Source organism: Corynebacterium sp. HMSC074C05 (assembly GCF_001838325.1).
Classification (GTDB): Bacteria; Actinomycetota; Actinomycetes; order Mycobacteriales; family Mycobacteriaceae; genus Corynebacterium; species Corynebacterium amycolatum.
The window spans coordinates 1-56,102 of record NZ_KV836297.1 but is presented as its reverse complement, the minus strand read 5'-3'; the positions used below and the strand labels follow the sequence as shown (position 1 = coordinate 56,102).

The window sequence follows — 56,102 nt, the reverse complement described above, 5'->3', positions numbered from 1 at the left end:
GCGGCCTGGTTGACGTGGTGATTCCGCGCGGTGGCGCCGGTTTGATTGAGGCCGTTGTGACGAAGGCAACGGTGCCGACCATTGAGACCGGTACCGGTAACTGCCACATCTACATCGATGCCTCCGCCGACATTGACGAGGCGATTGCGCTGATGATTAACGGCAAGACCCGCCGTCCGAGCGTCTGTAACGCCACCGAAACGGTGCTCATTGACTCGGCGCTGTCCGCGCAGGATCAGGTCCGCATTTTGGACGCGCTTGCCGACGCGGGCGTTGCGGTCCACGGCGATGTCGATAATCTGGCGGCCTCTGGGTGGACCGGTGAGGTTATTCCTGCGACAGCGGAAGACTGGTCGGATGAGTACCTCTCGCTAGACATTGCCGCGCGCATTGTCGACGGTGTGGTGGCCGCAACTGATCACATCACTGAGTACTCCTCGGGGCACACGGAAGCTATCTCTGCACGTGACTGGGGAGTGTGCCAGGAGTTCGTCGACCGTGTTGATGCTGCCGCCGTCAGCGTCAATGCCTCCACTGCATTCACCGATGGTGAGCAGTATGGTTTCGGCGCAGAGATTGGTATTTCCACTCAGAAGCTGCACGCCCGTGGCCCGATGGGGCTGCCGGAGTTGACCAGCAGCAAGTGGGTTCTGGCTGGTCGTGGACAGACTCGTCCGTAGTGCCCAGGTAAAGTGCCAGTCATGATTAAGCGCAAGAAAAGTGTGCGGTCGCGAGTACATGCCGCGTTGACAGCAAAGTCGGCGGAAGCGCCCCGGCAGCGCATTGGCGTAATGGGTGGCACATTTGACCCCATCCACAATGGTCACCTGGTTGCCGCCAGCGAGGTGGCAGACCGTTTTGACCTCGACTTTGTGCTTTTCGTGCCCACGGGTGAACCGTGGCAAAAGCGCGGCCGAAAGGTCTCTCACAGCGAAGATCGCTACCTGATGACGGTCATTGCCACCGCGTCAAACCCGCAGTTTTCGGTCTCGCGGGTTGATATTGACCGGCCGGGTGCGACCTATACCGTCGATACGCTGCGGGATTTGAAAGTCATCTATCCCGACGCGGATCTGTTCTTCATTACCGGTGCCGATGCGCTGCAGAAGATTATGACGTGGCGGGACTGGGAGGAGATGTTCGACGCAGCAACGTTCGTCGGCGTCACTCGCCCAGGAGTTCACCTGCGTGCAGAGGACCTGGAGGGGATTGACGCCTCGCGGTTACACCTCATCGAGATTCCCGCGATGGCTATTTCTTCCACCGACTGTCGAAAGCGGGCGGAGGCAGGACGCCCTGTGTGGTACTTGGTGCCGGATGGCGTGGTCCAGTACATCGCTAAGCGTGGTCTGTACCAGTCTGCTGAGGGCACAGTTGGTTCTGTGGGCCCTGCATCGGTGAACTCGACCTCCGAGGACACGGCGCCGGTGGATGCGGCATCGGTGGATGCGAAGTCCGATACCGACGACTGAAAGTTAGCAAAATCCCGCTGAGACGGTAAGTTACAAGTACAAACGCTGTTTTTCACGACTTTTTTAATCACAAGGAGCTGAAGTCTTTCGTGACTGCACAACCACGCGCCATTGAGCTGGCGACTGCCGCGGCTAAGGCCGCCGATAGCAAAAAGGGTGAGGACGTCGTTGTTCTCGATGTCTCTGGCCCAGTGGTGATTACGGACGCATTCGTCCTGGTCAGTGCTGACAATGAGCGTCTGGTTGCCGCAATCGTCGACGAAATTGAGGACGATCTGCGTGACCTCGGCGCAAAGCCGGTTCGCCGCGAAGGTGTCCGTGAGGGACGTTGGGCGCTGCTGGATTACGGCGACATTGTCGTGCATGTCTTCCGCAGTGAAGAACGCGACTTCTACGGCCTGGATCGACTGTGGCGCGATTGCCCGCGCATCGAGGTCGAAGGCGTCGAGCAGCCGAGCAACGAGGACGGCGAAGATTCCGCCCGCAATGCTCGTTCCATCGACGAGATTCCGCTGGCTGCCGAAAACCCGGACACGGACGAGTTTTAACTGTGGCGGGCTCACGCGAGGCACATGTTGCCGCTCGACGTCGCCTGATTATGCTGCGGCACGGGCAGACGTCGTATAACGCTACCGGCCGCATTCAGGGACAGCTGGACACGCAGCTTTCCGACGTTGGCCGCGAGCAAGCCCGTACTGCGGCGCAGTACCTGGCGGAGGCTGAACCGCGAATCACAAAAATCGTGTCCTCCGACCTGACCCGGGCAGCTGACACCGCCCGCGCGCTAGCTGAGGCCACCGGCGCAGAGTTGAGTTTTGATAAGCGCCTGCGTGAGACCAACCTCGGTGAATGGCAAGAGCGCACCTACGACGAGATTGACTCCTCGTTTCCCGGTATGCGTGACCACTGGCGTCATAACCTCAACTGGGTACCCAAGGGCGGCGAGACCCGCTTTGAGGTCTCCAACCGAATGCTGGCAGTCATTGCTGAGCTAGCAGCTAACCCCGATTGGGAGTCGGACACCTTTGTGCTCGTGTCCCACGGTGGTGCCATTGCTGCCGCTACCGCAGCCCTGCTGCAGCTGCCGCGCGACTATTTCAGCACGTTTAACGGCCTGGGCAACACTGCGTGGGTTGACATGGAGCAACGCACGCGCGTCAATGGTGAGACCTCTTGGTACCTGAATGCTTTTAATGCGAAGGTTCGCGCGCGGGAATCGCAGGTTTCTGATTCTTCAGGAGGCCGCCATGCCCGGTGACGGTCGCGTTCGCATTGTTGTCGATGACACTGCGTGCCTGATGCCCGAGGTTGCCCGCAAGCTCGATATCACCGTGGTTCCCATCGGCCATGACATCAATGAAGACGCCGTCACCACGTCGGCAGTCAGTCCGCTGAAGCTGTGCGCCGCATATGCGCGTGCGCTGGAACGCTCCAACCAGGACGGCTCTGACGCTGGCGTTGTTGCCCTGCATCTTGGTAAGGGAATGTCCGCGACCTGGTCTAACGCCGTCACGGCTGCCGGTGCGCTCGACCGCGTGACCGTTATCGACACCGACACCGTAGGGGCTGGAGTCGGTGCCGCTGCCATCGCTGCAGCCAAGGCCGCAAGAGCCGGGGCTAGTCGTGATGAGGTTGCTGATGTAGCCCGTGATGTGCTGCAGCGCTATCGACTCTGGTTGTTTGTACCAAAGCTTGATTCGCTGCGCCGTGGTGGTCGCATCTCCGCGGGCCAAGCGATGCTCTCTACGGCTCTCGCTATCAAGCCCATCGTCGGCATTAAAGATGGCTCACTGGCACTCGTCGCCAAGTGCCGCACAGAAGCGAAGGTCAAGCAGCGGATGGTGGATTTTGCCACGAAGATGGTGCGGTCTGCGTCATCGGCGAACCGTCCGCCTGCAGTATTGCTGCATCATTCCGACGCGCTTGACGACGTCCACGAGCTCCAGGCCATGCTTGCCGAAGAGCTACCCGACGATACCCGGTTTAGAATCCTGGATTTGCCGGAGTCGCTTGCTGCTCATGTCGGGCAGGGAGCCTATGCAGTTGGCATGGTTTCCGGTGGCTCGATTGATTCGGATGCCATGGATTTTGAAGCAGAGATGGGAGTAACTGCGCTGCTCCACAGGGTGGAGGAGAGTGACGCGGCTACTGTTGAAGCTGAGGTTACCGACGCAGTGGAAGATGATTCCGGGAACATAGGCAATTCCGGTGACTGTGCTGACATGGAAAGGGCGGATGGCTCCGTTGGTTCAGCTGAAACCGCTGACGCCACTGACTCGGATGAACCAATCACCGATCAGGCCGCGGTGAAGGTAGTTGAGAATCCGGCTGCTAGTCGCAACCGCAATAAGCGTATCCATCGCACAGTCGTGACTAATGAACAGGGAATTCCGCTTTTCACCACGGCTGTTTCTAAATTGCCAACGTGGAGTGAGAACCGCCAAGCAGCCCTGGATAAAGCTGAGCGCCTGGCGAAGGCTATCTCTGATTTGGCGCTGCGCGATAAGTCCGATCCCGAGGGAGCTGTATTTGGCAACGAAGGGGAGAAATCGCAGGAGTCGTCGTCAAGCGACAAGCGTGATGATGACGGCGATGAGACGAAGATATAGCGGCTGAACTGAGCAGATGATGTGGCCTGTGGATAACCTCCACAGGTCATTTTTTATCCACAGATGACGCTTCGACAGGTGCTTTCGCGGGAGTGCGGTGTGGGGCGGGGCGCTAGTGTGCGCATCGTGACGAATTTGCGGAATCGGCTGGCGGACTACTTGGAACCGATTGATCAAGACAAGCGCATGGCGGTGGACTTTTCCGTGCGCCGGGCGGTGGTGACGCCGCGGGTGGCAATGGCTGCGTGCATTGTGATTGCGGTGTTGGCCCTGGGAGCAATTGCGGCGGTGGTATGGCCGTCGTCACCGCAGGTAGAGATGCCTGCGGTGCGGGACGCGGCTGTCGCGGGGACGACACCGGAGACGACCGAAACCTCAGCGGAGACGCCGGGCGGTGCGGGGAAGGAGACTAACGCTCAGGCACAGGCGGGGCCGTTGATTGTGTCGGTAGTGGGGTTGGTCGTGAATCCAGGCGTGGTGGAGGTGCCAGCGGGCGCGCGGGTGGTGGAGGCAATTGAGCGTGCGGGTGGGCTTTTGCCGGAGGCTAATCCTGCCAGTGTGAACCTGGCGGCGCCGTTGGTTGATGGTCAACAGATTGTGGTCGGGGCAGAGGCGCTGCCAGCAGGGACGGCGGAGGGCGGGGCCGATGTTTCTGGCGGTTCTGGCACCGATGTTTCTGGTGGTTCTGGCGCCGGTGCTGCAGGCGGGGCTGGCCCGGGCGGCTCGGACGGACAGATCAACATCAACACCGCTACTGCTACTCAGTTGGAGGAATTGCCCGGAATCGGACCCGCAACGGCGACCAAAATCATCGACTTTCGAGAAAAGAACGGGCCTTTTGCGAGTATCGACGCACTTGAGGAGGTTCCGGGAATCGGCCCGGCGAAGGTAGAGGCTCTGCGCGATGTCGCCACCGTCTGACCTGCGCGCTCGTGCTGGGCTCGATGTGCGGCTAGTGCCAGCAGCGGTGTTGGCGTGGGCGACTGCGGTGGCAGTGATCATGCGCCCAGAATGGGCGATAGTTGTGGCACCGTGCGCAATCGTGACTGCGGTGGTGTTGCCGTGGGCGTGGCAGCGTTGGTCGTGGCGATGGGGAAGAGGCGCGGTGACATCCGGCTGGCGAGCGATCGCCACTATCCTGGTGCCAGCTGTGTCGGTGGCCAGCGTTGCGGTAGCCATGCGAATCCGCATAGCGCGAGCCCGAGCCCACGAGCTCCATCACGACATTGGCAGGATGGCGAAAGTGCAGTTGCGCCTGGTCACGGAGCCGAAAGCAACCGAGTTCGGGGCCAGTGCGAAGGCACGCATCGAGGGCCTTCCTGGGCAGGTGACGGTTTTTGGCGACGAGTCACTGTTGTCGGTCACGAGAGACACCGTAGTTGAATCCACAGCCGGTATACGTGCGGCCAACAAACCCTGCATCAGCGGAATCCAGCTGAACCTACGCGGAGATGTTGAGGTCATTGCGCCACCACAGGGGCTTGCCGCTGACGTGAGGCAGCAGCTCTTTGACTCGGCGCAGAATCTCCCCTTTGGCCCCGACCGCCTCATTCCCGCCATGGCCATCGGCGATGAGCGTGGCTTTAGCCTCACCGACGGCGACATGATGACCGCCTCCGGACTTTCGCATCTGTCGGCCGTCTCTGGAGCCAACGTTGCACTTGTTGTCGGGGCTGTCGTGGCGGTCTTCTCCTGGGCTGGGCCGCGAGTGCGAGTCGCAGTCGCCGCGGTTGCCCTGTATGGGTTTGTAGCAATCGTGGGCACAGAACCCTCAGTGCTACGCGCAGTGGTCACCGGCTGCATTGGGCTGTTGGCTATTCTCGTAGGACGAGCTGGCCAAGCGATCGCGGCGCTATCGGCTGGCATTATTGGGTTGATTCTCCTGGCACCAGACCTATCGGTATCAGTGGGTTTCGCCCTCTCGGTCGCGGCCACCGCCGGGCTAGTCCTTCTTGCCGAGCCCCTTGCCAGACGTCTGTCCGCCACCACCGTTATGGGGACTTGGCCTGCCCCAGTAGTCCGCGCCATCGCCGTATCGATTGCCGCACACGTGGTCACCATGCCCGTATTGGCGCTTCTCATCGGCGAAATCAGCCATATCTCACTGTTGGCGAATCTGCTCGCCGCGCCCGCCGTCGCACCCGTTACTATCGCCGGTTCGCTCGCTGCCGTTGCCGCCGCATTGCATCTCAATTGGCTGGTCAACGCTCTGCTCTGGTGTGCTGCACCATGCGCGTGGTGGATCTATCAAGTCGCACGCCTTACTGCAGACATCGTCACGCCCGCCACTGGAACGGTCACGTTGGTCGTCTCCTGCACGCTTACAATCACATGCTTGACGACGCTCTGGGCGCGGCCCCGTCTTGCGCTTCGCGCTGGTGGCTTTGCAGTTGTCCTGGCCGCCTGTAGCTACGCCGTTATTTGGGTGTTCGGCCTCGATATTGCGCGTGCCCCACAGGGGTGGAAGCTTGCCGCCTGTGCTGAGAAAAACCAGATTGTTCTCATTCACGCGGGCGCTGTCGAAGAGCCCGTCAACCATGTCGCATCTGTGGATCATTCCGCTTCTGTGGGGCACTCTGCACAAGCTCCGGACAACCCAGCCGCGCCGCTCCCACTTAGCCGGCAGTGCCGAATTGCCCTCGGACTCACCGAGGAAATGGCGTGGCACGCCCAGGTGCTCGATGCCACCGCTGATAATCCCGCGACAGAAACCGTGGTGGTGGAGGCCCCGTCGTATATCGCTGAGGCCGTGAGCGGCAGAGTTCCCCGAACACGCAGCTCACCGCAGTGGTTTGTCGCCCGCGAGTGTGGTCCGCGCGTGCGAGAAATCGTAATGACCCCCGAGCACATTCCTGTGGTGTGTCCACAGCGAGATGGGCCACAAGCTCTCTATTCGAATGGTGACGTTTGGCGAGGGAGGTGAAATCCGGGCTGTCCCGTAGGCTAGAAATAACAGTCGCAGGAATCAACGCGGAAAAGAGGTCGGGATTGAGCGCCGTCGCACCCGTGAATTTGATTGTGGGCAAAGAGGAGCTGCTGAAAGACCGCGCCCGCCTCGCCATTGTCGCTGCCGTCCGCGCGCAGGCAGCAACGGAGTCCGATCCGGGCGGACGCTCGGTGCCTGTGACCACCATCCGCGCAGGGGACATGACCACTGTCGATGCCGTGGAGCTCTTCAGCCCCTCGTTGTTTGGGGATGACCGCATTGTGGTTGTCACCGACTGCCAGGATGCGGGTAAAGAACCCGCCAAGCTGTTGATGGATTCTGTTAAAGATCCCGCGCCGGGCATCACGTTGATTCTCCTTCACACCGGCGAGGGACGTCAGAAGAAGATGGTGGCTGACCTGCGTAAGCTAGGCGTCCGCTTTTTCGAAGCACAACCGCTCAAGAGAAACGACTTGCCCGGTTTCGTCGGCGAAGAGTTTGCTGCACACGGGGTTAAGGTGCGTCGCGACGTCATTGATACCGTCCTGGATGCGGTCGGTTCGGACCTCCGCGAGTTGGCCACTGCCATTTCCCAGCTCTGTGCAGATACTGCGGGCAAGGTCACCTCGGAAGCAGTTCGCACCTACTACGGCGCGTCGGCGGAGGTTTCGGGCTTTGAGATTGCCGAGCTAGCACTGCGCGGTCGCGGTGGGGAAGCGTTGTCCAAGATGCGTCGTGCCTTGCAGCTGGGCATGGCACCGGCACTGCTGTCGGCTGCAATCACGGGAATGGTCGGTGATGTAGCTCGGCTCCACGGCGCGCGTGGTGTCAATGCGCGTAGAGATGCCCACCGCTATGGCATGCCGCCGTGGAAGTTGGAGAAAACTCAGCGCTTGGCCTCTGCCTGGTCAACCCCTGCGGTTGCTCGCGCTGTGGTTGTCGCGGCACAGCTGGATGCGGACACGAAGGGAGCCTCGTCGACACCGGAGCTATCGCTGGAACAGTCGGTACTTCGTATCGCGGAGCTGGCCCATTCGTCCCATCGGCGTTAAATAGTTCGGGTCCCCGTGGGAGCTTCAGTTCTGTGGTGACAGGCGAAACACCGCGAAGAACACGGTGATTGTGTGGCCGTTCTGCTCAGCAGGCTGCTTCGCTAGCGCCGATGATTTTCAGCTATGCAAGCTCGAAGGACGATGTAGCCGGGTTGGACAGCGTGTCCTGGACCGGGCAGTGGGATTCGACAAAGTCGAGGAATGCAACTAGTTCTTCCCTCGTGTTATCTGCATCAATGTGGAAGCGGGTGTGGATCTCGGAGAAACCGATCTTTGCCTCCGGGTTCTTCCCCATGAATCCGTCTGGATCGAGCACACCGGAGCACTCAACCTTGACATCGTTGAGCTTGATGCCCTGGGCAGCAGCGAATGAGCGGATGACGATGCACTTGCAGGCGCCGAGGGCTCCGAGCAGCGCCTCGACCGGGTTCATGCCCTTGTTGGTTCCCCCGAGGTCAGTCGGCTCGTCCAGGGTGAAGCTCATGTCGCGAGAGGCCACCGTAGTTTCGAGGTTGGTAGGGGCGTGCGCAACGGTCGTGAAAGTTGTCTTCGGCATGAGTTTCCTTCCTGTAGAAATTGTGCTGTCCGCATGTGCTGGCCGCAGGTTGGTGTGCTGGAACCGAAGCGATGGAAATCAACAACCAACAGCGTGGAAGGCGGGGTCCACGGCCAGCCCAACGGGCTGCAAATGTGAAACTGTGTAAGTTTATAGCACTTTCAAGCCATTTTTCAGGCCATTTTTGTCATAAGCGCAGTCAGTAAGTCGGAGCGGCCCGCCGTCGCCAAACATAAACGCAATCAGTAACTCGCATTGGGATTAAATAAGAAAAACCGCCTCCCGCCACATTCCGAATTGAAAATCGGAAAATAGCAGAAAGCGGTTAACTTTCACGGTGCAAGCGCGGCGTAAAAGCAGTGCTCGCACGACGCAAGCGCAGCGCTGAAACAGCCGCTGCAACGGCACAGCTCACAGCGCCAAAAGGGAATTAGCCCTCCAGCTTGTTGAAAGCCTTAGCCATACCGGACTTCTTGTTAGCCGCAGTGTTGCGGTGGAAGACGCCCTTGGTGACAGCCTTGTCCAGCTTGCGGGATGCAACGCGCAGCTGAGCCTCAGCAGCAGCCTTGTCGCCAGCCTCAACAGCAGCCTTGAACTTGCGGATCTCAGTGCGGACTGCAGAGCGGATTGCCTGGTTACGCAGGCGAGCCTTCTCGTTGGTCTTGTTGCGCTTGATCTGGGACTTGATATTTGCCATCGTGAATACCTCTTGTATCCGTAGTAGTTGGAATTGTTACCGCCCGCCACCAAGAAAAGTCCTGATCACAGTGCATATCGTGCTGTACAATCATCGCCGGTCAAACTAATCAACCAGCGAAATCACACCGCGCACTGCGCTTGTACGACGATGAAAACGCGAACCCAAGGTCCTGCCCGCGCTCGCCGCAAAGGAACGCAACGGTAAACAACTTGCAGAATTCTAGCAAACAGCGCTGCCTAATACCAGCCACTGCCTAATTTCAGCTACTGAGTAATTCCAGCCACGTCCCAGTTCCAGCCACTGCCTAATTCCAGCCGTAGTCCCCGCGCAGTCGGGCGGCGATGAGCTCAAAGCGCCTGCGGGGCATCATCGCACCTGCGCGGCGAATCCCGGATTCCGGAATGAGCAAGATACGGTCCATCCGCACCCACGACGGCTTGGGGTCTTCATTCCAGAACCCACTGCCGATAAAGAGCCACTCCGGTTGCTCGCTGTGCTCGGTGCGAGTGGAAATCAGCATGCCCAGAAGGTACTGGTCATGGCGGCCAACCACGACAACTGCGCGCTCCCGCAAGGCGGCGTCTTCGCCTTCGAGTTGCAATGGAATCCACACCACTTCGCCGGGGTCGGCTTGACCATCCATGTCGGGGCTGTACACGATCGTGCGGGCCAGTTCCGCGGTTGGACGCGCGATGGTCACCGGGTCTCGCAGGCGAAGTAGGGCCTCCTTGGACTCGTCGGAAAGCGAGGTGTCCTGAGCGAGCCCAAGTTGCGTGTTGAGCTTAAACAGCGCCTCATCGAGGGTGTCGGGGCCGCGGAACCACTCGGTACCGGCGAAAAGACGCGCGCTGATGCGATTGCGCAGGCGGCGTGGCCAGCTTTCGCGTTCATTTTGATCGGTGGACGAAGTGGAGCTCATGGAATCTAAGTCTAGAGGTTTAGTGCGGAGGGAATCGATAGGTAAGATTGTGCGTGATTGTATTTAAGCCCGGCTGGTCGGTTTTCGAGGCCGGCGCATATGGGTCGGCCAACGCCGCGCCCCAATGCCCATAACGTCTTTATTTTTCGGAGTAGACCCAACGTGACCAAGAATTTTGCGGAGCAGACTTTTACGGACCCCTCACGGATTCGAAATTTCTGCATTATTGCGCACATTGACCACGGTAAGTCCACCCTGGCGGACCGAATTCTGCAGCTCTCGGGTGTTGTGGAGGCGCGCGACATGCGCGATCAGTACCTCGACAATATGGATATTGAGCGCGAACGCGGCATCACTATTAAGGCTCAGAACGTGCGCCTGCCGTGGGTTCCGAGCACAGGTCAGCACGCGGGGGAAGAGATTGTCCTGCACCTGATTGATACGCCTGGTCACGTTGACTTCACCTACGAGGTCTCGCGTGCGCTAGAGGCGTGTGAAGGCGCGATTCTGCTTGTCGACGCCGCTCAGGGCATCGAAGCGCAGACGCTGGCCAATCTGTACTTGGCCATGGAAAATGACCTGGAGATCATTCCGGTTCTGAACAAGATTGACCTGCCGGCCGCGGATCCGGATAAGTACGCGGAGGAAATCGCGCACATCATCGGCTGTGAGCCGGAGGATGTCATGCGTGTTTCGGGTAAGACCGGTGAGGGCGTTGAGGAGATGCTCGACCGAGTCTGTGAGCTCGTCCCGGCACCGGTCGGCGACCCGGAGGCACCTGCCCGTGCGCTGATCTTTGACTCCGTCTACGACACCTACCGCGGTGTGGTCACCTACATCCGTGTTGTTGATGGTCAGCTCAAGCCGCGTGAGGTCATTCAGATGATGTCCACCGGCACCAAGCACGAGCTGCTGGAAATCGGCATTGTTTCGCCGCAGCCGAAGAAGTGTAAGGGCCTTGGCGTCGGCGAGGTCGGTTATCTCATCACTGGTGTGAAGGATGTCCGTCAGTCCAAGGTCGGTGACACCGTCACGCTGAACGCCACACCGGCTGAGGAGCCTCTGGAAGGTTACGAAGAGCCCAAGCCGATGGTCTACTCCGGTCTGTTCCCAATCTCTCAGCAGGACTATCCCGACCTGCGTGATGCGTTGGAAAAGCTCCAGCTTAACGACGCTTCGTTGACATTCGAACCGGAGACTTCGGTTGCCCTCGGGTTTGGTTTCCGCGGTGGCTTCTTGGGCTTGCTGCACATGGAGATTACCCGTGCCCGCCTCGAGCGCGAGTTCGACCTGGATTTGATTTCGACGGCTCCGAACGTTGTCTACCGCGTTGTCATTGAGGACGGCACCGAGGTCACTGTTCACAATCCGAGTGACTGGCCGGAGGGCAAGCTCCGCGAAATTTACGAGCCGATGGTCAAGTGCACCATCGTTGTGCCGAGTGAATTCGTTGGCCCCACCATGGAGCTGTGTCAGCAGAAGCGCGGCGAGATGGGCGGTATGGACTACCTGTCGGAAGACCGCGTGGAGCTGCGCTACAAGATGCCACTGGGCGAGATCATCTTCGACTTCTTCGACATGCTGAAGTCCCGTACCAGGGGTTATGCCTCGCTGAACTACGAAGATGCCGGCGAGCAGCTTGCGGATCTGGTCAAGGTGGATATCCTCCTGCAGGGCGAAGCAGTCGATGCTTTCTCCGCTATCGTCCACCGCGACAATGCGCAGTGGTACGGCAACAAGATGACCAAGAAGCTGCGCGAGCTGATTCCTCGCCAGCAGTTCGAGGTCCCGGTTCAGGCCGCAATCGGTTCGAAGATTATTGCCCGCGAGAACATTCGTGCACTGCGCAAGGACGTCCTTGCTAAGTGTTACGGCGGTGACATCTCCCGTAAGCGCAAGCTGCTGGAGAAGCAGAAGGCCGGTAAGAAGCGTATGAAGAACATCGGTTCGGTTTCGGTGCCGCAGGAGGCATTCGTGGCTGCGCTGTCCACCGACGAGGGCGGTAAGTAAAGGGGAAACTGCATGCCACGGAAGCGGAAGAAACTGGTCGAGAACTTCGAAGAGCTGCTCGAAGCCGGTGACATCGATGCGCTGAAGGCCGTCTATGACACTTGCGCACTCAACGCAGTTTTCGGATACAGCAAGGACACTGCACTGGCGCTCCGTGGCACCCCTCCGGAGCTCATGCGTTGGCTAATCGACCAGGGGCTCGACGTCAACACTGAGAACCACTTCGGTAAGACCGCGCTGGCAGAGCATGCAAGCCGGGGCGATACCGACAAGATGAAAATCCTGCTCGAATGCGGTGCCGACATCGAAGCCGGTAAGTATCCTCCGCTTTTCATGGCAGCGAAGAGCCATCAGCCCAAGGCGATTGCGTTGCTGTTGGAAAATGGTGCTGACCTTCACCGCGAGAACCGCCTCGGTCACGGCCGGACAGCGTTCAAAGAGGCGGTTGCTGCTGCCGATACCGATTCCCTCAGTCGAGTCCTAGAGAGTATCGAGGTGCTCCTGGACGCTGGTTCGGAAATCGACGACGAAGTGCGCGAAGAGTTCACCAAGTTCGGTCGCCGCTACAACCGCCTGTCAGACAAGGAACGCGACAAGTATGAGCCGGTCATGGATCGCCTCTATGAACGCATCGGTGCGGAACGTCCGGACGTGATTACACCTCACGACGGCCACAGCGACATCATTGTCCCTGCAGATAAATCGACCAACGGTCAGTTCCGATACCTCTGGAACTACCTGGTTCCGGGCGGAGGCGCAGCCGCGACTGTGCAGGGCGAAGTTATCCGCATCGTGGGCCGGCTCGGGTACGAGGCCCTGGAGATGGGCTACGTCAACTGGGACGAAGACTTTGTCACAATGGCCGACTTTTGGCTGGAGACGGTTGGGGCTGCCGAGGATGCAATGGCCGTCGTAAAGCAGCGTAAAGCTGGTGAGCAGGACATTGATGCGCTGACGGCAGGGGCGGTCGCGTGGGTGGCGGAGCACCCGCAGCCGATTGCATTGGGCGAGGTTCCGTACCGACGCTAGCTCCCAAGACGCTAGCCCCAGTCGGGTGGCAAAGAACGGTTAATGGCCAACCTCTGCATTTATCAGTTGTGTCAGACGTTATCTTTGATGGGTGGAATCCGTATACCTAACAGCAATACTGTTTTCGATTATCGGCGGGCTCGGTGCTTCGTTGCTTCGGCTGCCGCCGCTGATTGGTTTCCTTGGGGCCGGTTTTGCCGTTCATGCAATGGGACTTGAGGAAATCCCGTTTATTGATTCGCTGGCCGAGCTCGGTGTTACCACCTTGCTCTTCACAATCGGTCTGAAGCTGAATCCCAAGGATATCGTGGCGCCGCGAGTGGTCTTTTCAGGGTTGGGTCACGCATTTTTAAACACGGTGGTTTTTGCCGTGCTGTTTGGTATCGCCAGTTTCTTGCCGCTGCGTGAACTCACGGGGCTGTCGGTGACTGCGTTGATTTACATCGGCATCGCGACTTCCTTCTCGTCGACGGTGTTTGTGATGAGCCACTTGGAGGAGCAGAACCGCGGTGCTTCGGCCATCGGACGCATCGCGATTGGTGTGCTCATTCTGCAGGACATCATTGCGGTCGGTGTGCTGGTGGCATCGTCGGGTAAGACCCCGGAGCTGTGGGCGCTGGCTCTACCACTGTTGTTCTTCATCCGTCCGCTGGCGGCGCGGCTTCCCAACCGCATGTTCCGCACTGAGCTGCTGGTTCTCACCGGCATTGGTATTGCTGTGGCCGCTTACTCGGCTTTCGAGCTGGCAGGGCTGTCCGGCTCGCTGGGGTCCTTGGTTGCCGGTATTCTGCTGTCCTCGCACCCGATTTCTGACCGTCTGTCGGAAGCTCTGATTAGTATCCGTGAGCTGCTGCTGGTCGCGTTCTTTATCGAAATTGGCCTCGGTGGTCTGCCAAGTGCTGGCGGCTACGTTATCGCCGCGATTATGGTCCTGTTCCTGGTGTTCAAGGTCACTATCTTCATCGGGATTCTCAAGCGCACCGGACTGTCCCTGCGCACTAGTGCGTTGGCGGGTCTGACGTTGAGTAACTACTCGGAGTTCGGCCTCATTGTCATGGCTGCGGCGACGCAACAGGACATTCTGCCCGATGAGTGGACCTCGATTATGGCAGTCGCCGTGGCGGGTAGCTTCATTGCCAGCTCGCTGATGGTCCCGCATGAGGACAAGCTGGTCAGCTTCCTGCAGAAGTTCGTCCCAGAAACCCCAGAGGACCGCCTGGTCCCAGAAGAGGCAACGGTCATTATTGATAACGCTGATGCCCTCATCATGGGTATGGGGCGCGTCGGCGTCGGTGTCTACGGCAGGTTGGTTAATGAGTACGGCATGAACGTCTTTGGCGTTGACTTCGATGAGGATCGCATCGAAGAGCTGCGTGAGCAGGGCTACCAGGTTATCCCGGGTGATGTGACAGACCCAGAGCTGTGGCACCACATCGAGTTGGAGAAGAAACCAGCGCTGTACGTGTTGGCGCTGTCTGAGCACGCTGAGACCTACGCGATGATTCAGAACATCCGTAAGCAGGACACCGAAGCCGTGGTTGCTACCACCACTAAGGTGCAGAGGTTTAAGGATCAGCTTCTCAACGTTGGTGCCGACATGGCCGTCTACCTTTATGACGGTGCTGGCGAGGAGCTTGCCGACCGCGCAGTGGAAACACTTAAGCAGCGTTCGTAGCCGTAGTCGCGGCAGCTGATGGTGACCGAACTCGGGCCATGGCAGCCGCGGTACCGCCGCATCCGTTAAATACGGCAAACAACAAGCCAGCCGATTCGTTCGGCGATAAGCTGATTTCATGTCAGTCCCCCAAAGCCAGATGCCCGCGAGTCCTATTCGATCCAGTCGCAGTGCGATGTTTCGGATGACCGCGGGCCTTGCTGTTGTCATGCTCGGAACTCTCGTCGGCTGCTCATCTTCAGATTCCGAAGATGCCGCCGCATCACAAAGCAACAATGATCAGAGTGAGGTGCAGTCGCAATCGACGTCGGCAAGCGAGGGCGATAGTCCGAAGATGCCGTCGCCGACGAAGGGGACAAGCGCCGACAGCATCGGATTTGATGAAAGCGCCTACCAGAAAATTGACGTTCAGCGGTTTAGCCAGAACGGAATCAAGGCGTTCTACGTCACGCTAGACGGGAAAAAGAGCGAGTGTTTCTACTCAGACGGCGCGGTGACGTGCATCGGTAAGGCTGATTCGTCGATTCCCGACGTGGAGGTTCCGCCGTTCCCACCACAGTCGCCGGGCGCAATCATGCTGAATACTTCAGGTGCCGCGTACACGCTCATCGAAGGGGTACCGCCGGCTCAGGAAGAGCTTGACGACGGCCAATGGACGAGCTTCGGCACCGCTGCGTGTGCGAAGACGGATGCGAACAAGCTGGTGTGCCAGTCGGATAACGCGGCCTTTGCCATCGAAGGCAAGGACAAGAATATTCGCACCTCCGGCAAGGTTTTCGATTCCGTCGAGGAACTCATGGCCCAGGGGAGTGAGCCGGCGAGGGGCTACAGTCAGGGCACGGATGCACTTGTTCAGGGGCCGATGATGTGCGGTGCCATGGAGGGCCATCGCCTGGCGGAAGTGGTCAAGGGTGAGATGACCTGTGCTGAGGCTATGGATGTGTTGGATCGGTACGACGCAATCAAGGACACTGAGGGCGGTGGCAACACCCTGACCGCTCAAGTAGGGGACTGGACGTGTAGCTCTCCGACGGCGGCGAGGTCTGAGGAGTTGGGAGCGGTAACGGTGTGTGAGGATCCGCAGCGCGGCCTGGAGGTTCGCGACCCGTCTAATGGCTAGTCGGGTGAGCTCGGCTAACAGCATTTTCAAATAAGCCTAAGCTGGAACTATGACTGATTTATATCTCGTGCGGCACGGCGAAACTGAGTGGTCGCGCACTGGACAGCACACATCGGTAACTGATCTTCCTCTGACTGACAACGGTCGGGAAGAAGCCGAGGCCCTGAACGGCTGGCTGGATCCGAAGGACTTTGGGCTAGTGCTGGCATCACCCCGTCAGCGTGCCCAGGAGACCGCTCGATTGGCAGGATTCCACGACTTCGAAGTCGAAGAGGATCTTGCGGAATGGTTCTACGGCGACTACGAGGGGATTACCTCGAAGGAAGTGCAGAAGACTGTTCCCGACTGGCAGATTTGGACTCACGGTGTGCCCAATGGCGAAACCGCGGAAGAAGTCCGCAAGCGCGTTGAACGAGTAGTCAAAAGGGTTCGTGAATCGGGTGAAGACAAGGCGATTCTATTCGCCCACGGTCACTCGCTGCGTGCGCTCACTACGGCCTGGTTGGAACTGCCCATTGAACTTGGCCAGTCCTTCCCATTGAATACTGCGTCCCTGTCAGTGCTTGGTCGCTACCATGACCGGCCTGCGGTTCTGCGCTGGAACCTCTCGCGGGGGCTGTAGCGGCGTTGTGGCCAGTGTCTCGGTGAATTCGCCGACACCGTTCAAGCTCTGTAGTGGGCGCCCGTGAATCACAATTCCGGTGCCTTCGATATCGGGGAGACCACCACGGCGGTGTTGTTACGGCGCGCGCCGAACCCTTCACCAGGTTTTGGTGCATATTCGCAGGATAGGACCCAATTGCACGCTCGCCGCTCACGTCGACTCTCCTTTGTTTACTTGTCTCCTTTAGTTAACTCCTTTTCCCGACCAGCTGTCGTATACAAGTAAGCAGTGCGACGTTTAGGGGACTCGGTGAGTCCAGCCCTCCGTGCCGTATTTGGTGTCAATAAGATGCTGCGCCGCAGCGAAGTCCTCGTCGGAAAGTGATGTCTCGGCAGCACCGTAGCGGTTGATGAATGTCTGCTTCATCGTGTCGATGACTTCCGCGCGGCTGGCACCGGTCTGGCGACGGAGCGGATCGACGCGCTTCTTCGCGCTGCGGAGGCCCTTGTCGGCAATCTTGGCCTTGCCAATGCGCAGGACTTCCATCATTTTGTCGGCGTCGATGTCATAACTCATGGTGACGTGGTGAAGCACTGTCGAACCACGGCGCTTCTGTGCGGCACCGCCGATTTTGCCACCATCGGAGGTGATGTCATTGATGGGGACGTACCACGCATTGACGCCGAGCTGTGCGAGTGCGGCGATGACCCAGCGGTCGAGGAACTCATAGGATTCGACGTAGCTGAGGCCGGCGACCAGCTTCTCCGGAACATAGATCGAGTAGGTGACGCAGTTGCCACCCTCCATGAACATCGCGCCACCGCCGGAGAGACGACGCACCACTTGCACATCGTGCTTCTCTACGCCCTCGGGTTCGAGTTCATTGACATAGGACTGGTAGGAACCGATGACGGTGGCACGATCATCCCAATCCCAGAAGCGCAGAGTTGGTCCGCGCTGTCCGGAATTGACTTGGTCAAGGAGGAGTTCGTCGAGGGCAACATTCATCACCGTCGGCAGGACTCCCGGCTGCAAAACCTCCCACTCCAAATCAGTGAAGTCGACAGCCTGTGTCAGTGCACGTCGAACGACCTGCGCAATGATGTGGGTATCAAAACCGTGCAGTCGCACCTCGCGACCAGACTGATCCTCAAAATCCTTCAGCGCCGCATCGAGGCGAGCCTGTAGGCGTTCCGTATTGTCCCCGGCAGGCGCACCGAGGAGAGCGTCATTAATAATGTCGTAGGCTTCATCGGGTTCGAGGAAAAAATCGCCCGAAATGCTTATCGACGAAATAGTGTCACCGGTGGTCTCGCAGTCGGCAACAACCAATTTGCCGCCGGGAACCTTCATTTCTGAGTGGAATTTCTGCGGGTGCGTCATAGGATTCGATGGTACTCGCGCCGGGCGTTACGATGTCCTCCGTGTTTACCTCATCAACTTTGGATCACCGCGCCCGCAAAATTGTTGCGTGGGTAGCAGGCCTGAATCTTCTCGGATTCTTCATTGAATTAATTGTTGCCTCAATTATTGGTTCCGCAGCGCTGTTCGCCGACGCTGCAGACTTTCTTGAAGACTTTCTGATCAACCTGCTGGTTCTCACCGCATTGGGGTGGTCGCTGGCGAGCCGTCGTAAAGCGAGCTTCGGCCTTGCCGGGCTGATTCTGATTCCGGCGATTGCGGCGTTCGGCACCGCCATTTGGAAGATGATTAGCGGTGAGCCGCCAGAGCCACTAACGCTGTCGGTGACGGCAATTATCGCGATGGTCATCAACCTGGTCTGCGCGATTTTGCTGATGAACCTGCGCAAAGCCGACAGTGCACTCATGCGCGGCGCGTGGTTGGCGGCGCGTAACGACGTCCTGGCGAACCTGCTCATCCTCGCCGCCGGAGTGGTCACCATTTTTTGGTTCAGCGCATGGCCGGACATCGTCGTGGGGCTTGTCATCGGCGTCATCAACCTCACGGCTGCGAAGGAAGTCTACGAGCAAGCGCGTGCCGAAGACCCCGAGCTAGAGATGGATGATGACGACTAGCGCTAGCAAGCCGTGTGCGTGGCGCGATGAGGTAGAGGAATAGTCAGGGCGGGGAGGGAGGCTGAGGCCTACTTCCACATATCCTTCTGCCACTGCGGCTTATGAGCATAAGTGAACTCGTAGTATTCCTTGTTCTTCAGCTCACTTGCTGCGGCCTGGTCAATTACAACCGTGGCCCGTGGGTGCAATTGCAATACGGACGCGGGCATAGAAACGCTCAGTGGGCCTTCGATGGAGGCGGCAATAGCGTGCGCCTTTGCGGTGCCGGTGGCCAGTAACAGGAGATGGCCCGCACGTGAAATAGTGCCAAGCCCCTGGGTGACCACGTGGTACGGCACGTCGTCCGCGGAGTCGAAGAACCGGGCGTTATCCAGCACGGTCTGCGGGTGCAGCGTCTTAATGCGGGTCAGAGAACTAAAAGAGCTGGAGGGCTCGTTAAACCCGACATGCCCATTGGTGCCGATGCCGAGCAACTGAATGTCGATGCCACCGGCCTCGATAATCTTGCGTTCGTAGTCCTCGCAGGCTGCGCCGATGTCGTCTGCGAGACCATCGGGAATATGGACACGCGCCGGGTCGACATCCACGTGATCGGAAAACTCATTGTGAATCACGTGGTAGTAGCTCTGCTCATGCTCGATGGGCAGGCCCACATACTCGTCGAGTGCGAAGAAGCTGCAGTCCTTGAAGGTGACTTCACCAGCCCGATGGCGACGAATCAGTTCTCTATACGTCGCAAGCGGGGTCGATCCTGTTGCTACACCGAGGTTTCCACCTTTGTTGGCGTAGTACGCGAGGTAGTCCGAAGCGATGCTTGCGACTTCGGCCTCAGAATCGACGATGATGATTTCCATGGTGGAACACTCCTGAAAACGAGGGCTCTTGGCAGAAATTGCAAAAGGTGCGAGACAGAGTACCAGTGACTCCACAACGCTAAGCGCTATAGCCCTATTCAGATGAGGTTAATCTGCCATGGGGTTAGACCTGTAATTGAGCCCTGTTTTTCCTGCGTAGGCTACTTCACCCAGAACTTGCCGTCTTCATCCTTGTAGATGATGTCGCCAGCGTGAGCGACCTGGGTGTCATTAACCTGAAGCTCAACCAAATCCAGCGTTTCGACGATTGGTTCAATGTAGACGCCACCGTTAAACCAAACCTTGAAAGCATCTGCTGAAGTCGAAGAACCGGAGAAACGGTGTTCTTCATACTTGTGCACTGGTGCAAAAGGGCAGCCAATAGCCTGTGCGACAGCCGGAGATGCAGCAACAGCGCCCAGCACAGTAGCGGCACCGATGGCGAAAGCGGCGAAAGAGCGAGAGAACTTCATGAGTCAATTCTAAGCGGATTCAGGCCCGGGTGGGAAGGCCTGGATGAACGGCTACCGCCTGCCGCCTAGCGTCACCCGCCACCTGCCACCTGCCACCTACCGCCACTCGGCAGTAGCCGGGTCAATCCCTTCTTTACGAGCCTGAGCTTCAATCAATTCCAGCAGGTAGCCAGCATTGCCGCGGTAATACCGGTCAAACCGGGAATCAGCGACGTACATGCGAGCCAGCAGAATCTGCTTTTCTCGACCAGCCTCGTAGAAGCGGGTAATAGAGGACAAGTGACGGTCAACTAACGTAGCCGCTTCAGTGGAACCTGGCTCCACGTGGCGCTCGGCAGCGTCGGCAAGCGCATCGGCAAAATCCTTAGCCTCTGCCTCAAGAGCAGCCCAGTCGTTATCCGTCATATTTTCCTGAGCCTGCTGGGACTGCTCCCACTCGGTGGTGTCACCCCAGCGCTCCTCAGCCTCGGCCTCTAGATTCTGCCAGTCGCGGCCCAAAAGCTCAGCCTTCGTCTTTGCTTCCATCGTGTGTCCTTCCTCAATCAGTTTGTCCAGAGCCTGCACCATGTGGTGCAGGTCAGCGATCTTCTCGGTGAGAACAGTTCGCTGTGCGAGCAAACGATCTTTCCGACTTATCGGGGAGGAATCGCCGTGGATGAAATCCCCGATAGTCTTCAACGGCACACCAGCGGCGCGGTAGACCAGAATCTCCAGCGCGGTGTCGATGTCCTCATCGGTGTAGAGGCGGTAATCGGACCACGTGCGATACTGCGGGCTGAGCAGCCCAACGGTATCCCAGTGCCGCAGCGTGCGCGTGGTAACGCCCAACAGTTCAGCTGCCTCGCCGATGGTGTACTCGTTGTCGTTGTTGCTCACGGGAATCATCTTTCTGTTTGACGCCGCGTCAAGGTCAAGACCCGACGCCGAAATCCGTCGAAGAAGTTAGTTGCGGCAGCCGCAGGTGTGCCGTTCCGCAGCCCGCTAACCTTCGGCTCGCTACCGCAAGAGCCGAAGTCTGTTGATTGCCGCTGCAACCTCCTGGAAACGAGGCTCGGCCAGATGACCAGAATTGGTAGACGCAGCTGCCGCGTCGAAAAGCGAATGACAAAAGTTTTCGTGTTCGCGCTGAATCAGCTCGGTGAGGTCAGTACGCCCATCGAGCTGCTTTACGACGGCGCCCAGAATCCGGGCAATGGCTTCTGTTTGGGAGGAATCCATCAATTGGCTGACAGCGCGCAAGTCAAGATTGTCCTTGCCCACCTGAATCAACTCCAGACCACGAGCACGCGGTGGCTTAGGTGGTTTCGCACCGCTACCGCGACCGCCACGCCCACCATGTCCACCACGGCTCTCACCGGCAGGGAAGTCCGCCCGCAATAAACGCTCACCAATTTGCGCAAAAGCTGGCGAAGGTGCAGCCGGGGTGGCAGATTCTCGGAGCTCACGGGCGCGCTCGGTGACGTCGTAAGGCGTGTACGCATCCATAGCAATCACGGTGTCCGCGACATCGATGAAAGCACCAGAACCACCAGCGACGATAACCGTGGAGATCCCGTGGTCCTTCCAGAGCTCGCGGACCCGTGCGACCAGTGGAGTAATTGGCTCGCGGTCATCGGGGATGAGTCGGCGCATACGCTCATCACGAATCATGAAGTTAGTCGCGGAGGTGTCCTCATCGATGAGCAGCACTCGAGCACCGGAACCCAGCGCCTCCATCAGACCCGCAGCTTGGGAGGTCGACCCCGATGCGTTCGCCGTGGAAAACCGGGTCGTGTCATCACCGGAGGGAAGACCGTTGATAAACGGTGAGATATCCACACCAGTGATGGCCCGGCCGTCCTCGGCACGCAGCGCAACCGCAGTCTCGTCGGCGACGACAAACTCGCGGCCATCGCCAGCAACATGGTTATAAACACCCGTGACCAGAGAGGACAGCAATGTGGACTTGCCGTGGTAGCCACCGCCGACAATCAACGTCACGCCCCGCGGAATGCCCATGCCGTGCACCGTTTTACCCGATGGCAGCTGAAAACTGTGCTGCAGCGATTCGGGCGAGGTAAACGCAGTCGCACCGGGCTTCGGCAGCTGGCTATTGCCCGCCTGACGGGGCAACACCGACCCGTCTGCCACAAACCCAATCAGGTCCGCGTCCGCCACCGCACGGCGTAAAAAGAGCTGGTCATACTCTAATTCCGCGGCTTCCTCGAGCGCATCGATGGGTGCGTTCACGATGGCGTCGTCAAGCGCGTCCAACAAATCCTCACAGATCAGACGCGCTGCCTCACGGCCGAGAATGCGTCGGCCGCGGGCGGGCAGTTGGATTTCCAGGCAGATCTGGAGGGCATCATCATGCTTATCGACGTCGTGCGCATCCCCACGGAGCTCAGCGACAGCTGCTCGACGCAAAACCTGCTGACCTGGGGAATCGATGAACAGCCCGCGTCCATACTTCTTAAACGCGCGCACGAGGCGACGGTTCAATAAGTCGAGCTCTGCCGTGCTGAACCTGCCCGGTTGTGCGCGGGATGCGCCGCGATAGTCCAGCACTGATAGCGGAATGTGGACTCGTGCCCGAGATGCTGGGGCGTAGGGGTCGGACTGGACCTTGTCGATGAACAGCGTCGCGTTCAGGTCCGGCAGGTCGTGGGAGCCACGAAGAGATTTGTATGCACCGTAGCTCTTGCCATCGAGGTTGGAGAGACGTCGATAAAGGTCAGCGGGCATATTGCTACTTTCGTTGGAGATGTTAGGTGTTCTTCCCGCGAGTGTAGCGGCAGAGAGGACAGGCGCGATTCATTCTTCGATTAGCCTGGGCAGACGGTCGCGTGCGGTAGCGCCGTTGCTACAGGCAGGTAGCGTGAAAGGCATGACTGATAGCTCGGAAGATGCCAAACCCACGGACGCAGGGGACAACCCAGAGCTAGTGCAGAAACATGCCCGCTCGAACGCCAAGCGCTATGTCTGGGCGAACGGTCTGCAGAATATCGGCGACCAGATTGTGGCAGCCAAGACGTTGCTGCCATGGTTGCTGCATTCTGCTGGTGCGCCGGGCTTCTTCATCGCCATGCTTGTGCCGGTGCGCGAGTCTGGCTCGATGCTTCCGCAGGCTGCGCTCACCCCGTGGGTGAAGTCTCGCCCGCGCCGCACCACCGTCTGGATCGCTGGCGCGTTGGGGCAAGCGGTCGCGGCAGCGCTGATTGGTCTGGCGGCGTTGTTCCTGGAAGGCACCGCGCTCGGTGTCGCTGTCATCATCGCGCTTGCAGGCTTTGCGACGGCCCGAGCCCTGTGCTCGATGGCCTCGAAGGATGTTCAGGGACGCACGATTCCGAAGGGACAGCGCGGGCAGATTAGTGGCCGAGCTGCGATGTTGGGCGGTGTCGCCGCAATTATTGTCGGTGCGGTGTTGTGGATCATCCGCGACAACGTCACCAAACCAATCGTGGCGGGCCTCATTTTTGTTGCGGCACTGTCGTGGGTGGTTGCGGTTGTGATTTTCCGGGGAATTGTTGAGCCCACAAACGAGGGGGACAAGGAAGAACCGAATAAAACCTGGTGGAAGGACACCTGGCGGCTCTTTGCAGAGGATAAAAACTTTCGTGACTTTGTGATTGTCCGAAGCCTCTTGCTGGTCACAGCACTGTCCACGTCGTTCATTGTGACCCTAAGTGCACAGGTGGGTGCTGACCTGGAAGCAGCTGATGGTGGTGGCGGGGGAGTAAGCGCCAACGTTGGTATCTTCATGCTCGCCGCCGGCTTCGCATCCCTCATTGGCGGAAAAGTCGCCGGAATCTGGTCGGATAAGTCCTCGAAGAAGGTGTTGACCTATTCTTCGCTGGTCGGTTCAATCGTTCTTTTCCTGCTGGTCGCCAGTGCTCACTGGCTTTCCACCAGTGCCAATGCCTGGATTTTCCCACTCGGTTTTTTTGCAATGTCCGTCGTCCACGCAGGTGTTCGTGTGGCTCGTTCGACCTATGTTGTTGACATGGCAGAAGGCGACAAGCGCACCGAGTACGTCGGAGCGGCCAACACCATTATGGGTGTTGTTCTGCTCATCGTCGGTGCGTTGTCAGGTGTTATTGCCAGCTTCGGTCCCGCGGCGGCTTTAATCTTCCTGGCGCTGATGGGACTGGTCGGTGTCGCTATGTCGAGCAGGCTGAAGGAAGTCTCGGCGCCCCACAAGACAGTTATTTAGAACTCTACGACCATCTTGCCGGTATTGCCTCCGCTAAACAGCTCGAGGAATGCAGCTGGCATGTTCTCGATACCGTGGCGAGTGGTGACATCGTAGGCGACCTTACCGCTGACGACCTGCGGAGCCATTCGCTCCTGGAATTCACCTGCCAGGTGCAGGTACTTGCCCAAGACGAAGCCGCGCAGAGTAATGCACTTGCCAATCGCCAGAGCCAAGTTACGTGGTCCGGTCGGAGCTCCAGTGTTGTTGTACTGGGAGATTGCGCCACACATAGCGACACGACCAAAGGTGCGCATCGCGCCGATGGCTGCCTCAAGGTGGTCGCCGCCGACGTTATCGAAGTAGAAGTCAATGCCCTCTGGAGCGGTCTTAGCCAGCTGTTCTGCAACCGGGCCGTCGTTGTAGTTGAAGGCGGCATCAAAGCCGAGTTCGAGTAGGCGCTCAACCTTTTCGTCCGAGCCGGCGGAACCAATGACACGGGATGCGCCCATCTGCTTGGCAAACTGACCAGCAGCCGAGCCGACCGCACCAGCAGCGCCAGAGATAAAGACGACGTCGCCTTCCTTCATCTCTCCGACAGCAGTCAGGCCAACGTAAGCAGTAAGGCCAGTAAGACCAAGGATGCCCAGGTAGGCAGCAGCCGGTGCAACGTTCAGGTCAACCGGTGTTGCCTCGGAATCGGCAATAACAGCATTGGTCTGCCAGCCATAAGAGTGGCGGACAGCGTCGCCAACCTGGAACTTATCCGACTTGGACGCAAGGACAGTGCCCACAGCGCCGCCAGTCATTGGCTGGTCAAGCTGAAAAGGAGGAACGTACGACTTGGTGTCGTTCATACGGCCACGCATGTAGGGATCGACGGTAGCGACCGAGTTGGCTACCAAAATGTCGCCGTCGTTAAGCTCTGGCAAATCGACGGTCTCGAGGCGGAAATTCTCGTCAGTCGGCAGGCCAGTCGGGCGGGAAGCCAGAACCCACTGCTGAGTGGTAGTGGGCAGTTCGGTTGTGGACGATGCATCAGTGGAAGTCAATGTTTTCTCCTCTTGCGTATTCCTGGACTTAAATTCGGATTTATTGTCGCGCGGCATCAATAACGGCATCAATATCCGAGCCACGTAGGCTGCCACTGTACCGTTGCTTGAGTGCTCCGGGCTATGCCTGGATATGTTTTTATAGTTTAAAGCGATTGGGAAATCGCAGGTTAACTCTCCTGTACCCAGGAATCGAGTCGCTCAATTAGAACGTCCAAGTCGTCCAACAGAGGCATGTCGGGCAGTCGTTCGGCTACTACGTTGCGGACACTCGTGTACCACCACAATTGCTGGCTCGGAGTTGAACGAAAGCGTTTCCACAGGGCGTGGCCATCGCGGTCCAAATCCTCCAGAGTTTGGCTGAGATTGTGGAACTTATCCGCGGCGGCCACGATGATTGACTCCGCGCTGCCACGAGAAAGTTGCTCCAGGTAGGCATCGGCACGCTCCTGCCAGGAGGGCAAGGAAGAATTTTTGGTGACACCCTCGACAATCTCAACCACTCGAAGCCCGAACTCATCTTTCATCTCGGCACGTGAGTAGTTTTCCGGCACGTCTTCCAAAATGTCGTGGAAGAGGGCTGCCAACAGCACGTCTTCGTCGTTAGTCACGCTCGCCGCAATCAACATCACCGCCATTGGATGGCTGATATAGGGAACGCCAGATCCCTTTCGGTAGTGCCCATCGTGCGCGCGGGAAGCAGTTGCGATGCCGCGCATGAGCCTGCCACTGGGGCGTGTCGAAGCAAAGGGGTTAGCGTTTTCCATGGGTATCCCGACCTTTCGTTGATGCTTGAAAAATAGCAGCGTCTAAGCTTGAACATCATGAACGTCGCAGAAGTAGATCCGCTCATTGAGTCGATGTACCAGTGGTCCGATGTCAGCGGTGTCCTGCTCATGGGCATCATCGGTGGCACCATCGCCCGGCAACGAGGCTACGACATCATCGGGTTCTTCTTTATTGCGCTGTTTTCCGCACTGGGTGGCGGCATGATTCGCGACGTTCTGATCAACCAGGGCACTGTCGCCGCCATGAGTCAGCCGGAGTACCTAATCCTGGCATTCACCGGTGCACTTATCGCGCGATTTTTCTATTTCAAAGGTAAGACCTGGGAATATGTCCAGGTCCACGGTGACGCCGTGGTCTCGGGGCTCTGGGCCGCGACGGGAACGGTCAAAGGTGTCACGTATGGCTTGCCCATCCTGCCGTGCATCATGATGGGCGTTTTCACCGCCACTGGCGGTTCCATGATTCGTGACATTGTTACCGGGCGCGTGCCCGCTGTGTTCGGTGGCAATCAGCCTACGGTCATCCCCGCAGTGGCCTGCGCAATCATTGTCATTGGAGGTCACCATCTGGATTTTATGGCCGTGTCCATGGTCGTCGGTCCCATCGTCAGCATTCTGCTTTCGCTGCTGGGGTACTGGGGAAATTGGCGCGTATCGGCCCGCTCTGAGTGGGCACCGCTGAACGACACTGCGGCGCAGATTGCTGTCCTCGCTCGTCGTGCAGAGGGCAAGAGCCGCGAGGTGGGGCGGCGCTTCGAGCCAGCGCGCCTTCGCAGTTGGCGCCACCGTCAGATGGAAAAGGCGCTGCAGCGCCGCATTCAGGCTGAGGTCGACAGGGGAGTGTCGCGTTCCGACGCAGAGGCCAACGCGGAGGAATTCCTGGAGGAGTTCAATGCGGACTTCCCAGCGGATCTGGAAGTTCCGTCGGCACAACAGGAGACAGAGCAAGACGAAAGCGATGAATCCAATTTCGGTGTGGACCTATCCGGTGATTCCTATGACGATTACGGGGAAGATACTGCGCTGCGGCAGCGGGAATACCGGGAGATGTTGGATCAAATTCTTGCTGACGATGAGGCGACCGATTTGCTCGTCGCAAAGCTAATGAAGAAATACGACCAGAGGGATTAGAGGAGCGGTAGAGACATGGCATCGACGAGTACTGCAAGCAGGCATTTTGGGCACATTATTAAGGAACACACCCTTGAGGTTCCCTGGGATCCTTTTACCGGGGCTGCGGATGCTGCGACATTTGAGCTTTTCGCAAGGGAGATCTATGCGCCAGGAAATGAGGACGCGCCGGCAATTGTCTATTTGCAGGGAGGTCCAGGCTTCCCGGCACCGCGTCCAGTGAGCGCAAGAGGGGTAATTGGCGAAGCGCTGAAGGAATTCCGCGTGATTCTTTTGGATCAACGTGGCACGGGACGCTCGCATCGAATTGATGCGGCCAATATTGCGGATATTCCGGCCGAGCGGCTTGCACAATTGCGTCAGGAATACATCGTCGAAGACGCGGAAGCATTGCGAAAGCATTTGAGCATTGCGAAATGGTCGCTGTATGGGCAGTCCTTTGGTGGTTTTTGCATTACTTCATATCTCAGCCGCTATCCGCAATCCGTGGAGCACGCTTACCTCACAGGTGGTTTGCCCGTTCTGGACCGTGGCGCTGATGACCTTTATCGCACGACAGATGGGAAGCTGCGCACCCGCCACGAGCGCTTTTATCGCGAATACCCGTGGGTGGAGAATCGCATTCGAGAAATCTGCGCGCACCTGGAGCAATCTGCAGAAGCTCTCCCCACTGGTGAGCGTCTGAGTTCTCGTCGATTCCGAACCATCGGAATTGAATTGGGTCGTGGAGATGGATTCCACAATCTGGCGTATTTGTTGGAAGAGCCATTCCACATTCGCAATGGTGAAAAGCAATTGCGCACTGATTTCCTAGCCGATGTCGGATCCCGCGTGAGTTTCGCCGACGGTCCGCTATATGCTGCGATTCACGAATCCATTTATGGTGGCGTCGGGGACCAGACCACAACTAATTGGGCAGCTCACCGCATTCGCGAGGAAATTCCAGGTTTCGAGGAAGACGCCAATCCGGCAGGAGACGAGCCGTTTTACCTCACCGGTGAGCATGTCTTCCCCTGGCAATTCGACGAAGACCCCGCGCTCATTCCTTTCAAGGAAAAGGCGGAAACATTGGCGCAGCACACCTGGGAAAGCTCACCGTATGATTCCGCGCGCTTGCTTGCCGACGCCCCGACCTCGGCAGCCGCGGTTTATCTCGACGACATTTTTGTACCGTTCGATTACTCGATGGGGACAGCCAACTGCTACCGAGATCTGCGACCACATGTGACCAATGCATTCCAGCATGACGGTATTCGCCACGATGGCGCGGCAATCTTCGGCCGGCTTCGCAAGCTCGTCGAGGATCACTAGACGAGTATTCGAGCGCTGAGTCTTAGCGCGGAGAGCTAGACCGAGCCTAGACCTCTGCGCGCGCAAGTCGAGCAAAGGCACCGTCGGCGCTCAAGAGGTTGTCATAAGTGCCACGTTCGATGAGCTGGCCGTTTTCAATGACCAGGATGTCATCGGCCTCGGTCAAAGTCTGAAGCCGGTGTGCAATGAAGATGCAAGTCGCGCCACATGCGCGGGCATTGTCGACGATACGAGCCTGTGTCAGCGGATCCTGGTGGCTGGTGGCTTCGTCGAAAATGACAATCTTTCCGGCGAGGTTGGCACCGGGGCCGTTGGGCACGGAACCGTCGGCAAGTACCGCGCGTAAGTAGGTACGAGCCAGCGCCAGACGTTGACGCTGACCACCGCTAAGCCGCTGCGCGCGGCGGCCAATGGGCCTATCCAGCGGCAGCTCAGCAGGGTTGATGGCAGCGAATTCGAGTGCCCAGTGCATCAGCGATTCGGGAACCTCGCAGCCATCAGGTGCGCCGAGACACAAGTTCTCAGCGACAGTGGCCTCCATGAGAAAAGGATTCTGATCTGCGACAACAACAGCTCGGCAGACATTGGTTGAGCCGAGATCACGGGCATTGTGACCATTGATGATGACCTCTCCCGCATCCGGATCGACATGCCGTTGGATTAGCCGGGAAAGCGTGGACTTGCCCGAACCGGTTGGGCCGACGACGCCGATGAACTGCCCTGTGGCAATGCGCACGTTGATGTTGGTCAGCGCCGGGCTGTCGGCGCCAGGGTAGTGATAGCTGACATCGCTCAGTTCGAGGGCAGGGACAGGGTCGGCGGAGTTGGCCCGGGCGCCCTGCGCATGTCGCGATTCAAACTGATTCGGCATCTCCAGCTGCTCCGGCTGCCGCGGTTCGTCCACAGTCGGTGGCTGCGCGGCCAGCTCCCTAATCCGAGTGACTGCATTGAGCCCTGCTGGCAGAGAAGACGCCAGGCGCTCGATCGAATCCATCGATGCAGCTGTTCCCGCCACCAGGGACGTCGCCACCAAAACGGCAGGGAGCATTCGGTAATCGGCGGAAAGAGCCGGGATACCAGCACAAAAGACAGCGATGCTGCCGCCCCAAATCCGAAGCCCAGTCGCACCAGAGCGCAGTCCAGCCCGCTTGCCGCCTGCACGCATCTTCTGGGTGAGCTGCTCGTCGAGCTCGCGCAGTCCCCGCAGTCGCTGCTCGGCTGCGCCGTAGATGAGGATTTCCTCCCGAAGTCGCAGTGTATCGGCGATATACTGCGCAATTTCCGTGCGTGTGGAGTTCGTTGCGGAGGCCTCCGTCGTCGCCTTCTTAGAGCCTGCGAGCGCAATCACAAAGCCAACCGCAAAGGTCAGTGCCAGAGCAATCGTAGGCGGTGCTCCGGCCGTTAATGCCGCTGTCACGACCGCCAGCAGAGGAATTAATACGGCCGTCACCGCGGGCGCAATTGTGTGCGCAAAGAGGACTTCCACACGGTCAACATCACGAATCGCAATCGTGTGAATCCTGGCAGTACCCAGCCCATCGGTTATCGCGGGCGCCTGCGGGATAAGGTGCTCGACGATCCACAGTCGCAGCTCGCCGAGCAGCCGAAATGCCGCCAAATGTCCGAGGTACTGCTCGACATACCGCAGAATCGCTTTCAGCAGCGCCAGCCCTGCAATCACGCCAATGACCGCCCACGTCCACTGCATGCCCATGTTTTGCGACGAGTCGGTTGCGTCCCACCTCGACAGCGCAATTGTGGCAATTGCCCAGGCAGGCACGGCCAGCATCAATGCGCCCAGAATGTGTCCAGTCACGCGTGCGAGGACAGATGCACTGAGCGCCCCGCGAGCCTGTGCGGAAAAGCGCAGCAACCAGATCATGTTGTTCATATCAGCTCTCCTCGGTCAGCGCCCGTGCGTAGTACTCATTGCTTGTGCTCAGTTCGTCGGGTTCGCCCACAGCCACGATTCGGCCTTCGGCAACGACAATGACCAGGTCAACGTCCGATAGTGCTTCCATTCGGTGAGCCACCATGATGCTCGTGCGACCTTCAGCGAGGCGGGTCAAGGACTCCTTGATGAGACCTTCCGTCCGACGATCGATGTCCGCTGTCGGCTCGTCGAGAAGCACAATCGGAGCAGTACCGAGCAGACCACGCGCAATGGTCAGGCGGCGTCGTTGCCCGCCCGAGAGCCAATTGCCCTGATCGCCGACCTCCGAATCGAGACCACCAGGGCGCTGCTCGATTTCGGTGAGTAAGTGCACGTCGCGAAGTGCTTTTCGCATATCGACGGCCGTTGCGTCCGGGCATGCGATGCGAAGATTGTCCGCGACGGTGGTGCCGAAAATGGCTGGTTGCTGGGAGATGAGTAGCGAGTTGGCGAGCAACTCCGGGGTTGAAAGCGCGTGGCCGTCGAGGGAGACTTCCCCGGAATGCGGCTGCAGGCCTGCGAGTACACGCAGGAGTGTGCTTTTTCCGGAACCGCTGGGGCCAACGATGCCGACTCTGCTGCCGGCTGGAATTGTCAGGTTGATATCGGAGAGAATGCGCTTTTCGCCGATGTCAACGCTGACATCGCGAAAGGAAATCTCCGGTGCGTGCTGTACGTGCGGTGCCTGCGGTGCGGAGGCATCGGTGGAATGCGCTGTCGCGGTTGTGGACGCTTCAGCTGGAGGTTCACCGAACATCTCCACAATTCCATCTCGATGGGTGCGTCCACCGAGTCCGATGTAGAAGGTTCGGCCGACACGATTAACGGGCTCGTAGAGCAGAACGGATAGAAAAACACCTGCGAGAGCCGTGCCGACACTGATTGCGCCGGCCTGTAAACGCAGCAGGACAAGGCCGATTGCTGTAGTCGACATTGCAATTCCAAAAACCGCATCGTTGACAATAATCATCAGCTGATTGCGGGCGAGCAGGGCAGTGAGCTCAGCCATCGCAGTGCGAGTTTGGCTGGCAAAACGTGCCATGACCCGGTCAATTGCTCCAAGAACTTTGAATGTGCCCAGCCCTTCGAGCATTTCCAAATACGCATGTGTGGCCTTCGCTTGCTTTCGGCGATACGTCGTATTGGATTTCCGCAGGATTTTTCCAGCACCAATAATGATCAACGGCGTGGAAATGAAAAATAGTGCCAGCCACAAGGCGGTTTTCGTATCCACCCACAAAGCCCAGACCACCAAAATGATCAGTGGAGCACTAAACGAGGCCAACGTGGGAGCGAGAAATGTGGCTCGGTAATTCGCGGTCTGTTCGACGCTTGTGGTCGCTGCATCGAAGAGTAGGCCCTCGCCAGTGTTAGAGGCGCTTCGGTGTGCGTGACCGGATTTCCCGCCACCGTGCCCTTTTCCATGTGCGTGCTTCGGGGCCTGTTCAGGAGCAGAAAACTCCGGCTTCAGCACACTGCCAACCACATGCCAGCGCCACAGCTTTTCCTGCTCACCAGCTAGCCGTGGTGGCAGGGCCTCGGTGACATAAGCACAGAGGCTTCCCAGAATGACCGCCACAATTGCAGCGGCCAGGGATTCATGAAGCCCCCAATCCCCAAACCAATTGCCGCCACTGGTGTCTGTGATACCGCCGTGCAAACTGCTGAGAGCATCGAGCGCGTGTCCAAGAGACACAGCACTGAGAGCGAAGAAAAAGCTGCGCCCCCAGCTGGATAACAAAACCCAGTGCATTCCGCGGGGAGGCGAAGTCAGTGCTTCATGAATCCACATAGCGACGTGAAAACCTATTTTCTATTTAGCCAGCGCGTCAGCGATCTCACGCAGTCCATCGGGCATGTGCATACCGGCGGTGCCAGAGGTCGTCTTCGCATCGATCAGTTGCACTCGATCATTCTTGACCGCAGCGACGTCGGCAAGCGCCGGATTATCCAGCAACTCCTGGAATGGAGCCTTGCCCTGTCCGTGGAAATCCTGAATCAAAATGACATCCGGATTGAGCTGCACAATTGTCTCCGGATCAGCGGGAACGGCACCCGGGCGCTTGCCCTTTGGCGAAATCGGCTCGCCACCGGCCAGCTCAACGAGATTCGTCGTCGCCGACTGCATTCCCATAATCATCTTCTGACCACCGCGGGCAAACAGGACCAGCGTTTTTGGCTTAGTTGTGGAATCAATTCCCGAGAGAATCTCTTCGGTTTCCGATTCAATCTTGGCAACCATTTCGGCCGCCTTGTCCTCGGCTCCCAGCAACTTGCCGAGCGTGGTCACCGATTCTGCCAGCGCCTTCGGCGAAGCGAATTCACTGCTGGAAAACGCAGCGGTCGGAACATCGCTGGCGCCCAGCAGCTTGCTTGCCGACTGCTCCTGATCATGGCGGCTAGTCATCAACACCATGTCCGGCTCATAGGACAGAATCTGCTCCGGATCCGGCTTCGTGGAGTTGGCAATTGCATTAGGCACCTGACGCGCCAGCTCAACCTGATTACCAGAGGTCTCATCGAGCGCGTTCTTCGTCACCGCGACGACACGCTCTGGCCCAACCAGTTCCAGCGCCAGATCCGCAACTTCGGTCGACAGTGCAACGATGCGCTTCGGCTGGCTCTGCACCGTAACGTCGTGGTCGCCGACGGTCACAGTCCGCGGCCACTGCGCCTGCTTGTTCGTCGCAGTTTCGCTTGACGACGGCTGCTGCGACGCCTCCTCCGAAGAAGAACAGGCGACCACCGCAGCGAGTGGGAGCGCTGCAATCAACGGCAGCGCGAAGGTCTTTTTAGAGTTTCGCTTCAAGGCCGAGATAGGAGAAGTTGGTGAAAACATGAAAGTACTTCCTTGCTTGTTGAGTTTTGATTGTTGGGAAAGTTTTCGGTTGCATTTTCGCTAGCTGGAATCAGTTAGCCGCAATCAGTCAGCCGGCCGAGCCCGAGCCAACGCCGTCACTCGCAGTGAACCGGTATGTGGATCGGTATCGACAGCACTGGAGATGCGATAAATCGCATCTATTCGGGGAGGTGTTAGCACCGCTTCGGCGGAACCAGTGACTTCCAATCCGCCGTTGTGAATCACACTGAGCCGGTGACAGCTGCGGGCCGCGAGGTTGAGGTCATGAAGAACAACTCCGATACCGTGGCCTTCGTCGGCTAGCTCGCCGAGCAGCTCGAGGATTTCCAGCTGAAACCCGATGTCCAAGGCCGCAGTGGGTTCGTCGAAAAGCATGACCTTGGCCTGTTGTGCCAATAGCTTTGCGATGAACACCAATTGCCGCTGCCCGCCGGACAGAGCCGTGATAGGGCGGTCGGCGAGTGCGGTGACACCAACGCGGTCGAGCGCGTAGGCGACGATGTCGTGGTCCGTGGAGTTTAGTGAGCTGCGGAAACGGTCACGCCGACGGTGGTGCGCGTACCTGCCGAGTGCCACGACAGTTCGAACGTCAATAGCAGCATCGGCCGGTGTGTGCTGCGGCAGGTACGCCAATCGAGTGGCGCGTTCGTGGGCACGAAGCTTCGTCAGCGGCGCGCCGAGGAGCTCAACCTGCCCCGAACTCGGTGTCACAATGCCAGCTAAAGCACGGAGCAAGGAGGATTTTCCGGTGCCGTTGGAGCCGATGATGCCGTGGACTTCGCCGGGGCGAATAGCAAGGTTCACGCCACTTACGACGGTCCGATTGCGGTAGCCGACACTGAGGTCGGTAGCCCGCAGCAGCGCGGTGCTGTCGGTGTCTGGCTTAGCGACGTGGTCGGTGAGATTTTGCGTCTGCTGACTCATGACTGGCGACCACCTTGCCGAAGAATCAACGCGAGTAGCGCAGGTGCGCCAAGGAACGCGGTGACTGTGCCAGTTTGCAGAGCAACTGGGGAAAAGAGACTGCGGGCGACGAGGTCGGCGAGAATGAGAAACACTGCGCCGAGGCACATAGAAATGGGCAGCAGGCTGCGGTGATCGGGGCCGATGGCAAGGCGAATCAGGTGAGGGACGACCAATCCGACAAAGGAAATAACGCCAGTGACAGCGACGCCCGCTGCCGTGACTAAAGCAGCCAGGGCGAGTAGCAGTTGCCGGATCCAGACTGTGCGCATACCAGTGGCAGCGGCCTGTTCTTCGCCGAGGAGGAGCAGGTTGAGTTCGGGAATGAGCATCATCAGGATAACCGTGCCGACGGTAATGGGGCCGACTGCCAGCGCAATGTCCTGCCAATTGGCAGCAGTCAAATCGCCGTTGAGCCAGAACATGGCCTGTTGTGCGTCATCACTGTGTGGCGCGTTCGCGATGGTGGCGGCGATGACTGCGCCGAGGAACGCATTGAGCGCAATGCCGACGAGCAACAGGGTGGCTCCGCTGCCGCCATTGAGACCGGCGACGATCTGGACAAATATGACAGCCAGCAACGCGCCTATGAACGCGCCTGCCGAGAGGACCCACGGCGCTTTCGCGGCCACGCCAGTGACGATGAGAATAACGGCTACCACTGCTGCACCGGAGGAGACACCGGTAACACCAGGTTCGGCCAGTGGATTGCGAAAGACTGCCTGCATGGTTGCGCCTGCGACAGCGAGCGAGGCACCGACCAGCCCCGCCAACAGGACGCGGGGCAGCCGGATGCTCCAGACAAGTGATTGCGTGGCAGGGGATATCTCTGGCAGGAGGTGGTTGAGAGCTGGGAGGTCGTCGGAAAGCGTATTGATGAGCGGGGTGAGCAGTGCGACGATGCCGTTGCTGAAACCTGTTCCCGCGGGGCCGATGGAGATTGCCAAGAGGATTGTGGCGGGGACGGCCAGGAAAAACAGAAAGCCGAAGAGCCGGGCTCGAAGTTTTTGGTTTCGAGTACGCGGAAGAGAAGCTCTATCGACAATAGTGTTCACTTGGCTAATGATGGACAATGTGAAAATAATTGTCAATAAAGGCGTGTCAGCGGTCCTGTGGGATCTCCTAAGGACAGCAAAACCCCGCACCAGCTCCCCTGTGAAAGTGGGGTGCTAATGCGGGGTGAAGAAGCTCTGTAGCTTACTTCTTGTCGCCCAGGCGCTCGTCTGCCATGTCGCGAACCTTCTTGATCTGGTCAGCCTTGTCCTCGCCGAGCTTGTCCTTGCCCAGCTGCTCAGCCTTGTCCAGAACCTTGTCGGTGTTCTCTTCGTTGCTCAGTGCTTCCTTGGCCTTGTCCATAAGTCCCATGGTGAAGACTCCTTCCATTTTTAATGTCTATTCGCGATTTTTCGTTTGCGGCATAGAGTGTACCGATGAATCTGCGACCTTGCGACCGTATTGGACTCACGGAGTGAATCCGAGATCCGACTAGCAAAATCGTGACTGACGGCTATTGAGCTGTTTTGGTGCGGGATTCATGTGCCTTGTGCATGACTTCGCGCTCGTACTTGCCGACGAAGATCATGAGGACGAACGCTATGGCGACAACGCCAATGAGGGTTGCGAATGTAACATTCCAGCCTGCGAAGTCGATCAAGAGGCCGACACCAGTCGAGGCGAGTGTTGCGCCGAGAAGGTATCCAAACAATCCAGTGAAACCAGCTGCGGTTCCCGCAACATACTTAGGCGAGAGGTCGATGGCCTGCAGTCCGATGAGCATGATTGGACCGTAAATGAGTGCGCCGATCAGGGAGATGAGCACGTAGAACATCCACAATGGTGCCGTGGCGGGTAGCTGCCAATATGCGAAAATGGTGATGCCGGTGCCAATCAGGAAGAGCATGCCGGCGCCTGAGCGCCAACCCTTGAAGACCTTGTCGGAGACCCATCCACACAGCAGGGTGCCAACAATTGCTGCGCCCTCGTAGAGCATGAATCCGATGATTCCGCCCGTGACGTTGGTCTTGTGCAATTCGTTTGTCAAGTAAATCGGAATCCAGTTAAGAACTCCGTAACGGAGTGCGTAGACGAACACATTGGCCAGCGCCAGCATGACGATAACCGGATTGGTAAGAACATGGTTCTTGACGATTGTGAACCAGGGTTCTTGTGCCTCGTCATTAGTTCCTTCGACCTTGTCCGGGTCGTTCCGGTATTCCTCTACCGGAGGCAGGCCCATGGATTGCGGGTTATCTCGAATCAGCAGGAATGCGATGGCGGCAATCACGAGCGCGACAATTGCCGGTAGCCAGAATGCGGGAGTCCAGTCGGCGTCGGAAGTGGCGAACGAATGCAAGCCCCAGGCTGCCAGAGCACCGCCGACGGCGGCGCCGACATTGTGGGCAGTGTTCCAGATCGACATCAAGGTGCCACGCTCGGATGTCGAGAACCAGTGGACGACAACGCGTCCAGAAGGAGGCCAGCCCATGCCTTGGAACCAACCATTGATGAACATGACTGTCGCGAATATTGCAACAGAGGCGCTGATGGCTGGGACGAACGCAACAAAGAGGTTTACGACCGCGGACAGTGCTAGGCCAAGCGGGAGGAAGTACCTGGCATTGGCCCTGTCGGAGAGTATGGCCATGAAGAATTTGGATAGGCCGTAGGAGAACAGAACTGCATTGGCTACGATGCCGATTCCGGCTGCGCCAAGTAGGTCGTGCTTTTCCAGTACGGCGGACACCAGGGGGATGTTATTTCTGATGAGGTAGAAGCCCGCGTAGCCGATGAAGATGCCCATGAACACGTTGAATCGCCAGGTTCGGTAGGTCGGGGCAATTTTTTCCTCGGGGAGGGGAGCTGCTGGGCCGGGTGCGCTGAGCCAGCCGAGCCTCTGACTGCTCATAATGACAGTCCTTTCGCTGAAGGCCGCCGTTGCCTCTAATGCAACCTGTGCGGGTGGTTAGGGCAGCAGGCGGGGAGCTTTATCGTTTCAGCGTTGAGTTTACAGAGACTTCAGTCTCTATTAACGGGGCATTAACCTCCCGGCCTTGGAGGTCTTTGAGAGGGGTTGGCGTAAAAGCAATTAATGCTTGTCACTGCCTAGAGAATGTCATTAATGGCCTCGGTGGGGCGAGCCATCCTTACCCCCTTATTGGTGACGACAAACGGGCGCTCAATCAGGCGTGGGTGTGTGACCATTGCGTCCAGCAGTTCCTCGTCGCTGGAGTCCTTGGAGAGTCCCAGTTCCTTGAACTCTGCTTCCTTGGTGCGCACGGCATCGATGACGCTCAGGCCGGCCGCCTCGATTAGCGAGCGCAGCTCGGTCTTGGTTGGAGGAGTGTCTAGGTACTTGATGATCTCCGGTTCGATTCCGGCCTCGCGTAGTACGGCGAGAGCTTGGCGGGACTTTGAGCAGCGGGGGTTGTGGTAAATCTTCGCTTCCATGTCTCCATCATGGCTGATGTTGTGGTGTGGCGGTTGATGGAGCGGTGTAACTGTATGGGGTGAGACCTTGTTCATTATTTATCCTGAAAGGCTGTAAAGCCAACAACACTTAAGTTCAATAGGTTGAAAATAGTTGTCGTTAGGTTTACTCTCACACGTGATAGATGAACGGCGAAGTGCGCCCCAACCGCCCCTAAGGTGACCAGATTTACTGAAGCGGCCGGTCAGCGTAGCCGTCGTAAAGCAATAACAAACAATCAAGAGCGGACACCAACATGACAATTTCCGGAAAACTTTCGCGATCAGCTAAGTCCATGTGTGCGGGCCTTTCGATCTTGCTAGCGGGCGCTGGCCTTGCAGCGTGTGGCGATGGCAGTGAGGGAGCCAGCGGCGAGAACCCAATCAACGTCGTGGCTTCCACGACGCAGATTTGTGATTACGTGAAGCAGCTGGACATCGATGAAGTTGATTTGACCTGCCTGTTGGCGCCGAATGCAACAGCACATGAGCTGGAAATGACCCATGAGCAGCTGACCAAGACTGGTAACGCCGATCTCTTGTTCGTCAACGGAGTCGATTTGGAGCACTTCCTGGACCAGGCGATTGAGTCCTCGGGCTTTTCCGGAACGATGGCAGTAACCAGTGGCGTTCTCACTGCAGGTGACGTAGATGCCATGAAGGCAGCCAAGGACACGGACAAAACAAAGCCGCTGCCACCAGAGAAGGCGAAGAATGGTAACTACACCATTGACCGAGGGGTGGAAAAGATTGATGTCGCCCCATGGCCATTCCCGCCGGAAGAACCCGGTGAGGAGGCGGAATTCCGCTTCGATCCGCATGTATGGACCTCACCGAAGAACGCCAAGATCCAGGTTGCCAATATCGGCTACGCCCTGGAACAGGTCGCTGAGGAACGTGGCGACAATGAGCTGAAGTCCACCATCGCCGACCACGTTGCGGCCTACCAGGACAAGCTGAATCAGCTGGATGAGTGGGCAAATAAGTCCATCGCCACCGTGTCGGACCCTGTGCTGTTTACCAGCCACGATGCCTTTGGATACTTCTCCCACGAGTTCAATATCAACTTCATCGGCGCAGCGCTGTCTGATTTCAACGAGCAGCAGGATGCCACGGCCGCGCATATCGCCGAGGCGGCAAAGACCGTGAAGGATGCGGGTGCAACCGCGCTGTTTGCGGAGAACTCGAACAACTCGAAATCAATTGAGGCGATCGCCAAGGCCGCAGGTGTCAAGGCCATCGTTGGTGAGGACGCACTCTACGGCGACTCCCTTGGTCCGGCTGGCAGTGATGGCGAGACCTACATCGGTTCCATCATCCACAACGTCACTCAGGTTGTGACGGCATGGGCCGGAACTGTCGCGCCGCTGCCAGAGGGCATCAAGTGAGCGGTAACCACTTAGCCAACCCCATGTCTGCCGAGCCCATAGTCACGCTCCGCGATGCCTCATTCGGCTACACGGCGGTACCCATCGTCAATCACATCACCGCCAATGTCGCGCCGGGTACCGGGCTTGCACTCATCGGCGCCAATGGCTCTGGAAAAACGACCGTGCTGCGCGGAATCCTGGGTGGGACTCGTCTTCTCTCTGGTGAGATGCACAACAACGCGAAGATTGTGTCCTACGTCCCGCAGTCGGCAGACCTCGATCGCACTTTTCCTGTCACGGCGTTCGATGTCGTCGCCATGGGGGTGCTGCACGAACTGCGCCCCTTCCAACCGTTTGGACACCGCAAAGAACGCATCCACGCAGCGCTAGCCAAAGTCGGGCTTGCCGACCGCACCAGTGAACGTTTCGGCAACCTCTCCGGTGGTCAGCAGCAACGCGTTCTGTTGGCGCGTGCCATCGTCGCACGTCCGCAACTCGTGCTTCTCGACGAGCCGTTTAACGGCCTCGACGCTGAAAATCGGGCGATGCTGCTGAATCTCCTCAACGAACTGAAGGAAAATGGCACGGCAATTATCGCGGCCACCCATGATCTCGTGCTTGCCGAGGAAACCTGCGAAAACACATTAATCGTGGCGGAGCAGCCAGCTTTTGGTGCGACCTCGAAGTTGGTGCCAGCCTATGTGGACTGAGCTTGCGAATGAGCTTGGGGTAGCGCCTTTCATGTTCAGGCCACTAGTGCTGCTGATTGCCCTCGGGGCGGTCTCTGGCCTGGTCGGTGTCATCGTGAACCTGCGTGGCCTCGAGTTCAATGCGGAGGCCATGGTGCATTCTATTTTTCCCGGAATTGTGGCCGGTGCCGTATTCGGCGGCATCGACATGATTATCCCGGTGGCTGCAGCATTTGCGGTGGTAGTGGCAGTAGCACTGACCTTAGTATCGCGCTCGCACATGTCGGAAGCTGGAGTAGCAGTCGTACTGACCAGCTTCTTTTCCATCGGCGTGATTCTCTCGCTGAAGAAAGGCGACCAGTCAGGACAGCTGGAAGCGCTCATGTTCGGGCGACTGCTGGAAGTCACTGACTCCCGTCTCACCAGCGCCCTGATTGTCTGTGCCATCGCCTTGGTTCTTATCGCAGTGACCTGGCGCCAGCAGGTGTTTGTTGCCTTTGATCGCTTCGGTGCCAAAGCCGCAGGCGTCAATGTGTGGGGCGCCGACCTCACCATTAACGCGGCGATTGCTGCGGTAGTGGTGTCGTCGGCAAGCGCAGTGGGCGTGCTGCTGGTAGTCGGATATCTGGTCGTGCCGGGAGCGGCGGCGAGACTGCTGACTCGCCGAGTTCATGTGATGGTGCCGATCGCGATTGCAGTGGGCTGCCTCAGCGGAATCGTTGGTTTGGCACTGGTGCCTTTGGGGCCGGTGTCGCCTCAGGCAGTCGTCGCGCTGACCTCGGTGGGACTGTATTTCATGGCACTGGGGCTGCGCGTCGTGCTGGGAGGCGACCGTGTCTAGCATCCTGATTTTGCCAATTATCGAACTGATACTGGTAGGAGCCCTGGCTGGAGTAGTTGGGGTGCTCGCGGTGCTGGGAAAACAAGTGTTCTTCGCAGAAGCGATTACACATGCGACTTTTCCCGGCGCGGTTGTGGGCGTTGTTATTGCGGCAGCGCTCGGCCTGAGCCACTCGTGGATTTCGGTGTTCCTCTTTATCGGAGCATTTCTGATGTGTATTCCGATTGGGGCGCTGTTCGGTCTGTCAAAGGTGGGAACGACGTCCTCGGCGGCGGGAATTGTGCTGACATTTGGGTTCGCACTGGGCTACTTCCTGAACAAGTGGTTCGCCCCGTTGCCGGTGAAGGTAGAGAGTTTCCTGGTCGGCAGCGTACTCAACGTGAACAAGATTGATATTGCGCTGTCCGGTGGCCTCTTGCTGCTGGTGGCGTTGGTGCTGGTGGCTCGGTGGCGGCAGCTGATTTACTTCACCTTCGACCCGGAGTCTTTCGGAGTCGCGCATTCGAGGAGAAAAGCACAGCTGGTCATCAGCGGGCTCATCGTTCTGACTCTGGTGGCGCTGATTCCGGCTGTCGGCACGATTCTATCCATCGCGCTGCTAGCTGCCCCGGCAGCTGCGCTCGTTGGGGTAGTGAACGATACCCGTTTGCTATTCGTGTTGGCGCCATTGATGGGTATCGCGATTGGCCTGGTGGGGCTATTCATTGCGGTGGCGGCGAATCTGTCAGTTGGTGGCTGCATTGGTGTATGCGCCGGCTGTTTCTATGTCCCCCTCAAGATTGCGTCAACACGCAATAGCGCTAGAGTTTGAAGAATGCACGTGGAGGATTTACCAGCAAAGACCCAGGACTACCTCAAGGTCATTTGGGATTTGCACGAGCGCACCGGTGAAAAAGTGGCACTTGGCGACGTCGCTGAGCGGATGGGCGAAAAGAAGCCCACCGCCAGCGAGGCTGTAAAGAAGCTAGCTGCACGTGGCCTTGTCAACCACGAGCCGTATCGGGGCATTAGCCTGTCGGACCGTGGGCGAGACATTGCGCTAATCATGGTGCGTCGCCACCGGTTGATTGAAAGCTTCTTGGTCTCGACTCTGGGATACACCTGGGATGAGGTTCACGAGGAAGCCGAAAAGCTTGAACATGCGGTCTCGGATGATTTCATTAGTCGCATTGATGCAATGCTGGGATTCCCTGAGCGCGATCCGCATGGCGATCCAATTCCCAGCGCAAGCGGTACCATCGCCAGCGCAGTGCGCACCGACCTGACGGATATCGAAGCCGGCGCGATGGTGGTAGTCGATCGCATTAATGACTCCGACCCTGAACTACTGCGCTATTTGGCGACATCAGGGGTAGGACCGGGGACTGTGCTCCGAGCCGAAGCCGCACCATATGCAGGCATGCATGTCTTTGCCATCCTCGATGAGGTGGACGATACCGAGCCAAAGAAAATTCATGTGGCAGACTCGGCACTATGGGCAATCAAGGCGACTCCAACAACGAACTGACGAGGGCCGCAGCGCGCTCTTACTATAAGGTGTCGCGGAATCTCACTGGGCCAACTAAAGTGCCACCCGCACCGTCAGTTTCGTTCGACAGCGTGAAGAGTGCTCGTCGACAGGCATATGCCAGTGTCGAGAGCGTTGATGTGCCACTCAATGCCATCGCTATCTCGCCTGCTGAGCAGCAGGAACACATGGCTAATCTCGAACGCCGCTTGAATGCCTCGACCAAAGATATGCGGGCACTGCTGGACTACGAAGAGCAGCGCATTGCGGTCACTAGCACCGTCAAAGAGGCAATCGTCTATACGTTGCTGGCAATACTCCTTTTGGCAGCAGCCATCGGACTTGGCTACGCCAGCCACCTGGGGGCCGATGCGATTTTGAATGCTGCGGCGGAGGTGACGCCGCGATGAGTAAACGCTCAGGCTCCGACAACGGGTGCGCGACGGTCATTGTCGTATTTTTCTTCTTCGGCCTGATTGTTCAGCTCTTCGGTGTCACGCTGTGGATTCTGCAATATGCATTGCCAGTTGCGGGCTTGGTGCTTGCGATTCTCATTGCATACCAGGCGTGGGTCGGTGTGCGCCGCAGCGCTGAGGCGCACGAGCTCGCCGAGCGTAATCACGCTGAGCTACAGCAGATTGCCATGGACACCGAGTACCAGCTCACCGCAATCCTCTCTGCCTGGGACAACGTGAACACCACAATGGGGGTCGGCACCATCTACAAAGATGTATTTGCCTCCGGAGAGGCTACGCCGGAGCTCATCGAACTACGCGGTGAGCTCTCTCGAGCTCGAAAGCTAAACAACCGACTGCGCGAGCAGCGCGAAACTATGACTAACCGGGAGCTGGTGGAAGCCATCTCTGATGCCGACGAGCTCTGGTGCTCGCTGACGAAGACGTATCAGAACGCTCGTCGCGAGCTGTAGTAACGCACTTGAAGTAGTCGACGGTCATCACAACCTTGCCGTCAGCGTGTCCGTCTTCCAATACCCGGTGGACCTCCGCGACCTCGGTGAGATTTTTAGTCAGGCCGATAGGAAGCGAAATCTCACCGGCAACCACGCGGTCGGCCAGGTCTGCATAAATAGTCGTGTCATTCGAAATAGCCGGGATGTGTGCCTCAATGCCGCGTTCCTTCGCCGGTGTTAAATCGGCCAGCGAAGGCAGCGCCACAATCCGACCATCCGATGCCAACACATCCAGCGAGGGGAGGAAAGTATCGAAATACACGCCGTCAAGGACAACGTCCACGCCCTCGGGGAACTGCTGGCGCACAGCCTTGAATACATCTTCCGCTGTGTAATCAATGTGCTGCGCGCCAAAGCCCACTAGTTTTTCATGATGGCGTGACGACGCACTGGCCAACACAGTTGCGCCACGGGCGACCGCCAGCTGCGTCATCAGCTGGCCAACACCGCCACCGGCACCATGAATTAGTACGGTGTCACCGCTTTTTACCTTTGCAAGCTGCTCGACAGCCACGGTCGCCGTGATTCCCACTAGGGCAAGGCCCGCAGCGGTAACGTCGTCAAGCGAATCGGGCGTTCGGACCACACCGTCGGCGGGGAAGACGTTGTGCGTTGCGTAGGTGCCGCGGAAGTCGTCGAAGCTGCGCATGCCGAAGACACGGTCGCCGGGGGCGAAGCTGTCCACACCTTCGCCGACGGCAACGACTTCGCCAGCGGCTTCACGTCCGAGCACCGCGGGAGGGGTGAACTTTGCGCACAGGCCGGAAGATCCATCGCGCATCTTGTAGTCCAGCGGGTTTGCGCCGATGGCTGTGGTTTTGACCAGGATTTCACCGGGGCCGGGCTCTGCAGGCTCGATAGGTGTCCTGGTGAAAATGTCAGCGGGGCCGAACTCCGTAATGGTCATTGCGTATGCGTTGCCTGAATTTGCTGCCATGTCCATCACTGTAGTCCTAGCTGCTAATTATGAACGGGTGGCAGGTGGGAGGGCAGCGGTGACGGCGTCGAAGGACTCGTTGAGGTAGGCGCTGAGGAGGTCGGCAGCGTGGTGCGGGGTGTCTTCGATGAGAACCTTGGCGATACTGATGTGGCGATCGGCGTATCGGGCATGGAGTTCGATGCTTTGGGGGTAGGAGAGGAAGCAAAGACGGAGTTGGGCCTGAATGGATTCGGCGGTTGCTAACAGGTCGGGAGACCCGGAAGCCCTGACGATGGCGAGGTGAAAGGCATTATTCCGTTCGGGAAGGTTCAATGATGACTGCGAACCACAAAGAGAAAGAATCTCTTTGCCGAGGAGCTTTGCTTGGCTCTTGCTTAGCGACCGCAGTGTTCCGCATTCGGCGACATGGCGAAAAGCATACAGTTCGCGGATGCGTTCTTTGTCGAAGGAGGCGATAAAAACGCCGTGATGAGGGATGTGAGTAAGTAGCCCCTCAGATTCCAGCTTCCGGTACGCCTGTCGGATGGTGTTGCGACTGACCTGTAGTCGCGCAGCAAGTTGGGTTTCACGGAGCTGCTCGCCGCTGTAGTGCTTTCCGGCGAGAATCTCTCGGCGCAGGACAGTTGCGGTGGCATCCGCTACTGAAACGTCATGTTGTTTTTCCCCAGAGGACGTGTGGGTCTGATCGTCGAGGATGTTTCCGGGGGTAGTCATGTAATACAGACTACTAAAGCACTTTTGTGTGGCGGCCATCACCAATTAACATACGAGGCATTGTTCAACAATCTCGGTGCAGGCGATCTTCAACGTAGGAATCCTTCAACGTAGGAATCGTCTGACTTATAGGGAAAGGCCTTACGCTATGGACGCTGCAACATCTGCCCACAAGGCGCGTCGAACGGCACTCCTCGGCGCTATATTCCTGATGGCGACCAGCGCTATCGGGCCGGGCTTCCTCACCCAGACCGCAACCTTTACGGCCAAGCTTGGCGCGGCTTTCGCCTTTGCCATTTTGATCTCGGTGCTACTTGATATTGCGATTCAGCTCAACGTGTGGCGAGTGATCGCTGTCTCTGGACGCCGCGCGCAGGAGCTCGGCAACGCCGTGATTCCGGGGTTGGGCTGGCTTATGTCAATTCTCATTGTCATCGGTGGTGTGGTCTTCAATATTGGCAACGTCGGCGGAGCTGGACTTGGTGCGAACGCGATGTTGGGGGTGGACGCAAAGATCGGTGGCATTGTTACTGCAATCCTCGCCATTGGCTTCTTTCTCTCCCGGCGGGCGGGTATGGCGCTGGACAAGGCGCTCGTTGTGCTCGGTGTAGTGATGATTCTGGTCACTGGAATTGTGGCGTTCAGCTCTAATCCGCCAGTAGGGGAAGCGCTGAAAAACACGGTCATGCCCGACACGATTGACTTGCTGGCAATCATCACGCTGGTCGGAGGCACTGTTGGCGGTTATATTACATACGCTGGCGCTCACCGCATGCTTGACGCTGGTGCCGGCGGTGTAGAGAATCTCGCGCAGACCACTCGCTCATCTGTGACGAGCATCATCGTCACGGCCATCATGCGCTTTCTGCTTTTCCTAGCTGTTTTGGGAGTGGTCGCTGGTGGCGTGGTCCTCAATACGGATGGAAACCCCGCTGCGGAGGCATTCCAAGCTGCGGCAGGAGATTGGGGTATGCGCTTCTTTGGCGTTGTTCTGTGGGCTGCGGGAATCTCGTCGATTGTGAGCGCCAGCTACACCTCGGCAACGTTTTTGACTCGTTCCTCGGGTGCAGGAGCCAAAACTCAAAACACGATCACCATTGTCCTAATTGCAATCTCCACGCTGCTTTTCGGTGTCATCGGTACGGCTCCAGCGACGCTGTTGGTTTTTGCCGGAGCCTTCAACGGTTTGGTTCTACCAATTGGCGTCACTGTGTTGATTTACATCGCGCTGTTCCGTGCGGACCTCATGAATGGCTACAAGTACCCGAAGTGGTTGGCGGCTATCGGAATCTTGGGTGTTGCAGTCGCCTGGTTCTTGGCGTGGCGCTCGTTCGGCGGTGTGTTTGAAATGCTCGGCTAATCACCCGGTTGCTCGCACAGCGCAGATGAGAACCAACATAACAACGGTACAAAGACCAGCATTACTACCTGGAAGGAGCGGTGACGTTTATGGGAGCCACTATCGATCTCAACTCTGATCTTGGGGAAGCTTTCGGCTCATGGAAGATAGGGGATGACATCGCTCTGCTGGACATTGTGACCAGTGCGAATGTTGCTTGCGGGTATCACGCGGGTGACGCTAGCGTCATGATGGAGACCTGTGAGGCAGCTACCGCGCGCGGAATTCGCATCGGCGCACACGTCGCCTACCGTGATCTCGCCGGATTCGGTCGACGTCGCATGGACTACTCACATCGAGAATTGCGAGCCGAAACCGTATACCAGATTGGTGCCCTATCGGCATGTGCACGGGCGGTGGGTACCGAAGTTTCCTACGTCAAACCCCACGGTGCCCTCTATAACCGCATCGCAGTGGACGAAAATCAGGCCACTGCAGTGGTGGAGGCGCTCCTGCTCGCTCGCTCCACCTGCGGAGATGGGCTTGCCATTATGGCGCAGCCGGGGTCGGTCATCGAACGGCTCAGCCTCGACGCGGACCTCCCTGTGATTCGGGAAGCTTTTGCTGACCGCGCATACAACTACGACGGAACGTTAGTTTCCCGAGCGCTCGCGGGCTCGGTCATTGCAGACCCCGATGCCGTCGTCAAACGCGTCATTGCAATGGCTAGTGGGGAACCAATCGCCGCTTACGACGGTTCACCGTTGACCGTACAGGCTAACTCTATTTGTTTGCACGGAGACACCCCTGGCGCGGTCGAACTCTCCCGTAGGATTCGCCAAGGGCTCGTCGACGCCGGCGTCACCGTCGCTTCGCACGTATAGCGAGGACTCGCACACCGGACTTATCCACCGCAGTTTTTCGACCTCGCAAGAAAGAAAGGATCAGCACCGCCGTGGCCAAGATTCGCCCTATGGGAACAAACGCGCTGCTTATCGACTATTCATCATCGGCCAATCCGTTGGCGAAGGTACTTCGTGCACACTCTGCTGCAGCCGAGATCGAGGGACTTGTTGACAGGGTACCCGCAGCCCAAACGCTCCTACTTCGCTTTCGCGGTCCGGCTCGTCGATACCTCAGCGCAGTCGAAACCGCGCTGCAGGGCAACAATACGCAGAGGCACACCGTCGACAAGCGAAAGACAGTGACGATTCCCGTTCACTATGATGGCGCGGACCTTGAGTCTTTGGCACAAAGCCTTGGGACGAGCCCCCAAGCGTTAATTGATTGGCACTGCGAGCGCCCTTGGACGGCCGCGTTCGGTGGATTTGCGCCGGGCTTTTATTACATGGTGCGGGGGAGCGGTCAGGGATGGCCAGAGCCGCTTGATATTCCCCGCCTTGCGACGCCGCGTACCCGAGTTCCCAAGGGCTCTGTCGGACTTGCAGGCCAATTCGCAGGGGTGTATCCCATCGATTCGCCCGGTGGTTGGCAACTCTTGGGGCATACAGATGTGGAGATGTGGGACTTAAATCGGCCCAATCCGGCGCTGCTTGAGCCCGGGGTTGAGGTTCAATTTGAGGCGACTTCTACGGCGAGTGCGGCGTAGAAAAGGGTGCGGAAGAGATGAAGAATTCTATCGAGATTATTCGACCCGGTATTTTGACGACTATTCAGGATTGGGGCCGTGCTGGGCAAGGGAGCTTGGGGGTGAGTACCTCCGGTGCGTTCGACCGCGAGTCCGCGGCAGCTGCTAACCGGATGGTTGTCAACGATGAAAACCTCGCTGTGCTTGAATGCGTCGTCGGCGGGTTGGAGTTCCAAGTAGCGGAGGGGGCAATTATCTCCTTTGCAGGAGCCCACGGTGAGGTGACCGTCGAGCAGGATGGCAAGGTCATCAAGACCTCGATGAATAGCCGAATTGTGGTCGGGGCGAAGGCAATTGTGCGGCTTGGTACCTTCGATGCAGGTCTTCGCGGGTATGTCGCGATTCGAGGGGGCATCGATGTCGCGGAAGTGCTGGGGTCGCGGTCATACGATACGCTCGGCAAGCTCGGCCCAGCGCCTTTGCAGGCTGGTCAGGTTTTGCAGGTCGGCGACCCGGAGTATTCGACGGGGTCGTCAATCGCAATTTATCCCGCGCCTCATTGGTCGAGCGAGGCTGCGCGCCTAGATGTTGTTCCTGGTCCTCGGGCGGACTGGTTTACGTCGGAAAGCGTCAATGATTTCTTTCACGAGACATGGACCGTGACGCAAGAGGCCAACCGCGTCGGACTTCGGCTGAGTGGGACTACTCTTGAGCGCCAGGTCACCCATGAGTTGCCAAGCGAGGGAATGGTTCCCGGTGCGATACAAGTGCCCGCATCGGGGCAGCCGATTATTTTCGGTCCTGATCATCCGGCGACGGGGGGATATCCGGTCATTGGTGTGCTGACGGAGCCGTCATTGTCGAGAGCCGGGCAATTGGTGCCCGGCGCGAAGGTAAAATTCCGCCGGGTGCGGGCGGCATAGGTCTGCGGCGTCATCCTGCGCTATGGTGCGCCACAACGTCTGCCAGCTGTCAGAGTCGCACAGCACTCCGCAGTAAAATCAGGCACCATGATTGAGCGAGCTTCTTTTTCCGACCTCAGCGCGACCGATGCGTATGCCATCTCGGCGCTGCGTACCGACGTGTTCTATCTTGAGCAGTCCTGTGAGGAGCCGGAAATGGATTGGCGCGACCTGGAAGATACCGCAGAGCACTATTTCATCCGCGACGACAATGACTCCCGCAAGATTATTGCGTACTTGCGTGTAATTGACACGCTCGATGAGTACTCGTCGAGCTACCCGCGCACCATCGGCCGAGTTGTCGTCGATGCTGCGAGCCGGGGTAGGGGGTTGTCCTCGAAACTGCTGCAGCAGGTCATCGCTGACCACCCGGATACGGGGCTAATTCTGCATGCCCAGACGCAGGCGAAAGGTGTGTACGAAAAAGCCGGCTTCCATGAGGTCGGGGAGACCTTCATGGAAGCCGGCATTGAGCACATCACCATGGTTCGTGATGCAGCCCGTGGCGAAGCCTAGGAATTAATCGCCTAGACTCCGGTTTGTACGGCGTTGCTTACTTTCGGGTTTAAGCGTTGACCTTCGAATCCGCCAGGATGCGATTCAGGGAGTCGATGCTGGCCTTCGCATCGCCGATAAGCATGTCGGTGTTTTCGTTGAAGAACAGCGGGTTCTGCACGCCCGAGTAGCCCGAACCCATCGACCGCTTGAGAACAATCACGCGCTCAGATTCCCACACCTTCAGCACCGGCATACCCGCAATCGGGGAGCCCGGCTGCTCTGCCATCGGGTTGACGGTGTCATTTGCGCCGATGACCAGGGTGACATCCACATCAGCGAAATCATCGTTGACCTCGTCCAGCTCCAGCACGATGTCGTAGGGAACCTTGGCCTCTGCCAACAGCACGTTCATGTGACCCGGCAGGCGGCCAGCGACTGGGTGGATACCGAAGACCACTTCCTTGCCGGCGTCACGCAGATTACGGACCAGGTCAGCAACAGCGTACTGAGCCTGTGCCACAGCCATACCGTAGCCCGGAGCGATGAGAATCTTGTCTGCGTCACGCAGAATCTCGGAGGTGTCCTCGTGGCTGACCTCGGTGTGGGAGCCTTCCACGGCGCTTCCCGACGAAGCCTCGGAGCCAAAGCCACCCAGAATAACGTTGGCAAAGGAGCGGTTCATGGCCTCACACATGATGTACGACAGGTAGGCGCCGGAGGAACCAACCAGCGCACCAGTGATGATGAGCAGCGGGTTGCCAAGCATGAGACCGGTGAAAGCAGCGGCCCACCCGGAGTACGAGTTCATGATGGACACGACAACCGGCATGTCGCCGCCACCGATGGCGATGACCAGGTGCCAGCCCAAGAACAGGCCCAAAGCAGTCACAGCAACCATACATGCCCATGCGATGGTGCCGCCCTCGGTGCCGGTTGCGATGAAGACAGCCAGGAGAACCAGAGTGACCACCAGAATGGCAATGTTCAGAGCATTGCGGCCCGGCAGCAGCAGCGGCGAGCCCTTGATTTTCTCAGACAGCTTCAGGCCTGCGACGATGGAGCCAGTGAAGGTCACAGCGCCGATGAAGACGCCAATGTAGACCTCGCCGAAGTGGAATTTCAGGGCATCGGGGGCGACATCTTCGGCGAAGATGTAAGAGTTGAAGCCGATGAAGATAGCGCCGAGTCCGACCAGACCATTGAACAGTGCAATCAGCTGCGGCATACCAGTCATGGCAACGCTGCGTGCGCGGGTGATACCGATGACACCACCGATGCCGATAGCGACAGCGATGAGAATCAGGGTAATCAGCGGGGAGAAGTGAGTATCCGGCTTGGTGTCAGCGGTGACGAGTGCCTGAAAGATGGCAATGACAACGGCGACGGCCATGCCGGCAATACCGAAGGCGTTTCCGCGGCGAGCGGTCTCCGGCTTGGACAGGCCCGAGAGGGCAGCGAGGAACAGGACAGCGGCGACAATGTAGCCGACGTTGGACAGGCGGTAGGTCCAGTCCAGAAGCAAAGCAGTATCAATGCTAGCCATGAGACTTTATGCCTCCTCTTTCACGAACATGCCAAGCATGCGGTCGGTGACGGCGAAACCGCCGAAGATATTGATGGAGCTGACCACGATGGCCGCGAACGCGAGACCGGAAACCAGCAGGTTGGAGCTTCCCACCTGGAGAATCGCACCCACCAGAACAATGCCGGAAATCGCGTTGGTCTCAGACATCAGAGGTGTGTGCAGGCGCGGCGTGACCGCAGAGATCACGTAGAAGCCAAGCACGATAGCCAAGGTGAGAACCATGAAGTTGGCGCTCACGCTGTGCGGCGCGCTGAGCATAACCACAATTGCCAGCAATGCCGTCAGGCCCAAAGCAATCTTCGAACCCAGGCCCGATCCCATGAAGGAAACCTTCTCCGGCGCATTCTCTTCTAATGCAGCCTGCTGAGCCTGCTGTTCCTGCAGCGGGGCAGCAGGGGTGACAGCGACCTTGATTGGCGGTGGTGGCCAGAGAATCTCAGCTCCGGTAGCGCCGGCACCATTCTGTGGGCGAGCCTTTGTCACCGTGATGCCACGGATAATCTCGTCCTCGAGATTGAGAACTGGAGAGCCATCCTTTTCTGGCGTAATCAGCTTGAACAGGTTGAAAATGTTCTGGCCGTACAGCGACGATGCCTGTGCGGGCAGACGTCCTGCAAGGTCGGCGTAACCGATGATGGTCACCCCGTTGTCAGTGACAATGGTCTTACCTGGAACGGTCACCTCGCAGTTACCGCCACCGGCGGCAGCCATGTCGACGATGACGCTGCCCGGCTTCATAGCTGCAACATCGGCAGCAGTCAGCAGCAGCGGAGAGCGGCGGCCCGGGATATTCGCGGTGGTGATGACAATGTCAGCTTGCGCGGACTGCTCGGAGTAGAGTTTCGCGGCAGCGGCAGCCTGATCATTGGTCATTTCCTTGGCGTAGCCATCTTCGGACTTCTCAGTGGCGGCCGGAATCGGGATGAACTCTGCACCCATCGATTCGACCTGTTCACCGGCTTCAGGGCGCAGGTCTGTTGCCTTGACAATCGCGCCCATAGAGTTGGCGGTACCGATTGCGGCAAGTCCGCCGACACCAGCGCCGATGACGTAAACGGTAGCTGGCGGCATCTTGCCTGCGGCAGTCACCTGACCAGTGAAAAGGCGACCATACGCAGCAGCCGCTTCGACTACTGCGCGGTAGCCACCGATGTTGGCCATCGACGACAGCACGTCCATCGACTGCGCCCTGGAAATACGGGGAACCGCATCCATAGCAAGGGCTGTGATGTTGCGGTGCGCGAGCTCTTCGACCATCTCGTCGTTACGCCCTGGCGCAAGTCGGCTAATCAGCATGGCACCGTCGTTAAGCAGTGCACGGAACTGCTCCGGCGGAGTGTCGAGCGTTACGACGATATCGCTGTGCCAGACAGACTCGTCGACAATGGTGGCGCCGGCGGATTCGTAGTCCGCGTCGGTGAACTTAGCAGCCAGGCCGGCGTCAGCCTGCACGGCGACCTCGTAGCCAAGCTTGACAAGTTTGCCGACGGTCTCCGGGGTCGCAGCCACAATTGTTTGCTGGGGATCGGGTTCTAAAGGGATGCCGATTCTCATTGTGGGAGTTCTTTTCTGTTCGGGGGTTTTATTAAGGGCCATGCACACTCGGTTGTCGGTTAACAGTGAGCGTGGGCGTGACCGCTTTCTCCTTGGTGTCAATAAGGTATGCGCTGGTGGGGAGGCAGCGGAGGCGTTTGTGGAAAAAGGTAATAAAAATATGTGGGTAACGGTGGTGAGGTGGGGTTTCTGAATTTGTGCACTCTTAGAAAGGGGGTAGGAAATGGGGGTAATAGTGCTAATTGTGGGCAAGAGTGAACATTTGTAGCGGCCTGAATGATTGTTTGAGGGGTGAAGTATGGGGGAGGATGATTCTGTCTTTACGTACGTATTTACGCATTAGGTAGATTCGTATTCCAAGGTTTTTGGCAAGAGTTAAGGAAAACGATGATTGGTTCACTAAGTGCCGCCGGAAAGACCGTGTCGGCATCCCTCCGAGGGCAAGGGCGTACGTTCTCGAAGGTGGTTGCTCTCTCGCTCGCAGCTGGTGTAGTTCTCGGCGGACAGGTACCAGCGCAGGCGGCACCGCGCATTGGTCAGTTACCGGACATCACTGCACGCGAAAGCACTATTGACTACCAGAACTCGGAAACCGTGGACAAAATTGGCGGTGGTCTGGTGGATGTCATGGGTGGCGTGAACCGTGTCATTTCCGGTGGCGAAAGTGGCCATATCACCGAGCCGTTCGCCCCAGAGGCGGGGCAGCTGCGCAAGGAGTTCGGAGCGATGGGCTCCCATCCAGTTGCCGCAACCCGCGAAGCAATGCCATGTGATGGTGTCGTCTACACCATCTATAACCGCGTACTGCGGGACCTCCACGGTCTCCACGGCACCACCGGCTGCTATGACGTATTGCCTGAATCGGCCAACGCCTCCCCAGTTGGCGCACAGCTTATCTACCCGGCGGATATTGACTCGATGGAGTCTGCGCCACTGATGGTTCTCAGCCCTGGCATTGGTACTGAGCCGGGTATGTACGACGCGCAAGCGCGACTCTATGCAAGCCACGGATACGTCGTGGCCCTTGGCTACAACTTCACCAACTGGTTCGCGCCACAGATGGTGCTGGCAGCTTCAGTTGCCGCAGCGGCCAATGAGGACGAGTCCACACCACTTGCAGGCAAGATCGATTTCTCCCGCACGATGCTGGTCGGGCACTCTGCGGGTGGTGGCTCCGCAATCTTCCTGAACAACAGGATGGATAAAGCCTTCCAGGCTGCGGGTATCGATATGGTCACCCGCGGTCTGGTCGCCATCAACCCAGGGCCTTCCGACGCTGGACTAATCTCCACACCGCCGGAGATTCCAAGCCTGGTGGCCATTGCGGAGCACGAGGACATCGTTCCTTTTGATGCGGATCGACGTGGTTACCGCGATGCTGAAGGGCCCGCCTGGGAAGCGGTAGTCACCGGTTCCTACCACGGCACCTACCTGGATGATCCGTCCAAGAATGTGTTTGGCTCGCTGGTGCTGTCCTTTAGTGAGTATGTGCTCGGCGGAACGAGTCGAGCAAAGGCCGTCTATGAGGGTGCTAACTACGGCCTGGCTACTGACTCCGAGCTCAAGGACGTTCAGCGCAAGGGCGTTTAGAGCTGGCTACTCCATCGACTCTGGAATCAGCTTTGCCGCGGCCTCGGCGATTGCCTTACGCTGTGCTTTCGTGAGCTGATTGCCGTTGAGATAGTCGTTGGCCCAGAGTCCATCGGAAATCATTTGGACAACGTAGGCCATGCAGGCTTGCTCATCGGTGGCAATCTGTTCTACCGGCGGATTCCACCGGCGCAAAAGGCGCGTCCAGATCTCGCGCAGCTCCGGTTCGGCGGCAGAGTCGATGGACATGAGTAGCTCGGCCCTCGTTGCTGTATCCAGCGAGACCTGGAGGTTTGCGCGTAGGCGGTTGGCGGGGGATACCTCCTCCGCAGGCCCACCCGCGGCTTCGATAAGCTCGTCTTCCCATAACTGCGCCATGTGCTCATGGACGCTGCGAATCATGTCTTCGCGGGAGGGGAAGTGGTAAATCAACCCTGATTTACTCATTCCGCATTGAGTTGCGACATTTTCGTAGGTGACCTCGGAAAAGCCGTTTGTCTCGATAATCTCAACGATTGTGTCGAGAATGGCAGTGCGCTTACTCGTGCGCATATTCAGTCTCCTTCGGGTTGCCGCGAAATGCCACCGCAGTCGCAATCGCTGCAATGACAGCAACGACAGCCAGGATAATCAAAATGGCCAGGTAGGAACTGTCGAGGCCGGCGCGGGCGCCGTCGTTAAGCGCTGGCGTGTGAAGTGCATCGGTGAGTGAGATGCTGGCGTCGACAGGCGTGAACAAGGCGTAGAACATGGGCAGGAGGCTGCCTGTGATTGCGACGGTGATTAGTGTGCCAAATTCGTAGGACACGGATTCCATCGCCGCCGCCATACCGGCCTTTGACCTCGGGGCTGAGCCGATAATCGCGGTCGACGACACCGACATCACAGAACCTGCGCCCGCGCCGAGCAGTATCAATCCTGCGATCATGAGCGGGAAATTGCCCGAGGAAACACCGTAGTACATGCCTGCCAGGCCGATGGCGTTGAGGAGGAATCCGCCGGTGATGAGTGTGCGGAAACCCACTCGATGCAGCACCATGCCGCCGATGACACCAACTGGCAAGGACGCCAGTGCTGCGGTGGCAACTAGCAAGCCCGCGTCGAGTGGTGTGTATCCGACGGAAATCTGGAAGCGTTGCGTCGTCATCAATTCGGCGCCTGCCAGGACAAACATGGCAAGCGCGGCTGCCAGCACGCCACCGGAAAACATCCGCGAACGGAAGACGGAGAAGTCGATGAGGGGTTCAGCGAGACGTGTCTGACGACGCTGAAACAGTACCGCGCCCACTAGCCCGCAGGCGATAGCTGCGACGATGACGGTGGAGGAGCGATGGCCAGCGAGTTCCTTAATGAGCGAGACCAGGCCCAGCATGGCCAGCATCGCGTAGAGGCTGGTGAGAAAATCCCAGCGCTTGGCTGGGTTGGGCTGATTCGGCGGAGCAAAAATCAGCGTGCCAATGATTGCGAAAATTACTACAGGGATGTTGATAAGGAAGATTGAGCCCCACCAGAAGTGCTCCAATAGGAAACCGCCAACGACGGGGCCAGCGGCGGCACCCAGTGTTGCCGTGGCAGACCAAATGCCAATAGCTGTGGCAAGTTCACGAGGGTGGCGGAAGGTCTCACGTAGCAGTGCGAGGGTCGCCGGCATCATGGTCGCGGCGCCCAGTCCTAGACAGCCACGGGCGATGACCAGCGCCCAGGCGTGCGGCGCAAAGGCCGCGGCCAGGGATGAGAAGCCAAAAATTGTCAGGCCCACAAGAAACATCTTGCGGTGACCGATGCGGTCGCCCAGGGTGCCTGTGCCGAGGAGGAGTGCGGAGATTACCAGTGGGTAGGCGTTGATGATCCACAGGCCCTCCAACTCGGTTGTGTGGAGCTGCTCGCGCAGAACCGGCAGAGCAGTGTAGAGCACCGAGTTATCTATGCCGATGAGTAGTAGGCCGGCGCTGATGATAGCGAGGAAGATCCACCTGTGGGTGACTGAAGTGGGCGGAGTAGCCCTCGTGGAAGCGGCGTGGTCGGTACCTGTCATTCCAGTAACTGTAACGAACGTTCGGTTTAGTTACAACTTCTGAAGAGTGCCGATTTAGGTTTAAAACTTCAAGAAAAGTAAGCCAATCCCGCACAAGGAGCCGGTGAAAAAGTGTCTAAGTTGCAGGCGTTGTTGAGGTGCGAATTCACGGACGCCGTTCGATCCGTTACCGTGATGGTGTCCCCCTCACGGGGCGCGGTCACCGTGCCCG

The 56,102-nt window shown here is 58.3% G+C and carries 54 protein-coding genes (1 of these 54 running past the window's edge); 30 read left to right on the top strand and 24 right to left on the bottom strand.

All coding sequences use genetic code 11. The features are described from left to right. From HMPREF3042_RS10140 to holA, 8 genes are all read left to right on the top strand, one after another. Positions 1-680 carry the 3' portion of a glutamate-5-semialdehyde dehydrogenase gene (locus tag HMPREF3042_RS10140; RefSeq protein WP_371440727.1) on the top strand. Its footprint begins 664 nt before the window's first position, so the window shows 680 of its 1,344 coding nt (coding positions 665-1,344); its start codon lies off the left edge, out of view; its stop codon occupies positions 678-680. Positions 681-701: 21 nt separating this feature from the next. Beyond that, positions 702-1,472 (top strand): nicotinate-nucleotide adenylyltransferase, encoded by a 771-nt coding sequence (nadD, locus tag HMPREF3042_RS10135; RefSeq protein WP_049182052.1) that lies wholly within the window; start codon positions 702-704, stop codon positions 1,470-1,472. 89 nt (positions 1,473-1,561) lie between these two features. Continuing rightward, positions 1,562-2,020 carry a ribosome silencing factor gene (gene rsfS, locus HMPREF3042_RS10130; protein ID WP_048735108.1) on the top strand — a complete coding sequence of 153 codons (459 nt, stop codon included), beginning with the start codon at positions 1,562-1,564 and terminating at the stop codon, positions 2,018-2,020. Between the two features lie 2 nt (positions 2,021-2,022). After that, entirely contained in the window at positions 2,023-2,730 is a 708-nt protein-coding gene (locus HMPREF3042_RS10125) for a histidine phosphatase family protein (protein ID WP_070857084.1), read from the top strand. Continuing rightward, entirely contained in the window at positions 2,720-4,081 is a 1,362-nt protein-coding gene (locus HMPREF3042_RS10120; RefSeq protein ID WP_070857083.1) for a DegV family protein, read from the top strand. Before HMPREF3042_RS10125 ends, HMPREF3042_RS10120 begins: the two co-directional genes overlap by 11 nt. Before the next feature lie 126 nt (positions 4,082-4,207). Continuing rightward, complete coding sequence (locus HMPREF3042_RS10115) at positions 4,208-5,002, top strand: ComEA family DNA-binding protein (protein WP_242458656.1); 795 nt, start codon at positions 4,208-4,210, stop codon at positions 5,000-5,002. Continuing rightward, positions 4,986-7,004 carry a ComEC/Rec2 family competence protein gene (locus HMPREF3042_RS10110; protein WP_070857081.1) on the top strand — a complete coding sequence of 673 codons (2,019 nt, stop codon included), beginning with the start codon at positions 4,986-4,988 and terminating at the stop codon, positions 7,002-7,004. Before HMPREF3042_RS10115 ends, HMPREF3042_RS10110 begins: the two co-directional genes overlap by 17 nt. Positions 7,005-7,069: 65 nt before the next feature. Continuing rightward, positions 7,070-8,059 carry a DNA polymerase III subunit delta gene (gene holA / locus HMPREF3042_RS10105; RefSeq protein WP_246822423.1) on the top strand — a complete coding sequence of 330 codons (990 nt, stop codon included), beginning with the start codon at positions 7,070-7,072 and terminating at the stop codon, positions 8,057-8,059. A 121-nt stretch (positions 8,060-8,180) separates the two neighbouring features. On the opposite strand, the gene HMPREF3042_RS10100 is transcribed toward holA, so the two are convergent. The 3 genes from HMPREF3042_RS10100 to HMPREF3042_RS10090 all read right to left on the bottom strand — a co-directional run bounded on the left by HMPREF3042_RS10100 (position 8,181) and on the right by HMPREF3042_RS10090 (position 10,234). Then, positions 8,181-8,615 (bottom strand): OsmC family protein, encoded by a 435-nt coding sequence (locus HMPREF3042_RS10100; RefSeq protein WP_070857080.1) that lies wholly within the window; start codon positions 8,613-8,615, stop codon positions 8,181-8,183. A 430-nt stretch (positions 8,616-9,045) separates the two neighbouring features. After that, positions 9,046-9,312, bottom strand: coding sequence for a 30S ribosomal protein S20 (gene rpsT / locus HMPREF3042_RS10095; RefSeq protein ID WP_038628143.1), 267 nt, complete (start codon positions 9,310-9,312; stop codon positions 9,046-9,048). A 307-nt stretch (positions 9,313-9,619) separates the two neighbouring features. Beyond that, entirely contained in the window at positions 9,620-10,234 is a 615-nt protein-coding gene (locus HMPREF3042_RS10090; protein ID WP_070546425.1) for a type II toxin-antitoxin system PemK/MazF family toxin, read from the bottom strand. A gap of 162 nt (positions 10,235-10,396) precedes the next feature. Between HMPREF3042_RS10090 and lepA the strand changes: the two genes are divergently transcribed. The 5 genes from lepA to HMPREF3042_RS10065 all read left to right on the top strand — a co-directional run bounded on the left by lepA (position 10,397) and on the right by HMPREF3042_RS10065 (position 16,690). Further along, entirely contained in the window at positions 10,397-12,244 is a 1,848-nt protein-coding gene (lepA, locus tag HMPREF3042_RS10085; RefSeq protein ID WP_070546426.1) for a translation elongation factor 4, read from the top strand. 12 nt (positions 12,245-12,256) lie between these two features. After that, entirely contained in the window at positions 12,257-13,273 is a 1,017-nt protein-coding gene (locus HMPREF3042_RS10080) for an ankyrin repeat domain-containing protein (protein WP_070857079.1), read from the top strand. A gap of 91 nt (positions 13,274-13,364) precedes the next feature. Further along, positions 13,365-14,948, top strand: a complete 1,584-nt coding sequence (locus HMPREF3042_RS10075; protein WP_070857078.1) for a cation:proton antiporter family protein — start codon at positions 13,365-13,367, stop codon at positions 14,946-14,948. A gap of 184 nt (positions 14,949-15,132) precedes the next feature. Beyond that, a complete protein-coding gene (locus HMPREF3042_RS10070) occupies positions 15,133-16,068 on the top strand; it encodes a hypothetical protein (protein WP_246822421.1) in 936 nt (311 codons plus the stop codon). Between the two features lie 49 nt (positions 16,069-16,117). After that, complete coding sequence (locus HMPREF3042_RS10065) at positions 16,118-16,690, top strand: histidine phosphatase family protein (RefSeq protein ID WP_049172631.1); 573 nt, start codon at positions 16,118-16,120, stop codon at positions 16,688-16,690. 279 nt (positions 16,691-16,969) lie between these two features. On the opposite strand, the gene HMPREF3042_RS10060 is transcribed toward HMPREF3042_RS10065, so the two are convergent. After that, entirely contained in the window at positions 16,970-18,055 is a 1,086-nt protein-coding gene (locus HMPREF3042_RS10060; RefSeq protein WP_070857076.1) for a lipoate--protein ligase family protein, read from the bottom strand. Between the two features lie 32 nt (positions 18,056-18,087). Between HMPREF3042_RS10060 and HMPREF3042_RS10055 the strand changes: the two genes are divergently transcribed. Further along, positions 18,088-18,708, top strand: coding sequence for a cation efflux transmembrane domain-containing protein (locus HMPREF3042_RS10055; protein ID WP_049172738.1), 621 nt, complete (start codon positions 18,088-18,090; stop codon positions 18,706-18,708). A 68-nt stretch (positions 18,709-18,776) separates the two neighbouring features. On the opposite strand, the gene nagB is transcribed toward HMPREF3042_RS10055, so the two are convergent. The 4 genes from nagB to HMPREF3042_RS10035 form a co-directional block, all read right to left on the bottom strand. Beyond that, complete coding sequence (gene nagB, locus HMPREF3042_RS10050; RefSeq protein ID WP_070857075.1) at positions 18,777-19,562, bottom strand: glucosamine-6-phosphate deaminase; 786 nt, start codon at positions 19,560-19,562, stop codon at positions 18,777-18,779. 161 nt (positions 19,563-19,723) lie between these two features. Beyond that, positions 19,724-20,035, bottom strand: a complete 312-nt coding sequence (locus HMPREF3042_RS10045) for a hypothetical protein (RefSeq protein ID WP_070857074.1) — start codon at positions 20,033-20,035, stop codon at positions 19,724-19,726. A 96-nt stretch (positions 20,036-20,131) separates the two neighbouring features. Then, positions 20,132-20,920, bottom strand: a complete 789-nt coding sequence (locus tag HMPREF3042_RS10040) for a MerR family transcriptional regulator (protein WP_070857073.1) — start codon at positions 20,918-20,920, stop codon at positions 20,132-20,134. 111 nt (positions 20,921-21,031) lie between these two features. After that, positions 21,032-22,759 (bottom strand): ABC-ATPase domain-containing protein, encoded by a 1,728-nt coding sequence (locus tag HMPREF3042_RS10035; protein WP_070857072.1) that lies wholly within the window; start codon positions 22,757-22,759, stop codon positions 21,032-21,034. Between the two features lie 142 nt (positions 22,760-22,901). Here HMPREF3042_RS10035 and HMPREF3042_RS10030 point away from each other — a divergent pair, with 142 nt between their 5' ends. Continuing rightward, positions 22,902-24,227 (top strand): MFS transporter, encoded by a 1,326-nt coding sequence (locus HMPREF3042_RS10030; RefSeq protein ID WP_246822419.1) that lies wholly within the window; start codon positions 22,902-22,904, stop codon positions 24,225-24,227. Here HMPREF3042_RS10030 and HMPREF3042_RS10025 read toward each other — a convergent pair. After that, positions 24,224-25,258 (bottom strand): NADP-dependent oxidoreductase, encoded by a 1,035-nt coding sequence (locus tag HMPREF3042_RS10025; protein ID WP_188015614.1) that lies wholly within the window; start codon positions 25,256-25,258, stop codon positions 24,224-24,226. The genes HMPREF3042_RS10030 and HMPREF3042_RS10025 overlap by 4 nt on opposite strands. Before the next feature lie 170 nt (positions 25,259-25,428). Then, the gene (locus HMPREF3042_RS10020) at positions 25,429-26,025 is read right to left on the bottom strand and encodes an HD domain-containing protein (RefSeq protein WP_070857071.1); all 597 of its coding nucleotides are present in this window, start codon (positions 26,023-26,025) and stop codon (positions 25,429-25,431) included. Positions 26,026-26,082: 57 nt separating this feature from the next. Here HMPREF3042_RS10020 and HMPREF3042_RS10015 point away from each other — a divergent pair, with 57 nt between their 5' ends. Both HMPREF3042_RS10015 and HMPREF3042_RS10010 read left to right on the top strand, forming a co-directional pair. Next, positions 26,083-27,177, top strand: coding sequence for a trimeric intracellular cation channel family protein (locus HMPREF3042_RS10015; RefSeq protein WP_070857070.1), 1,095 nt, complete (start codon positions 26,083-26,085; stop codon positions 27,175-27,177). A 15-nt stretch (positions 27,178-27,192) separates the two neighbouring features. Next, the gene (locus HMPREF3042_RS10010; protein ID WP_070857069.1) at positions 27,193-28,488 is read left to right on the top strand and encodes an alpha/beta fold hydrolase; all 1,296 of its coding nucleotides are present in this window, start codon (positions 27,193-27,195) and stop codon (positions 28,486-28,488) included. Between the two features lie 46 nt (positions 28,489-28,534). Here the strand turns inward: HMPREF3042_RS10010 and HMPREF3042_RS10005 are convergent, their stop codons facing one another. The 8 genes from HMPREF3042_RS10005 to arsC form a co-directional block, all read right to left on the bottom strand. After that, positions 28,535-30,379 carry an amino acid ABC transporter ATP-binding/permease protein gene (locus HMPREF3042_RS10005; RefSeq protein WP_070857068.1) on the bottom strand — a complete coding sequence of 615 codons (1,845 nt, stop codon included), beginning with the start codon at positions 30,377-30,379 and terminating at the stop codon, positions 28,535-28,537. Position 30,380: 1 nt separating this feature from the next. Continuing rightward, complete coding sequence (locus HMPREF3042_RS10000) at positions 30,381-32,213, bottom strand: ATP-binding cassette domain-containing protein (protein ID WP_070857067.1); 1,833 nt, start codon at positions 32,211-32,213, stop codon at positions 30,381-30,383. 21 nt (positions 32,214-32,234) lie between these two features. Then, positions 32,235-33,260 (bottom strand): ABC transporter substrate-binding protein, encoded by a 1,026-nt coding sequence (locus tag HMPREF3042_RS09995; RefSeq protein WP_070857066.1) that lies wholly within the window; start codon positions 33,258-33,260, stop codon positions 32,235-32,237. An 84-nt stretch (positions 33,261-33,344) separates the two neighbouring features. Next, on the bottom strand, positions 33,345-34,205 hold the full coding sequence (locus HMPREF3042_RS09990; RefSeq protein WP_070857065.1) for an ABC transporter ATP-binding protein: 861 nt from the start codon (positions 34,203-34,205) through the stop codon (positions 33,345-33,347). Further along, positions 34,202-35,299 carry a FecCD family ABC transporter permease gene (locus HMPREF3042_RS09985; protein WP_246822416.1) on the bottom strand — a complete coding sequence of 366 codons (1,098 nt, stop codon included), beginning with the start codon at positions 35,297-35,299 and terminating at the stop codon, positions 34,202-34,204. The genes HMPREF3042_RS09990 and HMPREF3042_RS09985 overlap by 4 nt, the downstream gene beginning before the upstream one ends. 142 nt (positions 35,300-35,441) lie before the next feature. Further along, positions 35,442-35,609 carry an antitoxin gene (locus HMPREF3042_RS10715; RefSeq protein WP_016422348.1) on the bottom strand — a complete coding sequence of 56 codons (168 nt, stop codon included), beginning with the start codon at positions 35,607-35,609 and terminating at the stop codon, positions 35,442-35,444. 142 nt (positions 35,610-35,751) lie between these two features. Beyond that, positions 35,752-37,149, bottom strand: a complete 1,398-nt coding sequence (locus HMPREF3042_RS09980) for an MFS transporter (protein WP_070857063.1) — start codon at positions 37,147-37,149, stop codon at positions 35,752-35,754. A gap of 197 nt (positions 37,150-37,346) precedes the next feature. Beyond that, complete coding sequence (arsC, locus tag HMPREF3042_RS09975) at positions 37,347-37,691, bottom strand: arsenate reductase (glutaredoxin) (protein ID WP_049189324.1); 345 nt, start codon at positions 37,689-37,691, stop codon at positions 37,347-37,349. 275 nt (positions 37,692-37,966) lie between these two features. Between arsC and HMPREF3042_RS09970 the strand changes: the two genes are divergently transcribed. From HMPREF3042_RS09970 to HMPREF3042_RS10710, 7 genes are all read left to right on the top strand, one after another. Beyond that, positions 37,967-39,097, top strand: a complete 1,131-nt coding sequence (locus HMPREF3042_RS09970) for a metal ABC transporter substrate-binding protein (protein ID WP_070857062.1) — start codon at positions 37,967-37,969, stop codon at positions 39,095-39,097. Between the two features lie 23 nt (positions 39,098-39,120). After that, entirely contained in the window at positions 39,121-39,789 is a 669-nt protein-coding gene (locus HMPREF3042_RS09965) for a metal ABC transporter ATP-binding protein (RefSeq protein ID WP_371440728.1), read from the top strand. Then, complete coding sequence (locus HMPREF3042_RS09960) at positions 39,779-40,609, top strand: metal ABC transporter permease (RefSeq protein WP_038628208.1); 831 nt, start codon at positions 39,779-39,781, stop codon at positions 40,607-40,609. Before HMPREF3042_RS09965 ends, HMPREF3042_RS09960 begins: the two co-directional genes overlap by 11 nt. Then, the gene (locus HMPREF3042_RS09955; RefSeq protein WP_038628210.1) at positions 40,602-41,420 is read left to right on the top strand and encodes a metal ABC transporter permease; all 819 of its coding nucleotides are present in this window, start codon (positions 40,602-40,604) and stop codon (positions 41,418-41,420) included. Before HMPREF3042_RS09960 ends, HMPREF3042_RS09955 begins: the two co-directional genes overlap by 8 nt. A 3-nt stretch (positions 41,421-41,423) precedes the next feature. Beyond that, positions 41,424-42,116: a metal-dependent transcriptional regulator gene (locus tag HMPREF3042_RS09950; RefSeq protein ID WP_038628213.1), complete on the top strand. Its 693-nt coding sequence runs from the start codon at positions 41,424-41,426 to the stop codon at positions 42,114-42,116. Positions 42,117-42,208: 92 nt separating this feature from the next. Then, positions 42,209-42,526, top strand: coding sequence for a hypothetical protein (locus HMPREF3042_RS09945; RefSeq protein WP_038628215.1), 318 nt, complete (start codon positions 42,209-42,211; stop codon positions 42,524-42,526). Next, on the top strand, positions 42,523-43,044 hold the full coding sequence (locus HMPREF3042_RS10710; protein ID WP_038628219.1) for a hypothetical protein: 522 nt from the start codon (positions 42,523-42,525) through the stop codon (positions 43,042-43,044). Before HMPREF3042_RS09945 ends, HMPREF3042_RS10710 begins: the two co-directional genes overlap by 4 nt. On the opposite strand, the gene HMPREF3042_RS09935 is transcribed toward HMPREF3042_RS10710, so the two are convergent. Continuing rightward, positions 42,953-44,023 (bottom strand): quinone oxidoreductase family protein, encoded by a 1,071-nt coding sequence (locus HMPREF3042_RS09935; RefSeq protein ID WP_246822415.1) that lies wholly within the window; start codon positions 44,021-44,023, stop codon positions 42,953-42,955. The two genes, HMPREF3042_RS10710 and HMPREF3042_RS09935, sit on opposite strands and share 92 nt — an antisense overlap. Before the next feature lie 27 nt (positions 44,024-44,050). Further along, positions 44,051-44,740: a GntR family transcriptional regulator gene (locus HMPREF3042_RS09930; RefSeq protein WP_038628232.1), complete on the bottom strand. Its 690-nt coding sequence runs from the start codon at positions 44,738-44,740 to the stop codon at positions 44,051-44,053. A gap of 148 nt (positions 44,741-44,888) precedes the next feature. Here HMPREF3042_RS09930 and HMPREF3042_RS09925 point away from each other — a divergent pair, with 148 nt between their 5' ends. From HMPREF3042_RS09925 to HMPREF3042_RS09905, 5 genes are all read left to right on the top strand, one after another. Beyond that, on the top strand, positions 44,889-46,100 hold the full coding sequence (locus HMPREF3042_RS09925) for an NRAMP family divalent metal transporter (protein WP_070857059.1): 1,212 nt from the start codon (positions 44,889-44,891) through the stop codon (positions 46,098-46,100). 89 nt (positions 46,101-46,189) lie between these two features. Beyond that, a complete protein-coding gene (locus HMPREF3042_RS09920; protein ID WP_070857058.1) occupies positions 46,190-46,963 on the top strand; it encodes a LamB/YcsF family protein in 774 nt (257 codons plus the stop codon). Positions 46,964-47,052: 89 nt separating this feature from the next. Further along, positions 47,053-47,688 (top strand): 5-oxoprolinase subunit B family protein, encoded by a 636-nt coding sequence (locus tag HMPREF3042_RS09915; RefSeq protein ID WP_070857057.1) that lies wholly within the window; start codon positions 47,053-47,055, stop codon positions 47,686-47,688. A 17-nt stretch (positions 47,689-47,705) separates the two neighbouring features. Continuing rightward, positions 47,706-48,590 (top strand): 5-oxoprolinase subunit C family protein, encoded by an 885-nt coding sequence (locus HMPREF3042_RS09910; RefSeq protein WP_070857056.1) that lies wholly within the window; start codon positions 47,706-47,708, stop codon positions 48,588-48,590. 87 nt (positions 48,591-48,677) lie between these two features. Then, a complete protein-coding gene (locus HMPREF3042_RS09905; RefSeq protein ID WP_070607808.1) occupies positions 48,678-49,145 on the top strand; it encodes a GNAT family N-acetyltransferase in 468 nt (155 codons plus the stop codon). A gap of 49 nt (positions 49,146-49,194) precedes the next feature. On the opposite strand, the gene HMPREF3042_RS09900 is transcribed toward HMPREF3042_RS09905, so the two are convergent. Then, the gene (locus HMPREF3042_RS09900) at positions 49,195-50,670 is read right to left on the bottom strand and encodes an NAD(P)(+) transhydrogenase (Re/Si-specific) subunit beta (RefSeq protein ID WP_070857055.1); all 1,476 of its coding nucleotides are present in this window, start codon (positions 50,668-50,670) and stop codon (positions 49,195-49,197) included. 6 nt (positions 50,671-50,676) lie between these two features. Continuing rightward, a complete protein-coding gene (locus HMPREF3042_RS09895; RefSeq protein ID WP_070857054.1) occupies positions 50,677-52,266 on the bottom strand; it encodes a Re/Si-specific NAD(P)(+) transhydrogenase subunit alpha in 1,590 nt (529 codons plus the stop codon). A 387-nt stretch (positions 52,267-52,653) separates the two neighbouring features. Between HMPREF3042_RS09895 and HMPREF3042_RS09890 the strand changes: the two genes are divergently transcribed. Beyond that, entirely contained in the window at positions 52,654-53,856 is a 1,203-nt protein-coding gene (locus tag HMPREF3042_RS09890) for an alpha/beta hydrolase (RefSeq protein ID WP_070857053.1), read from the top strand. A gap of 6 nt (positions 53,857-53,862) precedes the next feature. On the opposite strand, the gene HMPREF3042_RS09885 is transcribed toward HMPREF3042_RS09890, so the two are convergent. After that, positions 53,863-54,408 (bottom strand): TetR/AcrR family transcriptional regulator, encoded by a 546-nt coding sequence (locus HMPREF3042_RS09885; RefSeq protein ID WP_070857052.1) that lies wholly within the window; start codon positions 54,406-54,408, stop codon positions 53,863-53,865. Further along, complete coding sequence (locus HMPREF3042_RS09880) at positions 54,395-55,891, bottom strand: MFS transporter (protein ID WP_070857051.1); 1,497 nt, start codon at positions 55,889-55,891, stop codon at positions 54,395-54,397. The genes HMPREF3042_RS09885 and HMPREF3042_RS09880 overlap by 14 nt, the downstream gene beginning before the upstream one ends. Positions 55,892-56,102: the final 211 nt, after the last annotated feature.

Coding starts and splice junctions, on each gene's coding strand:
- HMPREF3042_RS10100 (WP_070857080.1), bottom strand. CDS start 8,615: ATGCCGAAGACAACTTTCACGACCGTTGCGCACGCCCCTACCAACCTC.
- HMPREF3042_RS09885 (WP_070857052.1), bottom strand. CDS start 54,408: ATGCGCACGAGTAAGCGCACTGCCATTCTCGACACAATCGTTGAGATT.
- HMPREF3042_RS09970 (WP_070857062.1), top strand. CDS start 37,967: ATGACAATTTCCGGAAAACTTTCGCGATCAGCTAAGTCCATGTGTGCG.
- HMPREF3042_RS09900 (WP_070857055.1), bottom strand. CDS start 50,670: ATGGCTAGCATTGATACTGCTTTGCTTCTGGACTGGACCTACCGCCTG.
- HMPREF3042_RS10045 (WP_070857074.1), bottom strand. CDS start 20,035: ATGAAGTTCTCTCGCTCTTTCGCCGCTTTCGCCATCGGTGCCGCTACT.
- rpsT (WP_038628143.1), bottom strand. CDS start 9,312: ATGGCAAATATCAAGTCCCAGATCAAGCGCAACAAGACCAACGAGAAG.
- HMPREF3042_RS09880 (WP_070857051.1), bottom strand. CDS start 55,891: ATGACAGGTACCGACCACGCCGCTTCCACGAGGGCTACTCCGCCCACT.
- arsC (WP_049189324.1), bottom strand. CDS start 37,691: ATGGAAGCGAAGATTTACCACAACCCCCGCTGCTCAAAGTCCCGCCAA.
- HMPREF3042_RS09915 (WP_070857057.1), top strand. CDS start 47,053: ATGGGAACAAACGCGCTGCTTATCGACTATTCATCATCGGCCAATCCG.
- HMPREF3042_RS09980 (WP_070857063.1), bottom strand. CDS start 37,149: ATGAGCAGTCAGAGGCTCGGCTGGCTCAGCGCACCCGGCCCAGCAGCT.
- HMPREF3042_RS10005 (WP_070857068.1), bottom strand. CDS start 30,379: ATGAACAACATGATCTGGTTGCTGCGCTTTTCCGCACAGGCTCGCGGG.
- nagB (WP_070857075.1), bottom strand. CDS start 19,562: ATGGAAATCATCATCGTCGATTCTGAGGCCGAAGTCGCAAGCATCGCT.
- HMPREF3042_RS09990 (WP_070857065.1), bottom strand. CDS start 34,205: ATGAGTCAGCAGACGCAAAATCTCACCGACCACGTCGCTAAGCCAGAC.
- HMPREF3042_RS10010 (WP_070857069.1), top strand. CDS start 27,193: ATGGCATCGACGAGTACTGCAAGCAGGCATTTTGGGCACATTATTAAG.
- HMPREF3042_RS10110 (WP_070857081.1), top strand. CDS start 4,986: ATGTCGCCACCGTCTGACCTGCGCGCTCGTGCTGGGCTCGATGTGCGG.
- HMPREF3042_RS09935 (WP_246822415.1), bottom strand. CDS start 44,023: ATGGCAGCAAATTCAGGCAACGCATACGCAATGACCATTACGGAGTTC.
- HMPREF3042_RS10120 (WP_070857083.1), top strand. CDS start 2,720: ATGCCCGGTGACGGTCGCGTTCGCATTGTTGTCGATGACACTGCGTGC.
- HMPREF3042_RS09890 (WP_070857053.1), top strand. CDS start 52,654: ATGATTGGTTCACTAAGTGCCGCCGGAAAGACCGTGTCGGCATCCCTC.
- nadD (WP_049182052.1), top strand. CDS start 702: ATGATTAAGCGCAAGAAAAGTGTGCGGTCGCGAGTACATGCCGCGTTG.
- HMPREF3042_RS09930 (WP_038628232.1), bottom strand. CDS start 44,740: ATGACTACCCCCGGAAACATCCTCGACGATCAGACCCACACGTCCTCT.
- HMPREF3042_RS10065 (WP_049172631.1), top strand. CDS start 16,118: ATGACTGATTTATATCTCGTGCGGCACGGCGAAACTGAGTGGTCGCGC.
- HMPREF3042_RS10070 (WP_246822421.1), top strand. CDS start 15,133: ATGACCGCGGGCCTTGCTGTTGTCATGCTCGGAACTCTCGTCGGCTGC.
- HMPREF3042_RS09995 (WP_070857066.1), bottom strand. CDS start 33,260: ATGTTTTCACCAACTTCTCCTATCTCGGCCTTGAAGCGAAACTCTAAA.
- HMPREF3042_RS10055 (WP_049172738.1), top strand. CDS start 18,088: ATGTCCTCCGTGTTTACCTCATCAACTTTGGATCACCGCGCCCGCAAA.
- HMPREF3042_RS10060 (WP_070857076.1), bottom strand. CDS start 18,055: ATGACGCACCCGCAGAAATTCCACTCAGAAATGAAGGTTCCCGGCGGC.
- HMPREF3042_RS10035 (WP_070857072.1), bottom strand. CDS start 22,759: ATGCCCGCTGACCTTTATCGACGTCTCTCCAACCTCGATGGCAAGAGC.
- HMPREF3042_RS09920 (WP_070857058.1), top strand. CDS start 46,190: ATGGGAGCCACTATCGATCTCAACTCTGATCTTGGGGAAGCTTTCGGC.
- HMPREF3042_RS10040 (WP_070857073.1), bottom strand. CDS start 20,920: ATGATTCCCGTGAGCAACAACGACAACGAGTACACCATCGGCGAGGCA.
- HMPREF3042_RS09965 (WP_371440728.1), top strand. CDS start 39,121: ATGTCTGCCGAGCCCATAGTCACGCTCCGCGATGCCTCATTCGGCTAC.
- HMPREF3042_RS09910 (WP_070857056.1), top strand. CDS start 47,706: ATGAAGAATTCTATCGAGATTATTCGACCCGGTATTTTGACGACTATT.
- HMPREF3042_RS10030 (WP_246822419.1), top strand. CDS start 22,902: ATGACTGATAGCTCGGAAGATGCCAAACCCACGGACGCAGGGGACAAC.
- HMPREF3042_RS09960 (WP_038628208.1), top strand. CDS start 39,779: ATGTGGACTGAGCTTGCGAATGAGCTTGGGGTAGCGCCTTTCATGTTC.
- HMPREF3042_RS10015 (WP_070857070.1), top strand. CDS start 26,083: ATGAACGTCGCAGAAGTAGATCCGCTCATTGAGTCGATGTACCAGTGG.
- HMPREF3042_RS10090 (WP_070546425.1), bottom strand. CDS start 10,234: ATGAGCTCCACTTCGTCCACCGATCAAAATGAACGCGAAAGCTGGCCA.
- HMPREF3042_RS09925 (WP_070857059.1), top strand. CDS start 44,889: ATGGACGCTGCAACATCTGCCCACAAGGCGCGTCGAACGGCACTCCTC.
- HMPREF3042_RS09905 (WP_070607808.1), top strand. CDS start 48,678: ATGATTGAGCGAGCTTCTTTTTCCGACCTCAGCGCGACCGATGCGTAT.
- HMPREF3042_RS10080 (WP_070857079.1), top strand. CDS start 12,257: ATGCCACGGAAGCGGAAGAAACTGGTCGAGAACTTCGAAGAGCTGCTC.
- HMPREF3042_RS10000 (WP_070857067.1), bottom strand. CDS start 32,213: ATGTGGATTCATGAAGCACTGACTTCGCCTCCCCGCGGAATGCACTGG.
- HMPREF3042_RS09895 (WP_070857054.1), bottom strand. CDS start 52,266: ATGAGAATCGGCATCCCTTTAGAACCCGATCCCCAGCAAACAATTGTG.
- HMPREF3042_RS10710 (WP_038628219.1), top strand. CDS start 42,523: ATGAGTAAACGCTCAGGCTCCGACAACGGGTGCGCGACGGTCATTGTC.
- HMPREF3042_RS10020 (WP_070857071.1), bottom strand. CDS start 26,025: ATGGAAAACGCTAACCCCTTTGCTTCGACACGCCCCAGTGGCAGGCTC.
- HMPREF3042_RS09950 (WP_038628213.1), top strand. CDS start 41,424: ATGCACGTGGAGGATTTACCAGCAAAGACCCAGGACTACCTCAAGGTC.
- HMPREF3042_RS10715 (WP_016422348.1), bottom strand. CDS start 35,609: ATGGGACTTATGGACAAGGCCAAGGAAGCACTGAGCAACGAAGAGAAC.